This window comes from Novosphingobium sp. MD-1 (assembly GCF_001014975.1).
Taxonomy (GTDB): Bacteria; Pseudomonadota; Alphaproteobacteria; order Sphingomonadales; family Sphingomonadaceae; genus Novosphingobium.
This window is the reverse complement of record NZ_BBXA01000034.1, coordinates 56,823-112,219: the sequence shown is the minus strand read 5'-3', so window position 1 is coordinate 112,219 and position 55,397 is coordinate 56,823. Positions and strand designations below refer to the sequence as shown.

Genomic DNA, 55,397 nt, shown 5'->3' with positions numbered 1-55,397 from the left:
GCCCGGCAGCGGGGTGACCGACGAACCCGTGGCGATCACCACGTTCTTCGCGGTCACCGTCTTGCCGGCAACCTCCACGCTGTGCGCGTCCTTGAACGTGGCATAGCCCTTCAGCCAGTCGACCTTGTTCTTCTTGAACAGGAACTCGATGCCGCCGGTCAGGCCCTTCACGGCTTCCTTGCGCTGGCCCTGCATGGTGTCGAGGTCCAGTTCCGGCGTCACCTTGATGCCCATCTTGGCCATCGCGCCGTTCTTGGCCGCATCGAAGTATTCCGACGCGTGCAGCAGCGCCTTCGACGGGATGCAGCCCACGTTGAGGCACGTCCCGCCCAGCGTCTCGCGCCCTTCGGCGCAGGCGGTCTTCAGGCCCAGCTGCGCCGCGCGGATCGCCGCGACATAGCCGCCGGGGCCGGCACCGATGACAAGCACGTCATAGTCGTATTCAGCCATTGGTCTTCTCTTTCGTCATCCCGGCGAAAGCCGGGATCTCGGGCCGCCAGATGCGACCCAGCCGAACGAGGCCCCGGCTTTCGCCGGGGCGACGCATTCCTCAAAGGTCGATCAGCAGGCGCGTCGGGTCCTCGATCGCTTCCTTGATCGTCTTCAGCGCGGTCACGGCTTCGCGGCCGTCGATGATGCGATGGTCATAGGACAGCGCGATGTACATCATCGGCCGGATCACGATCTGGCCATTGCGCACCACCGGACGGTCCTCGATGCGGTGCAGGCCCAGCACGGCGGACTGCGGCGGGTTGATGATCGGGGTGGACATCAGCCCGCCGAACACGCCGCCGTTGGAGATGGTGAAGGTGCCGCCGGCCATGTCGGCCATGGTCAGCGCGCCGTCACGCGCCTTCTTGCCGTAGTCGGCGATGGCCTTCTCGATGTCGGCGAAGCTCATCTTGTCGACATCGCGCACCACCGGCACGACCAGACCGTTCGGGGCCGAGACCGCGACCGAGATGTCGACGTAGTCGAAATAGACGATCTCTTCGCCCTGGATCTGCGCGTTGACCGAAGGGATGTCCTTCAGCGCCAGCACCGATGCCTTGGCGAAGAAGCTCATCAGGCCCAGCTTCACGCCGTGCTTCTTCTCGAACACGTCCTTGTACTTGGCGCGCGCTTCCATCACCGCGCCCATGTCCACGTCGTTGAACGTGGTGAGCAGGGCTGCGTTCTCCTGCGCGCTCTTCAGCCGCTTGGCGATCGTCTGGCGCAGGCGCGTCATCTTGACGCGTTCCTCGTTGCGGCCGGCGGTCGGCGCGGCAGCGGGCGCTGCAGCGGGGGCAGGGGCCGAAACAGCGGCGGCGGGCGCGGCCTGCTTGGCCTGCGCTGCGGAAAGGACGTCTTCCTTGGTCAGGCGGCCATCCTTGCCGGTGCCCTTGACGGTCGAAGGATCGATCCCGTGTTCCAGGACCGCGCGGCGCACGGCCGGCGAAAGCACGGCGGCGTCGGCATCGGCGGTGGCGGCGGGAGCCGAAGCAGCGGCGGCGGCCGGAGCAGGGGCCGGGGTAGCGGCGGGGGCGGTAGCGTTAGTGGGGGCGGCAGCGGCGCCGCCTTCCTCGATCACCGCCAGCAGCGCGCCGACCGAAACGGTATCGCCTTCGGCCACCATCAGCTGGCCGATCACGCCGGCAGCCGGGGCGGGGACCTCCACCGCGACCTTGTCGGTCTCAAGGCTGGCGATGGGCTCGTCCACGGCCACGGTGTCGCCCGGCTTCTTCAGCCACTGGCCGACGGTCGCTTCGCTGACGCTTTCACCGAGCGTCGGAACCTTCACTTCGATGGACATTGCTTGGTATTCCTTGGGAAGAATGGGGGGCTAGGCTGCGAGGGCGGGCTTCAGGCCTTCTTCTTGCGCCGGATTTCATCGCGAACGGAAAGGCCCAGCGCGTCGGCTACCAGCGCCGCCTGTTCGGCCGCGTGCCGCTTGGCAAGGCCGGTGGCGGGCGAAGCCGCCGCGTGGCGGCCGGCATAGCGCGGACGCCCCACCTTGCTCTTGGCGTCCTTCAGCGATTCCTCGATCAGCGGATCGACGAAGAACCAAGAACCGTTGTTGCGCGGTTCTTCCTGGCACCACACCACGTCCTCCAGGTTCGGCATTCGCGCCAGACGCGCGGCCAGCGGTTCGCCGGGGAAGGGGTAGAGCTGTTCGAGCCGGATGATCTGCACGTCGTTCAGCTCTGCCGCGTCGCGTGCCTCGATCAGGTCATAGGCGACCTTGCCGCTGCACAGCACCACGCGGCGCGTCTTGTCGTCGGCGGAACCATTGGTGTCCGACAGGATGCGCATGAAGTGCCCATCGCCGATGAAGTCGGCGGCGGAGGACTTCGCCAGTGGGTGCCGCAGCAGCGACTTGGGCGTCATGATGATCAGCGGCTTGCGGAACGGCCGGTGCATCTGGCGGCGCAGGACGTGGAAGTAGTTGGCCGGCGTCGTGATATTGCAGACCTGGATATTGTCTTCCGCGCACAGCTGCAGATAGCGTTCGAGGCGGGCGGACGAATGCTCCGGACCCTGGCCTTCGTAGCCGTGCGGCAGCAGCATCACCAGGCCGTTGGCGCGCAGCCACTTGGCCTCGGACGCGGCGATGTACTGGTCCATCACGATCTGCGCGCCGTTGGCGAAATCGCCGAACTGCGCTTCCCACAGCACCAGCGTCTTCGGGTCGGCGCTGGCATAGCCGTATTCGAAGCCCAGCACGCCGTATTCGGACAGTGGGCTGTCGTGCACCTCGAAACGGCCGTGCGGCAGCGTGGCCAGCGGCACGAACTTGTGCTCGTCGGTCTGGTCGACCCACACCGCGTGGCGCTGGCTGAACGTGCCGCGCCCGGAGTCCTGCCCGGAAAGGCGCACGTTGAAGCCTTCGGTGACAAGACTGCCATAGGCCAGCGCCTCGCCGGTGGCCCAGTCAAAGCCTTCGCCGGTCGCGAACATCTGGCGCTTGGCGTCGATCACGCGGCCCAGCGTCTTGTGGATGGTCAGGTCGTCGGGCACCGTGGTCAGCACCCGGCCCAGGCTTTCGAACAGCTTGCGCTCGATCCCCGTGGCCACGTTGCGGCGCGCGGTGACCGGATCGGCCGGCTTGTTGAGGCCCGACCAGCGTCCGCCGAACCAGTCGGCCTCATTGGCCTTGTAGGTGTTGGCCGCCTGGAATTCGGATTCCAGCGTCGCGGTAAAACGGTCCTCGTTTTCGCCCTTCCAGTCCTTGTCGATCACGCCCTGTTCGACCAGACGGTCGGCATAGAGCGCGGAGACCGGCGGATGCTGGCGGATCTTGGCGTACATCAGCGGCTGGGTGAAGCCGGGCTCGTCGCCTTCGTTGTGGCCGAAGCGGCGATAGCACCACATGTCGATCACGATGTCGCGGCCGAACTGCTGGCGATAGTCGATCGCCAGCTTGCAGGCGAAGGTCACCGCTTCGGGATCATCGCCGTTGACGTGGATGATCGGTGCCTGCACGCCCTTGGCCACGTCCGACGGGTAGGGCGATCCGCGCGAGAACTGCGGGCTGGTGGTAAAGCCGATCTGGTTGTTGATGACGAAGTGCAGGCACCCGCCGGTGTTGTAGCCGCGTACGCCCGAAAAGCCGAAGCATTCCCACACAATGCCCTGGCCGGCGAAAGCGGCGTCGCCGTGGATCAGCACGGGCAGCACCTGCTTGTGCTTGCCCTTGCCGATATCATCGCGGAACGCCTGCTGCGCGCGCGTCTTGCCCAGCACCACCGGGTCCACCGTTTCCAGGTGCGACGGGTTGGGCTGCAGGCTCATGTGCACCTTGATCCCGTCGAACTCGCGGTCGGTGCTGGTGCCCAGGTGGTACTTCACGTCGCCCGATCCGCCCACGTCCTCGGGGTTGGCGGTGCCCCCTGAGAATTCGTGGAAGATCACGCGGTATGGCTTGGCCATCACGTTGGCCAGGATGTTCAGGCGGCCGCGATGGGCCATGCCATAGATGATCTCGCGCACGCCAAGCTGGCCGCCGTACTTGATGACGGCTTCCAGGGCCGGGATCATCGATTCACCGCCGTCCAGGCCGAAGCGCTTGGTGCCGACGTACTTCTTGCCCAGGAACTTCTCGTACTGTTCGCCGCGGATCACGGCAGCCAGGATCGCCTTCTTGCCGTTGGGCGTGAAGTCGATCGCCTTGTCGCCGCCCTCGATGCGGTCCTGGATGAAGCGGCGCTCCTCCACGTCGGCGATGTGCATGTACTCGAAGCCGATCTTGCCGCAGTAGTTCTGGCGCAGGATGTCGACGAGCTGGCGGAAGGTGGCCCATTCCAGCCCCAGCGCGCCGCCGAGATAGACCTTGCGGTCCAGTGCCGCGCCGCTGATGCCGTGGTATTCGGGCGAAAGGTCGGCCGGCAGTTCCTGCCTGGCCAGGCCCAGCGGATCGAGGTTGGCCGCCAGATGGCCTCGCACGCGGAACGTGCGGATCAATGTCATGGCGCGGATCGAATCCGATGCCGCCTGTTCCAGCGCGGCTTCGTCCAGCGCGGGCGCGCCGGGCTTCTTGGCGGCCTTTTCCACCACCAGCCGCAGCGCCATCGGGTCGAGCGCCTGGGTCAGGTCATCGCCCTGCGCGGCATCGGTGATCGGCCAGCGCTTGCTCTGCCACGAAGGGCCTTGCTGCGGGCCTTCCTGGCTGGGATCGACGTCGAATTCGTGCAGTTCTTGGCCCATGGTCTCGGTCCAGTCCTTTCCCCGGGGAGGAGGGGATCAGTCAGCCCCCGAACGGCGGGGGCATCAGGGATGCGGCGTCCCGGTTTGCGACCGGGTGGCGACCGGTGGAATATAGGCAGTCGGCCCGTGTTCCGCGAGATCGCCGGATGAAAGATGGTCCCCATTCTTCGGGATGGGTTCGTCCGTGGTGCGGAAGGTCCGCGAAAGCGGCTTATGCCGCGATAATCCTAAACAGTCGTATCGCCGGGCGTGGCAGTTGCCCGATCGACCCCGCGCGCCGGATGGGAGCGCGGGGTCGCCAGGGAAGCGATCAGGCCAGCGAGCCGTCGATGCCCTTGCAGGCCACCAGCAGTTCCTTGACCGCGTCGACCGAGACCTGGAGGTTGGCCTTGGCCGCGTCGTCGAGGCTGATCTCGATGACCTTTTCCACGCCGCCCGCGCCGATCACCACCGGCACGCCCACGTAGAGGCCGTCAACGCCATAGGCGCCATCGACATAGGCGGCGCAGGGCAGCACGCGCTTCTGGTCGCCCAGATAGGCTTCGGCCATGGCGATGCCCGAAGCGGCGGGGGCATAGAACGCCGAACCGGTCTTGAGCAGGCCGACGATTTCGCCGCCGCCCGAACGGGTGCGCGCCACGATCGCGTCGATCTTTTCCTGGGTGGAGGCGCCCATCTTGATGAGGTCGGTGACGGGGATGCCGGCGACGGTCGAATATTCGACTACCGGAACCATGGTGTCGCCGTGGCCGCCGAGCACGAACGAGTTCACGTCGCGCACCGAAACGCCGAATTCCCAGGCCAGGAACGTGCTGAAGCGCGCCGAATCGAGCACGCCCGCCATGCCCACCACCTTGTTGTGCGGCAGGCCGGAGAATTCGCGCAGCGCCCAGACCATCGCGTCGAGCGGGTTGGTGATGCAGATGACGAAGGCGTCGGGCGCGTTGTCGCGGATGCCTTCGCCCACGGCCTTCATGACCTTCAGGTTGATGCCCAGCAGGTCGTCACGGCTCATGCCCGGCTTGCGGGCGACGCCGGCGGTGACGATGATGACGTCCGCGCCCGCGATGTCCTTGTAATCGTTGGTGCCGATGATGCTGGCGTCGAAGCCCTCGACCGGGCCGCACTGCGAAAGGTCGAGCGCCTTGCCCTGCGGAACGCCCTCGACGACGTCGAACAGGACGATATCACCCAGTTCCTTCTGGGCGGCGAGGTGGGCCAGAGTGCCACCGATATTGCCTGCGCCGATGAGTGCGATCTTCTTGCGTGCCATGCTTTACGGTCCTTTCCCCGTAGACGCGGGACAAACGCTCAAGCAACCGCCTCTCAGCCCTCCCGCGTCCCGCGTGCCGGGAAGGGTGCCTGACGGGTAAAACGGCCCGTAGGCCCGCTTTTTGGCGAAAGCAACCGCGAAAAAGGTATGATCTGCAAGGTTTTTGTGATAACAGTTCGCAATAGCAAGCGAAGCATTGCAGCGTTGTTTCCGAGTCTCGCGATCAGCCTGAACGGTGGATGAATCCACGGGCGGAAATGGCTGGGGAACGGAGGGTGCGGGTGTGTCTCCAATCCCCAAACCCGTTCGTCCCGAGCTTGTCGAAGGATGCGTTATACGGGTCGGGTGCTGGGACGGTTAGCGCGGCGGTGCCCGCGGCCACGTCAATCAAAGATATCGCCAACCTTGGTCCGCGTGCCTTTCGCCGTCGGCTGCGGTTTATCGTCGGCGCTGAAGGCGATCGCCTTCCTGACACGCCAATCCGCCAGCCATGCCAGTCCGAAACTGAGCACCAGCGCGGTTCCACCGGCCATGCTGAAAACCACCAAAAGATGGTCTATTATTTCCTGCCGGCTCTTTCCGTCCTGGAGAAGATACATAAGCGGGAAAGCCATCATTACCACAGCCGGTTTGACCACAACGTCAAATGCCGGGTCGCCATTGATCGCGCACTGGACGGCTAAACTCAGATAGATCAGAAAGAACGTCAGCGGAATGACGCTGATGATAGCGGCGATCTTCGCGTTCCTGGACATACCCAACCCGCCCCCGCGCCGCGCTCCCGGCCCTTCCTACCGTGCCCGCGCCTGCTGGCGGCGGAAGGCGTGGGCCATGCGGTGGTCCAGCGTGTCGCATACCGCGATCCACCATTCGGCGCGCTCGTGATCGCCCAGGCGTTCCGCCTCGTGGGCGGCGTCGCAGGCCCGCGCCGCCGCCGAAAGGCCGTGCGTGCCGAACAGGCGCAGCGCCGCGTCGACCAGCGAATCCGCCTGAAGGTCCTGCCCGGTGTGCGGCGCGCCGTTATCGTTCGCCGCCCGGATCGCTCCTCGTCGCGCCGGCCGCACGAGGCAGGGCGAGATGATTCCATAGCGGGGGGCAAAACGTAGCATGGGCGACCAATCTCTCCTTGATGTCGCCGTTGTGGCGACCATCCGTATCGATCCTGCGGTTCTACCCCTATGCCGCTAACGGAGCGTTGGGCGACAAGGTGTAGGGCGCGTTAAGGCTGTTGCGCTTGGCACGCTGCCTTGCCGCCAAAGCGGGGGCACGCCTTTCCAAAACAACCGCATCGGATGAAATACCCATTCTCCCACGCCCGTCCTCGCCGGTTTTGCCGCGATTGCCCGTTGTTGCGCCTTGCGATAATCCATTGGTCTGTCCACACCGGGCGGGCCAACTGCTTTCAGGGACATAATTTTACATGCCATCGGGCCTGGTCGCGCTGCTTGACGATGTTTCGGTGATCGCCCGCGCGGCGGCCGCCTCGCTGGACGATGTGAGCGCGGCGGCGGGCAAGGCCGGGGCCAAGGCGGCGGGCGTGGTGATCGATGACGCGGCGGTCACGCCGTCCTACGTCACCGGCTTCACACCGGATCGCGAACTGCCGGTGATCTTCCGCATCGCGCGCGGCAGCCTGCGCAACAAGCTGCTGTTCCTGCTGCCGATCGCCCTGATCCTCAGCGAGTTCCTGCCGGGCGCGGTGGTGCCGCTGCTCATGCTGGGTGGGCTGTACCTGTCGTTCGAAGGCGCCGAAAAGGTGATGGAGAAGCTCGGCGGCGACAAGCACGGCGAAACGCTCGACGGTCCTGTCGGTGATGTTGCCGCGTTCGAACATCAGCGGGTGGCAGGCGCGGTGCGCACCGATTTCATCCTTTCGGCGGAGATCATGGCGATCGCGCTGGCCGAAGTCAGCGGGCAGGGCTTGATCGCGCGCGCGATCATCCTCGCGATCGTAGGCATTCTCATCACCATCGCGGTCTATGGCGCGGTGGGCGTGATCGTGAAGATGGACGATATCGGCCTTCATCTCGCCCGGCGGCCGGGCGCGGGGGCGATGACGCGACGGTTCGGACGAATGCTGGTGGCGGCGATGCCGCGCGTGATGTGGTTGCTGGCCACGGTGGGCACGGCGGCGATGCTGTGGGTCGGCGGGGGCATCCTGCTTCACGGCGCGGACGAATTGGGGTTCCACCATCCGGCTGCCCTGGCGCACGGCATCCAGCACGCGGTGCAGGCGGGCGTGGGGCAAGGGGTGCCGGGCGGCGTTGCCGGCTGGCTGGCCTATGCCGGGGTCTCGGCGGTGGTCGGGCTGGTCGTGGGCACGGTGCTCGCGATGGTGGTCCATCTCTTCGGCGCCATGCGCCGCGGCGCGGGGGATTGATCGGCCCGCGCGGAACGCCTCAGCAATAGGCGGGCCGCAGCGTGCGCAGCGCTTCCAGGCCGCTGGCGATGTGGGGGCGGGCCTGTCCCAGCGCGTAGCCGGCAACCAGTTCGGCGAAAGCATTCTCGCCCAGTGGCGACGCGAATTCGAGTCCGGACGACATCGGTTCGGACCAGACGACGAAAGCCGTGGTCGCGGGCTGATCGGGCAGGAACAGCGTCAGCCCTTCGCCGATGTGCAGTTCGGCGATGCCCGCGATACGGGCGCCATGGGTTGTCAGGTCCTTAAGCATGGCCGTTGACCGAACCAGCCCGTGCTTCACCCGGACGGGCAGCTCGAAACCGATGCGCCGCGCGCGGCGCTTGTGCAGATGCGCAATGTCTTCCCGGTCGATCCACATTTTCGCCTCCGCGCCGTTAACCACAATCGCAGGACGGCAGAAGCGGCGCGGATTTCAGGAGCGGGACGAAATATTTCCAGCCACCTGCCGGTCGACCAGCGCGATCGCGGCGGCAATCGCCACTTCGGGCGGCATCGCGGAGGTATCGAGCAGCGCCGCGCCCTCGGCCTGGCGCAGCGGGGCTTCGGCGCGGGTGCTGTCGCGCTCGTCGCGCCGGGCGAGGTCCGCCTCGATCGCCTCGCGGCTAACGTCCTCCCCGCGTTCGCGCATTTCCTTCCACCGCCGCAGCGCCCGCGCCGGCACGCTGGCCGTCACGAACAGCTTGGCGTCGGCCCCGGGCACGATCACCGTGGCGATGTCGCGCCCGTCCAGCACCGCGCCGCCCGGCTGGTGGGCGAACGCGCGCTGCCGCTCCAGCAGCGCGGCGCGCACGGCGGGGTGGACCGACACGCGGCTGGCAAGGCTGCCGGTCGCTTCGCTGCGAAGCTCCGGCTCGTCGAGCAGCGCCTCGGGAAACGCCGTGGCCGCCAGCGCGTCGTCGGCCTTGTCCGGATCGCCGCCGGTGTGCGCCACTTGCCAGCCCACTGCGCGATAGAGCAGCCCGGTGTCGAGATGCGGCAGGCCATAGTGCCGGGCCAGCGCCTTGGCGATGGTGCCCTTGCCCGATGCGGTGGGGCCGTCCACGGCGATGATCACGGTTGCGCTCTCCGGTTGCGGTAGGCCTTGACCAGCCCCCAGATGGCGATCGCGGCCCAGAAGAATTCGAGGACGAACGATGCCGGGTTCATGTGCACCAGCAGCGACAGCGTCAGCAATCCCGCGCCGGCCAGGTTCACGCCGTGCTGGACGAACGGGTTCGGCGTCTGTTGCCGGGTGGTATAGGCATAGGCGAAGATGATGCAGGCCATTCCTGCGAAGCCCGCGATGTTCGCGCCGGTGTCCGTCATGCGCAGGTATCCGCCATCACGCCGCCTGCATCGCCCCGGCCAGCAGCGCCTCGAACGCGGGGAAGCTGGTGGCGATGGGACGGGTGTCATCCACTTCGACCCCGGCTTTGCTGGCCAGGCCCGCTACGGCCATGGCCATGGCGATGCGGTGGTCGAGGTGCGTGACGACCGGATGACTGCCGCCGCCGCGCAGCGGATCGCCGCCGGTGCCGTCGATGATCAACCCGTCCTCGGTCTCGCGCACGGTTGCGCCGGCCAGCTCCAGCGCCGCGCGCATGGCGGCAATGCGGTCCGATTCCTTGACGCGCAGTTCCTCCAGCCCCGTCGTCACCGTGCGCCCGCTGGCCAGCGCGGCGGCCACGAACAGCACGGGGAACTCGTCCACCATGCTGGGCACCACTGCCGGATCGACCGCGATGCCGGTCAGCGGCGAATGGCGGACGCGCAGGTCGGCCACCGGTTCGCCGCCGACGTCGCGCGGGTCCAGTTCCTCGATGCTGCCGCCCATCTGGCGCAGCACGTCGAACAGCGCCGCGCGCGTGGGATTGAGCCCGACGTTCTCGATCACCAGATCGGACCCCGGCACCAGCAGCGCCGCCACCGCGAAGAACGCGGCGGACGAAGGATCGCCCGGCACGTCGATCGTCTGCGGCTTCAGGTCCGCTTCGCCGCGCAGGCGGATCACGCGGGCGCCGTCGCTGTCGACCTCGACGGTCAGCTCCGCGCCGAAGCCGCGCAGCATGCGTTCGGAATGGTCACGCGTCGGCACCGGCTCGATCACCGTCGTCGTGCCCGGCGTGTTGAGGCCGGCGAGCAACACCGCGCTTTTCACTTGCGCCGAGGCGACGGGCAGGCGGTAGGCGATCGGCACCGCCGGCGCCGCGCCCTGCACCATCAGCGGCAGGCGGCCGCCGGGATAGGCGGTGAACGTCGCACCCATCTCGGACAGCGGCGTGATTACCCGGCCCATCGGGCGCTTGGACAGGCTGGCATCGCCGGTGAAGCATGCCGTGATCGGATGGCTGGCGACGAGACCCATCAGCAGCCGCGTGGACGTGCCCGAATTGCCCATGTCGAGCGCCTGCACCGGTTGCAACAGCGCCCCAACGCCCACGCCGTTTATCCGCCATTCACCGGGGCCTGTGCGTTCGATGTCCGCGCCCATCGCGCGCATCGCGGCGGCGGTGGACAGCACGTCCTCCCCTTCCAGCAGGCCCGTCACGCGGCTTTCGCCCACCGCCAGCGAGGACAGCATCAGCGACCGGTGGCTGATCGACTTGTCGCCCGGCACGCGGATGCGGCCACGCAGCGGGCCGGTGGCGGTGAAGCGGCGGGGGCGCATCTGCGCAGGATCGGCAGCGGTCACGTCGGGGTCTTCCTGGCGGGTCTTGGTATCGGGCGGATTGGGCGGGGCCGGGGCCTTTGCGAACGCGGGCTTTTGACAGCGCCATCGCGCTATGGCAAGGCGCGCGACCGATTGGTGCCCGGTGGCTTGATTTTGGCGGCGCGGGTAACCATCAAGCACAAGTTTCCGGCCTGCGGCTTTCCGCCGCCGGCAAGATCGAGGACATTTCATGGTCAAGCCTGAATGGGGCGCCAAGCACACCTGCCCGAAGTGCGGCACCCGCTTCTACGACCTGGGCAACGCGGACCCGGTCACCTGCGTCGAATGCAAGTACGCCTGGCAGCCCGAGCCGGTGCTGAAGTCCAAGCAGCCGATTCCCTATGAGGAAATCCAGAAGGAGAAGGTCGAGGCCGACGCCGACGTCGATCTGGCCGACGAGGATCTGGATATCGACGAGGACGGCGATTCGCCCGACAACGACGTCGATCTGGGCGGCGACGATGACCTGGGCGTGCCCGGTCACGACGACGAAGCCGACGAAAACTGAGTTCCGGCTGGCGCTTCCGGCCCGGCACTTTGCGGGTCCGGAAGCTCCGGTCACAAAATTGCGGCGGTGGCGAAAATTGCTCTTGCCAGCCGCGCGGGCCTCACTTAAAGGCCCGGCTCCCGGCAGGGCAACTGCCGGACGGAGCGCCTCCCAGGGCGTTTCCGCTGGATACCGTGGGGCCGTAGCTCAGCTGGGAGAGCGCTACAATGGCATTGTAGAGGTCAGGGGTTCGATCCCCCTCGGCTCCACCATCCCCCCGTTTCGATGACGGGAATGGACGCATAGCTCAGTTGGTAGAGCAGCTGACTCTTAATCAGCGGGTCCTAGGTTCGAGCCCTAGTGCGTCCACCATCCCCCTACCGGTCCAACATCCCATGAAGCCCGTGCGCGATCGGTCCTTCATGAACCGACCGCGCTGCCCCACCTATTTCTTCAGGCCGATTTCGCGCAGGCGTTCCTGCAGGTAATCGTCGGCGGTGATCGATACCGGATAGCGGTCCGGATTCTCGGGCGTGATGCACTGGGGCAGCGTGCGGAAGGCGAAGTCGCTGCGCAGGTGCAGGAAGAAGGGCATCGAATAGCGGCTGAACGCGGCGCGGGGGCCTTCCGGATTGCGGACGCGGTGCGTGGTCGATGGCAGCACGTGGTTGGTCAGGCGCTGCAGCATGTCGCCGATGTTGACGACGAGCGCGCCGTCAGGCGGGGAGACGCCGATCCAGCGGCCATCCTTGGTCAGCAGTTCGAGGCCCGCTTCTTCCGCGCCCAGCAGCAGGGTGATCAGGTTGATATCCTCGTGCGCGCCGGCGCGGATCGCGCCGCCTTCGGCATCGGGCACCGGCGGATAGTGCAGCAGGCGCATGACCGAGTTGCCGTCGGCGATGGCAGGATCGAACCAGTTTTCATCCAGCCCCAGCCACACCGCGATGCGCGCCAGGATGCGCGCGCCGGTCTGGTCGAACGCGGCGTAGAGCGCTTCGAACGTCTCGCGGAAGCCTTCCGGCCGCGTCGGCCAGATGTTGGGCGGCATCGACGTGGTGGCCAGCGGGTGGCCCGCCGGCAGGTCGCGCCCAACGTGCCAGAACTCCTTGAGGTCGCGCGCCTTGGCACCCTTGGCGATTTCCACGCCGAACGGGGTATAGCCGCGCGCGCCGGCAAGGCCATCGAGGAAGTACGAGCGCTTCTCCTCCTCCGGCAGCGCGAAGAAGGCTTCGGTCAGGCGCCACGCCCGACCGATCAGGTCCGGATCGATGCCGTGGTCGCGCACCATGGCGAAGCCGAAAGTCTGGAAGCTTTCGCCCAGATCGCGGGAAAGCGCGGCGGGATCGCTGGCGAGCGAGAGCACCGGCAAAGTTTCGAGGTTCATGATATTCCTGTGCGCAAATTGCGGTTATGAGGCCCGCATACCCGGTTTGCGGAAGGCTTTCATGATCAAAATCAAGGATGGGATGGCGCTTTGGCTGATGAAGTCGGAACCCGACGCTTATAGCTGGGACGATCTCGTTGCCGAAGGCGAGGGGACGTGGGACGGCGTGCGCAACCATCTGGCCGCGCGGAACCTGCGCACGATGAAGGAAGGCGATCTCGCCTTCTTCTACCACTCCAACATCGGGCTGGAGATCGTGGGCGTGATCACCATCAGCAAGGGCGGCATCACCGACCCGACCGATCCGGAGGGCAAGTGGGCCGCGGTCAAGGTCAAGCCGGTCGAAAAACTGAAGCACCCGGTCACGCTCAAGCAGATCAAGGCCACGCCGGAATTGGCCGACATGGACCTGATCCGGCAATCGCGCTTGTCGGTGTCGGCGGTGAAGCCGGACGAATGGGCGCGGATCATCGCCATGTCGGAAGCCGCCACCGCATAACTGTCCCGCTCCGGCACTGTGCCAAAAAGCGACGCGGAACCGGGGATCACAGTGGTGAACAAGGCGTTAAAGCGGCGTCATGGAAACGTCGCTTCGCCCCCAGTTCGGTCTTCGCAAAACATCCGGTCATCCGTTCCGGCGACGCCTGCCGGCGCGGGTGCTCCGCGCTCTGCCGGTGTTCGAGCCGGAAGTGCTGGAAGCGATGCGCCGTGCCGAGCTACGCTCGAAACCGGTCGATCCGCGCCATATCACCCGGCAGGACGTCAAGGACTTCCTGATCGCCTATTGCGCCTGCTTCGTCGCCATCATGGCGTGGATCGCCTGACCGGGCGGACGGCCGTGCCGGGTCAGGCTGGCGAAACCTCATCGGCGCAGGCGCGCTCGGCCGCGTAGAGCAACTGGCCAAGCCAGGCGGATACCAGACACATCGCCGCGCCCAGCAGCAACTGGTCGATCAGCGCCACCTTGGCCGCGCTGAGGCCCGCCGCCAGCGCTGCGCCGACGACCATCGCGCCCGAGTTGACGATGTTGTTGGCCGCGATCGTGCGCGCGGTTTCGGACTTGTCGACCACGGTGGTGAGGAACGCGTAGAGCGGCACCACGAACATGCCGCCGGCCACCGCGATGCCGAGCAGCGAAAGCAGCAGCGGCACCGCCATGGGATGATGGACGAAGGTGCCGACGTTCATCAGCAGGCCGTCCTCGGGCGGCGTCCAGGCCCGGCAAACGAAGTGGAAGGCGACGATGAACAGGCCCATCGCGATCACCGACCACGGCGAATAGCGTGCCGATACCGTCCCCTTGAGCAGCGCGTTGATCGAAACCGAGCCGATGGCGACGCCGATCGAGAACACCACGAGGAACAGGCTGGCCACTTCCTTGCTGGCGCTGAGCACGTTCTTGGCGAGCGGGGGGAACTGGATGAACAGCACCGCGCCGATCGTCCAGAAGAAGCTGATCGCCATGATCGCCAGAAACACGCGCCGGTGCCGGGTGGTGTTGCGGATGAGCGTTAGCGAGGAACGCCAGATGTGGTAATCGAGCGGTTGCGCGGCAATCAGCGGCTCTGCCGGGGGAACCTGCCGGCCGGCGAGATAGCCGATCATGGCGGTGACGATCACGCCCCCTGCGGCCCATTCGACCGGAATCCATCCCGCCAGGATCGTACCCGCCAGAATCGCGAGATAGGTGCCCGCTTCGACCAGTCCGGTGCCGGCCAGCACCTCGTTGGCGTGCAGGTGCTGCGGAAGGATCGCGTACTTGATCGGACCGAAAAAGGTGGAATGCACCCCCATGGCCAGCAGCGCGGCCAGCATCAGTGGAATGGCGGCGGTGTGGATGGCGATGCCCTTCCATGCCAGCACCAGGCCGGCGCCGCCCGCCAGCATGATCAGGATTTCGCAGAACTTGATGATGCGGATGATCCGCGCCTTGTCGCGCATGTCGGCCAGTTGCCCGGCCAGCGCCGAAAGCAGGAAGAACGGCAGGATGAACAGTGCCGAGGCTATCGCGGAAAAGCGCGCCTCTTCCGCTTCGGAGTTGTAGATGCTGTAAACCACGTACAGCACCATCGCGTTCTTGAAGAGATTATCGTTGAACGCGCCCAGCAGCTGCGTGACGAACAAGGGCAGAAACCGGCGCGTATGAATGAGATGCGTCGATGTCGTCATACTTTCTGGCCAAGCATCCCCGTTCGCCGCAGACCCTTACCGCCAAGACCGGTGCGGGCAAGGGGCAAACGCATGTTTTCACACAGGCCGGAGGCAATTCCGGCACCGGTGGCCACGCGGGTGTCCCGTTGCGGGCCACGCCTCGTTGCAGTTTCGCGTGATGTTTCCGTGACGTCAGAAAATTCAGGACTGGAGGTTTCGCGTTGCGGCAGAGCATCGTATGGCAGGGGTGATGCTGACGCTGCCCAACATCCTGACGCTGTCGCGCATTGTCACCGTTCCGGTGCTAGCCGCGCTGTTGTGGTTCCCCCGCTGGCCGCTGGGCTACGGGATCGGTTTCGCGGTCTATTGCCTGATGGGCATCACCGACTATTTCGACGGCTATCTGGCGCGGGCGCAGGGGGCGGTCTCGAAGCTCGGCATCTTCCTCGATCCCATCGCCGACAAGATCATGGTGGCGGCGGTCATCCTCGTGCTGACCGCGCAGGGCGTGCTGACCGGGCCTTATGTGGGCGACATGCACGTGATCGCGGGGCTGGTGATCCTGCTGCGCGAGATCGCCGTGTCGGGCCTGCGCGAGTTTCTGGGCGGCATCCAGGTTTCGGTGCCGGTGTCCAAGCTCGCCAAGTGGAAGACGACGTTCCAGATGGTGTCGCTGGGCGCGCTGATCCTGGGCGGGGCGCTGCCGGGCTGGACGGCGACGCTGGGCGGCTTCACCTTCAACCTGCCGCACACCGTGGGGCTCACCACGCTGTGGGGCGCGGCCGCGCTGACGCTGGTGACCGGGTGGGATTATCTGCGGGTGGGCCTCAAGCACATGGACTGACGCTGGCCAGCCGGCGTCGTTTCAGCCGGCCCGCAGCTCCTGCGCCAGCAGCCTGAACTCTTCGCCCCGCGGCGAATTCTTGCGCCAGACCAGCGCGATCTCGCGCCAGGCATGGTCGGCCTGTAGCGGGCGCGCGACGATCTCGGTATCGTGGAGAATGCCCGCCTCGACCGCCATTTCGGGCAGCATGGTCAGGCCCAGCCCGTTATCGACCATCTGCACCAGGGTGTGCAGCGACGTGCCGATCATGGTGGCGCTGGCGCGCAGTTCCGGGCGGTTGCACGCGGCCAGCGCGTGTTCCTTCAGACAGTGCCCGTCCTCCAGCAACAGCAGGCGGTTCTCGTCGATGATGCTGGGCGGAACGCTGGCCGGCGGATCGCGCGGATCGTCCTTGGGGAAGGCGACATAGAGCCGGTCGTTGAACAGGTGTTCCGCTTCCACTTCGCCGGTGGGGAAGGGCAGGGCCAGCAGCACGCAATCGGCGCGCCCGTGGTGGAGCGATTCGATTGCCGCCGCGCTCGGCTCCTCGCGCAGGAACAGGCGCAGTTGTGGGCGTTCCTTGCGCAGGCGCGGCAGGATGCGCGGCAGCAGGAACGGCGCGATCGTGGGGATCACGCTCATGCGCAGTTCCCCGGCCAGTGGCGCACCGTGCGACTGGACGAGTTCGGACAACTCCTCCGCCTCGCGCAGCAGGCGGTGCGCCTTGGCGACGACCTGGTTGCCCAGCGGCGTGAAGCGCACGACGCGGCGGGTGCGTTCGACCAGCGTCACGCCCAGCAGCGTTTCCAGTTCGCGCAGGCCAGCCGAAAGCGTGGACTGCGAGACGAAGCACGCATCCGCCGCTCGGCCGAAGTGGCCGTGTTCGTGCAGGGCGACGAGATACTGGAGCTGCTTGAGCGTGGGCAGGTAGGTGGACATGCGCTCAGTCGATATGCGCGACCGGTTCGGCCGCGCTGCCGCCGCCGATGTCGTCGATGTGCGCCATCTTGAGCTTGCCGCCGACGACCGCGAAGGCCAGCTTGCCTTCGACGAGATCGAGCGCGTCGCGCCCGAACTGTTCGAAGCGCCATCCTTCCAGGATCGGCAGATTGCGCCGCTGCCCGGCGGCCAGCGCCTCCAGATCGTCGCTGCGCGCCAGCAGGCGGGCGGCGATGTCGATCTCGCGGCTGCGAATCTTGAGCAGCAGCTTGAGCAGGTCGGCCACCAGCGCGCCTTCCTTGCCCAGCGGCGCGCCGCGCGGCGCCTTGGGCGGCATTTCGGCTTCGGTCAGCGGCTTCGCCTCGGCGAGCGTTTGCATCAGGCGGCGGCCGATCTCGTTGTCCTTCCATCCGCTCGAAAGCCCGCGCACCTTGGCGAGTTCGTGCTGTTCACGCGGGGGGTGGCTGGCGATGTCGGCCAGCGTTTCATCGCGCATGATGCGGCCGCGCGGGATGTTCTTGTCCATCGCCTCGGCCTCGCGCCAGGCGGCGATGGCCCGCATCCGGCCAAGGACCGCGGGGTTGCGGCTGGGGGGGCGGATCTTCTGCCACACGGTCTGCGGATCGGACTTGTAGTTGGCCGGGTCCGCCAGCTTTTCCATCTCGATGTCGAGCCATTCGCCGCGCCCGGTCTTGATCAGGCGCTTGAGCAGCTTGGGAAAGATCTTCGACAGGTGCGTGACATCGCCGATCGCGTATTCGATCTGCCGTTCGGTGAGCGGCCGGCGCGACCAGTCGGTGAAGCGCGCGCCCTTGTCGATCGACAGGCCCAGCCAGCTTTCGACGAGGTTGGAATAGCCGATCTGTTCCGACTGGCTGACCGCCATCATCGCGATCTGCGTGTCGAAGATCGGGTGCGGGGTCTTGCCGGTGAGGTTGTAGATGATTTCCACGTCCTGCCCGCCGGCGTGGAAAACCTTGAGCACCTCCTCGTTGTCGACCAGCAGGTCGAGCAGCGGGGAAAGGTCGATTCCCGGCGCGAGCGGATCGACTGCGGCGGCTTCCTCGGTATTGGCGATCTGCACCAGGCAGAGTTCGGGCCAATAGGTGTTCTCGCGCATGAATTCCGTGTCGACGGTGACGAAATCGGACTTCGCGAGGCGTTCGCACAAGGCGGCGAGAGCGTCGGTGGTGGTGATCAGCGAATGTATCTTCATCGATCTTTTCTTTTTGACCCCGTCCCCTTCGGGGGCCTGTGGATGGACCCGTGCGGGTCCTCGGCTTGACAAAATGACGGCTATCGCCTGTTAGCCGCGCATATCCCCCTGCCTTATTGCAGACCGATTGGAAAGACCTTCGATGCACCTTTACCGTTCCCATACCTGCGGCGCCCTCTCGCGCGAGCATGTCGGCCAGGTGGTTCGCCTTTCCGGCTGGGTCCATCGCAAGCGCGATCACGGCGGCGTGCTGTTCGTCGATCTGCGCGATCACTATGGCATGACGCAGATCGTCGCCGATGCCGACAGCGCGGCGCTGCCGCTGCTGGAAGGGCTGCGCGTGGAAAGCGTGGTGACGATCGATGGCGAAGTGAAGGCGCGCGCCGAGGGCACCGTCAACCCGAACCTGCCGACCGGCGCGATCGAGGTCTTCGCCCGGTCCGCAACGGTGCTGGCGGCGGCGGAGGAGCTGCCGCTGCCGGTGGCCGGCGAACAGGAATATCCGGAGGACATCCGCCTCAAGTTCCGCTTCCTCGACCTGCGCCGCGAAACGCTGCACGCCAACATCGTCAAGCGCACCAAGGTCATTTCGGACATGCGTCGCCGCATGGAAGCCGCCGGCTTCACCGAATATTCGACGCCGATCCTCACCGCCTCCAGCCCCGAAGGCGCGCGCGATTTCCTGGTGCCGAGCCGCATCCATCCCGGCAAGTTCTATGCGCTGCCGCAGGCGCCGCAGCAGTACAAGCAGCTGCTGATGGTGGCGGGCTTCGACCGTTATTTCCAGATCGCCCCGTGCTTCCGCGACGAGGACCCGCGTGCCGACCGCCTGCCGGGCGAGTTCTACCAGCTCGACCTGGAAATGAGCTTCGTGACGCAGGAGGAAGTCTGGGAAACGATGGAGCCGGTGATCGGCGGCGTGTTCGAGGCGTTCGCGGAAGGGCGCCCGGTCACCCCGATCGGCCAGTTCCCGCGCATCCCCTACAGCGAAGCCATGCTCAAGTATGGTTCGGACAAGCCGGACCTGCGCAACCCGCTGCTCATTACCGACGTTTCGTGGCACTTCACCCAGTCCGGGTTCGGCCTGTTCGAGAAGATCGTGGGCACGGGCGGCGTGGTTCGCGCCATTCCGGCGCCGGGCACGGCCGACAAGAGCCGCAAGTTCTTCGACGACATGAACGACTGGGCGCGGGGCGAAGGCTTTGCCGGGCTTGGCTACGTTACCCGCAAGGGCGGCGAATTCGGCGGTCCGATCGCCAAGAACCACGGCACGGAAGGCATGGAGAAGCTCTATGCCGAACTTGGCCTGGGGGCGGACGACGGCCTGTTCTTCGCGGCCGGCAAGGAAGACCAGGCGGCCAAGCTGGCGGGTCTTGCCCGCAACCGCGTGGGCGAACAGCTCGGCCTGATCGACAAGGACCGGTTCGCGCTGTGCTGGATCGTCGATTTCCCGTTCTACGAATGGGACGAGGAGAACAAGAAGGTCGAGTTCAGCCACAACCCGTTCTCGATGCCGCAGGGCGGGCTGGAGGCGCTGAACACGCAGGACCCGCTGACGATCAACGCCTTCCAGTACGATCTCGTCTGCAACGGCTACGAGATCGCCTCCGGCTCGATCCGCAACCAGTCGCCCGAAACGATGGTCAAGGCGTTCGAGCTGGTCGGCCTGTCGAAGGAGGACGTCGAGGAGCGTTTCGGCGGCCTTTACCGCGCGTTCCAGTATGGCGCGCCGCCGCACGGGGGCATGGCCGCCGGCGTGGACCGCATCGTCATGCTGATCTGCGGCGTGCAGAACCTGCGCGAAATCTCGCTGTTCCCGATGAACCAGCGCGCGGAGGATTTGCTGATGGGCGCGCCTTCGCCGGCGGGCCTCAAGCAGCTGCGCGAACTGCATATCCGGGTGGTGGAACCGTCAAAGGGATGACGGCGGGCCGTGGGGTGCTTGCGGCATCGCCGTTCACGCCCTACTTGCCAGCCAGCAATCCGCACATTAGGGCGAAAGCCGAAACAAAAACCAACCGCTTTCCTTCGAAGGGGCATTTATGAGCGATACCGCCGACCGCGTTAAGAAGATCGTTGTCGAGCACCTCGGCGTCGAGGCCGACAAGGTCACCGAAGACGCCAGCTTCATCGACGACCTGGGCGCCGATTCGCTCGACATCGTCGAGCTGGTCATGGCCTTCGAGGAAGAATTTGGCGTCGAGATCCCGGACGACGCGGCGGAGAAGATCTCCACCGTTTCCGACGCGATCAAGTACATCGACGAAAACAAGGGCTGATCAGGCTCTTACAGATTACCCCCGTCTGCCCTGCGCTTGTCGAAGGGCTGTCCTTTTTCCCCGGACTCCCGGCCGGAAAGTGAAGGACGGGGCCTCGACAGGCTCAGCCCGCAAGGTGTCTGGGCCTGTTGTGCGTGAAAGTGCCAGGCCAGCGATGGGCCAGGGCCGCGAATGGAAGTTTCGGAGAATATCATGCGTCGTGTGGTCGTAACCGGACTGGGCCTCGTCACTCCGCTGGGAGCCGACGTTGAAACCGTGTGGAAAAACCTGCTGGCCGGCAAATCCGGTGCGGGGCCGATCACGAAGTTCGATACGACGGGTCAGAAGTGCCTGATCGCCTGTGAAGTGAAGCCGGCGGATCACGAATACGGCTTCGACCCAGGCAAGCGCGTCGATCACAAGATCCAGCGCCAGGTCGATCCGTTCATCGTCTATGGCATCGACGCCGCCGGGCAGGCGCTGGAAGACGCCGGCCTTGTCGACATGGATGACGATCTGAAGCAGCGCACCGGCTGCTCGATCGGGTCGGGCATCGGCGGGCTGCCGGGCATCGAAAGCGAATCGATCGTCCTGCACGAAAAGGGACCGGGCCGGGTTTCTCCCCACTTCGTCCACGGGCGGCTGATCAACCTGATCTCGGGCCAGGTCTCGATCAAGTATGGCCTGATGGGGCCGAACCACGCGGTGGTGACGGCTTGCTCCACCGGCGCGCACTCGATCGGTGACGCGGCCCGGATGATCAAGGACGGCGATGCCGACGTGATGCTGGCGGGCGGTGCGGAAAGCACGATCAACCCGCTGGGCGTGGCCGGCTTCGCGCAGGCGCGCGCGCTGAACTGCAGCTACAACGATCGCCCCGAACAGGCGAGCCGCCCCTATGACAAGGACCGCGACGGCTTCGTGATGGGCGAGGGCGCGGGCGTGGTGGTGCTGGAAGAGTACGAGCACGCCAAGGCGCGCGGCGCGAAGATCTATGCCGAAGTCGTCGGCTATGGCCTCTCGGGCGATGCCTACCACGTCACCGCGCCGCACCCGGAAGGCAAGGGCGCGGAACTGGCCATGCGCATGGCGCTGCGCAAGGCGGGGATGGAGCCGGGCGACATCGACTATGTCAACGCCCATGGCACCTCGACGATGGCCGACACGATCGAACTGGGCGCGGTGAAGCGCGTGCTGGGCAATGATCTGGGCGGCGCTTCGATGAGCAGCACCAAGTCCGCCATCGGCCACCTGCTGGGCGGCGCGGGCGCGGTGGAAGCGATCTTCTGCATTCTCGCCATCCGCGACCAGATCGTGCCGCCGACGCTCAACCTCGACAATCCCGACGAGGGGACCGAGGGCGTGGACCTTGTGCCGCACCATGCGAAGAAGCGCACCGTGCGCGCCGCGCTCAACAATAGCTTCGGTTTCGGCGGCACCAACGCCAGCGTGATCGTGAAAGCGGTCTGAGCAGGCGTCGGCGTGGCGTCCGCGGCAAAGCCGGGAGCCGGAAGATGATGTTTCGCGGCAAGGCCTGGCTGCTGGCGCTGGTGGTGGCGACGGTGCTGCTGTTCGCGGTCGGCCGCTTTTTCTACACCTGGTACGGCCCCGGACCCTTGGCGAAGGACACCACTTTCGTCGTGCCCGATGGCGTGGCGCTGTGGAGCATCTCGGCCAAGCTGGAGAAGGAAGGGGCGATCCCCTCGGCGTCCTCGTTCCGCGCCCATGCCAAGCTGTTCGGCAGCGACGAGCCGATCAAGGCCGGCGAATTCCTGCTGCCGCGCCATGCCAGCGCTTCGGAAATCCTCAAGATCCTGCAGGGCGCCGAAGGCACCATCCGCCGGATGGTGACCGTGCCCGAAGGGTTGCCGTCGATCATGGTCTACGAGCGGCTGATAAACCAGCCGCTGCTGACCGGCAGGGTCGCCGTGCCGGAAGAAGGCTCGGTCCTGCCCGACAGCTATGCTTTCCAGCGTGGCGAGAGCCGCGAGGCGGTGCTGAAGCGGATGCAGGCGGCGATGGACAAGACGCTGGCCGAGCTGTGGGCGAAGCGATCGCCCGATACGGTGGCCAAGACCCCGCGCGACGCGGTGATCCTTGCCTCTATCGTGGAGAAGGAGACGGGCAAGCCTTCCGAGCGGGGCATGGTCGCCGGGCTCTATTCCAACCGCGTGCGCAAGGGGATGCTGCTGCAGGCGGACCCCACGATCATCTACCCGATCACCAAGGGCAAGCCGCTGGGCCGCCGCATCCGCCAGTCGGAGATCCAGGCGGTCAACGACTACAATACCTACACCATGGTCGGCCTGCCCAAGGGGCCGATCACCAACCCCGGCCGCGCCTCGATCGAGGCGGTGCTGAACCCGGCGAAGACCGAAGCGATCTATATGGTGGCGGATGGCACGGGCGGGCATGTCTTCGCGTCCACCCTGCAGGAGCACAACGCCAACGTCGCCAAGTGGTTCGCGCTGCGGCGGCAACGTGGAGAGCTTTGACGCGGACGAGGCGGGGGCAGGGGCGCCGGCCGGGCGCTCCCCACTGATCGTCACCGCCACGCTGCCGCCGGCCGAACAAGCGTGGCTCGACCGCCTGCGGCGTGCCCATTTTCCGCCCGAGCGCAATTTCCTGGCCGCGCACGTAACGCTGTTCCACGCGCTTCCGCCTTTTGCAGAGGAGGAAGCACGGGCTTTGCTGGCGCGCGTCTGCGCGGACCATGCGCCGCCAGAGGCCCGGCTTTCCGGCGTGATGGACCTGGGCAAGGGCACGGCCTTTGCCATCGAGTGTGCGCCGCTGCTGGCGCTGCGGGACGACATCGCCGAGCATTTCCACGGCCTGCTGACCGCGCAGGACAGCCATCGCCCCCGACTGCACGTCACCGTCCAGAACAAGGTCGAACGCGCGGCGGCGCGGTCGCTGCAGACCGCGCTGGAGGCGGGTTTCCACCCGCGCGCGTTCCGCTTCGCAGGGCTGGCGTTGCACCGTTACAGGGGCGGTCCGTGGGAGGGCGTCGCGCAGTGCTCCTTCCGCGGGTGAGGGCGATAAAACGGTACGGGAACACCGGTCCAGAAACTTGTTCCACCCTGTGTTTCCCCTGTTGACCCCGCGCGGCTCCCCGCTTAAGAGCGCGGCCTGCCGAGCGATCCCCTGCGATCGCGCGATGGGGCGGAGTAGCTCAGCCGGTTAGAGCAGCGGAATCATAATCCGCGTGTCGGGGGTTCGAGTCCCTCCTCCGCTACCAGCGCGAAAATCACCTCAAAGCTTGTATTTTTGGCGGTTTTCCGCTGATTTCGAGATGCCGGAACGGAGCGTTCGGACATTCAGGGTGGCCTTTCCGTTCGACCAGATTTGGACAATTCTGGCCGGCTTTGGACAGTCCTTGGGTCATGATGTGTGTCATCGTTTTATGCGCCTCGCCTGTGACGAGGGTACCGTGGGGAAAGCTCAAACTCTAAGCCCCGCAATCATTAATGCGCTGGCGTCCGGCAAAAAGAACTGGGTCTTTCGTCGGCGTATCGCCCACTCCACCACCATAGCTCAGCTTAAGATCGGGACATTTCCTGCCTTCACCATTGCAGCGGCGCGCGATTGGGCAAGAACTCAGTCCGCTGGACCACAGCTATCGTCGGATCCGGCTGCTCGTGACGCGATGTCTCGGCGTACCGCCTACGTGGATGCCTGGTAGAGAGCGGAGGTTACGTTAGCCGCCATAACGCAAATGGATCAGCGGGTAAGGCCGACCTTGCCCATCGAGCGGTGAGCGTCCGGTTCGCCTGAAACCCATCCGCTCGTAAAAGCCGACAGCCTGACCGTTCTGTTCGTTGACGTCGGTCGTCATAGTTGATTGAAGCGACAGCCCATGGCGCACCAAGGCTGCGCCAACGCCCTGTCCTCGAACCTCGGGATCGACGAAAAGGGCTTCCATATGCCCTTCGTCTATCAACATGAATGCAATAGGCCGATCGTTGGCATCGACAGCTAGCCACAATGGAGCTGCTGGTAAAAACCCGCATACCATCTCGTCGATGGCCATTCGATCGTTCGGTGCAAGGAAGTGATGCGTCGCATCGACCGCGTCCCGCCAGATTTCGACAACGCGCTCACCGTCATCAGGCTTGGAAGATCGGATCACTATCATGGGGCGGCTTTTGGCACGAAGTGCTAAGGTCCGCTATGGTACCGACAGCTGACTTTGGGTTCCGCCACGCCGCACCTGCGAAAAGGCATCATTCCTTCCCCCTTCTCAATTCAGACGTATCGTGAGTTCGACGTCCTCCGTGAACGGCAGGGTGAGATAGCCGTTGGCGGGATCGCGGACGTATTCGAGATACTCGGGGCAGTGATCGGCGTTGTCGGCGATGATCACGGCACCGCGCCGCAAGCGGCTTTCCACGGTGGCCAGGACATCCCGGTACAGCGCCTTGGCGCCATCGAGCAGCATCAGATCGATCGCCTCGGGAAGATCGGATGCCAGCGTCTCCAGCGCATCGCCCTCGCGAATCTCGACAAGGTCGGAAAGCGTTCCGGCCGCCAGATTCGCGCGTGCCCGCGCGATCTTGGAAGGTTCGAACTCGGTAGTGATCAGCCGGCCGCCGCCGTTGTCCCTTAGCGCCGCCGCAAGGTGCAGCGTGGAGAGTCCGAACGACAAGCCGAACTCGACGATCGACCGCGCCCCAACGGCGCGCGCCAGCATGTAGAGCAGCCGGCCGGTATCCCGCGAAACCGGCAGCGCATAGTTTTTCAGCGCCGCATAGAAATCGTGATAGCCGGCCTTGTCGCGCATCATGTGCGCACGCTCCTCGTCCGAGATGGACGCGAAGGCCGGATCGTTCATGGGGTGGGCCGCTTCGGCCTCTGCAAAGAGGCGGGCGAGCAGCGGGCCGACAGGGGCAGTGGTGAGCGTGTTCATAAAGCTTCTCCTCGGCGTTTGCCTGCCGGGATAAATACGACTATTTCGTCAGGTTGGCCTATTCGCATTGGCGGGAAAGGAAGCGGGCATGGCGCGAAACGTCGGAGTTTCCTCGCGAAAGCACCCCAAGCAGGGCCGGTCGAACGACCTCGTTGCGGCGGTGCTCGATGCGGCTGTTCAGGTTTTGACGACCGAGGGCGAGCGGCGATTCACCACGGCCCGGGTGGCAGGGCGGGCGGGTGTCAGCGTCGGTTCGCTCTACCAGTACTTCCCCAACAAGGCGGCGATCCTTTTCCGTCTTCAGGCCGACGAATGGCGGCGCACCGTGGCGCTGTTGACCAGCATCATGAAAGACGAGGCACAGCCACCGCTCGTCCGGCTGCGCAGGCTGGTCCACGCCTTCATCCTTTCGGAGTGCGAAGAGGCAGCGGTTCGCCGCGCGCTAGCCGATGCGGCCCCGCTCTACCGGGATGCGCCCGAAGCGATCGAGGCCAAGGCGGGGAGCGAGCGCCTGTTCCGGGATTTCCTGGCGGAAATCCTTCCTCACGCCAGCGAGGAACAGCGGCATCTATCCGGTGATCTGATCAAACGCACACTCAGCGACGTCGGCGCCAGCTTTTCGGAAACGCCGCGCGAACCGGCCGAGATCAATGCCTATGCCGAAGCCATGGCGGACATGCTGTGCGGCTATCTCGAAAGATTGCATGGCGCGCTGTGATAGAGCCGCCTCTACACCGGACGTTTGGGCCTCTTGGTCAGGGCATCGGAACCGGCCATATATTCATCTGGCCGCTGCACTGCTGAAAGACGAGGGCTGGGACATGGTTGCCTTTGCGGCGCGCCGACCGCAACGGCAACTCGTACGCCAAATGTGGACGTTCGCGACATCATCTCATCGCCGCGCTTTCCACAATCAGGTCGACCAGGGCGCGCAGCCTCGGCAAGCGCTTCATGTCACGATGGTAGCCCAGCCAGGTCTCTCGGCTTGGCGGCTCACTACCAATGTTGACCTCCACCAACCCCGGCGTCACGGCACCCAGCGGCTTGGGCAGGACCGCGAGCCCTGTCCCGAGGGCACACAACCGCGCCTGCATCTCGCGGCTGTTGCTTCGCGCCACAATGCGTGCACCGGGCAAACCCTGCATCAGCCAGCCCACGTCGGGCATGCCGCCGAAGCCGGTGTCCATCACCACCACCGGCACGTCTTCACGCAGCGGGCCGAACGCCACGGGGGCGTAGAGGGCATAAGGCACCGTCATCAGCCGACGCGCGATCACCTCGGGCTCGTCAAACGGGACGATGCGGAGTACCAGATCGGCTTCGCGCCGGGCCAGGCTGTAGACGCGGGCATCCGTCAGCGTTTCGACCACCACGCCCGGGTGGCGCTGATGGAATGCCGCCAGCATCGGCGCCATTATGACCCGCCCAAACCAGTCCGAGCAAGTCAGCCGCAGCATGCCCTCCAACCGCTGTTCGCTGCCCGCCAGCTCGCGCGAGAGCGCCTGTGCTTCGGCCTCGATCCGCTCGGCATGGCGCAGCATCAACACGCCCTCATCAGTCAACACGAAGCCGTCAGCGGTACGCTGGAACAAGGTGCAACCGGTGGCTTCCTCGAGCGCCCGAAGGCGGCGTCCCATCGTCGGCTGCGATTGCCCCAGCCGCCGCGCCGCGGCGCCCAATGTGCCTTCGCGCGCAATCGCAAGAAAAACTGGTAGGTCACTCCATTCGAGCGGCGCGGAAGGCATGAAAAGCACCTCAAACAATTATGAATGCATATCATGCAACTTCATTGATTTTCATTCAAGAATGATGACTGCATCATCGGGGCATCGAAGAGGAGATGCCCCGATGCACTCAATGACCACCACGCTCGCTGCCATTGCCGACATCGCCAATGGCCCCTTCAACATCCGCCCGGTCGCCCGCCCCAAAGCTGGCACGGGTGAAGTCTTGATCCGCGTTCACGTCAGCGGAACCAACCCGCTCGACACCAAGATCCACGCTGGTGAAGCCGCGCATGCCCGCCGTCCGCTGCCCGCGGTGCTGGGCATGGACGTGGCCGGGGTCATCGAAGATGTTGGTCCCGGTGTGACAGGCTTTGCTGCAGGCGACGAGGTCTATGGCCTGATTGGCGGCGTGGGCTCTCTGCCTGGCACGCAGGCGCAGGATGTCATCGCGGATGCCCGCCTGCTGGCGCACAAGCCGACCAACTTGACGATGCGTGAGGCGGCGGTCCTGCCGCTGGTCACCATCACCGCATGGGAAGGTCTGATCGACCGCGCTGCAATCCGCCCCGGCGACAAGGTTCTGGTGCAAGGCGGGGCAGGAGGCGTTGGCCATGTGGCGGTGCAGATCGCGCTGGCGCGAGGCGCACGCGTATTTGCCACCGCCTTTGTCGCCGACCATGATTACCTGCTTGGTCTGGGCGCCGTGCCGATCGACGCTACGCGGGATGTGGCCGACTATGTTGCCGAACACACCGAAGGACGCGGCTTCGATGTGGTGTATGATACCGGCGGCGGGGCGATGCTCGATGCGTCGTTCCAGGCGGTGCGGCGCTTCGGCCATGTGGTAAGCTGCCTGGGTTGGGGTGCGCACGCGCTGGCTCCGCTGTCGTTCAAGCAGGCCACGTATTCAGGCGTGTTCACACTGCACACCCTGCTCGCCGACGAAGGTCGCGCGCACTATGGCGAGATTTTGGGCGCAGTCGCCAAGATGGCCGAACGCGGCCAATTGCTGCCCCGGCTCGATCCGCGCCAGTTCACGATGGATCAGATTGATGCCGCGTACGACGCGGTCACCGGCCGCAACGGCGCGCAGCGCGCGCAAGGCAAGATCGCCATCAACATTGCTTGAAACCCCCTCAAGGAGAGCTGTCATGAACGATACTCACAGCAAAGTCTGGCTGATCACGGGATGCTCGTCTGGCTTTGGCCGCATCCTCGCGGAAATGGCGCTGGCACGCGGTGACCGCGTGATCGCGACAGCCCGCAAGATCGAGCCGCTCGCCGACCTCGGCGCCGGCAGCGCGGGCCAATTGCTCACGCTGGCGCTGGATGTGACCGACCCAGCCTCCATCGCCGCCGTCATGGCACAAGCCGAGGCCGCCTTTGGCCGGGTGGATGTGCTGGTCAACAACGCGGGCTTCGGGCTGGTGGGCGCTGTTGAGGAGTTGCAGCCCCACGAATACCGCCCGATGTTCGAAACCAATCTATTCGGCCTGATCGAGGTGACGCGGGCCGCATTGCCCCTCATGCGTCGCCATGGCGGCGCACGCATCGTCAACCTGTCGTCGGTTGGCGGTTTCACCGGGCGGCAGGGTTTCGGCCTTTACAATGCCAGCAAGTTTGCGGTCGAAGGGCTGTCCGAAGCCCTCGCCGAAGAAGTTGCCCCCTTTGGCATCAAGGTGATCATCGTCGAACCCGGGGCCTTTCGAACCGCGTTCCTCGGTCGTTCGATTGCCATGGGCAACACGCGCCTCGCCGCCTACGAGGCAACGAGCGGCGCGACGCGCGACTTCAGCGCCGCCAACGATGGGGTCCAGCTCGGCGACCCGCGCAAGGGCATGGCGGTGCTGATGCAGGCCATCCTAGCCGAACAGCCGCCACTGCGCCTGCCGCTAGGCCGGGACGCACTTGCGCGAATTGATGCCAAGCTGGCGGCAGTGTCCGCGGACCTCGCCGCCTGGCGCGGGTTGGCAGAGCAAACGTCGCACGGCGAACCCGGCGTGCCGTGACCAACGGGCATGTCGTCTGCCCATGGACAAACGGCAGCCAAAGACCTCACCCAGTCAGGACCAGTGATGCGTGCAGCCCACGTGGCCAAATCGCGTGGGACGAGCCGGTTCGGGCGTGACAATCGACTTTACCAGTAGTGCTGACCTGAGCTTACAACTCTCGCGTTGGCAGGACGACGAAGCCTGATTGGCCGGGATCTTGCAGACGATCTCAACCTTGATGCTGGTAACCTGAGTGGTGCGCGCGTGGACGTAGCCGCCGCCGTACCTTCGTTCAGGGCTCTAAATCGCCTCTTTGAAACCCGCTACACGTTCATCGGCCCGAATGAGGTCCGCAACGATCGGAATCGGGCGCAGCTAACCGCATGGAGCGTCGGAAGTGTTTGGGTGTTATGCCGGTCTCCAATTTGAAGAAGCGGTTGAACGGACCAATCGAACCAAAGCCGCAGTCAAGCGCGATTGTCAGGATTGGCAAATGATCCAAAGCCGGGTCGGCGAGTTTCCGCTTCGCTTCTTCCAAGCGGAAGACATTGGCCATCTGGTTGAAGTTTCGAAAACCGAGCGTGCCCGTGATACATCGGGAGATCTTGTATTCGGGCTCCCCGAGCTGGCGTGCGAGCTCGGCGACCTTCAGGTCGGGCTGAGCGAAAGCCTGCTCACCGCGTATTATGTGCAGGATACGCGCCCCAAGTTCATGGTCGTCAGCGTGTGTTCGCCGCTTGTCTTTCACAAAGTCTTCGATCGGATGGCGCGCGCGATACCAGATCGCGAACCCCATGCCCGTCAAGGACGCTAGCGCGCAGAGTGCTTTGACCGCACCTCCCAACCGCGCTGTTGCACTTTCCTCTGGCGCACCGTCGATCCAAAGGACAGCGATCGCCAGCATCACCATGTAAGTGGCAGCGAAGCCAAACCGGAAGCGCATTTCGTGTCGCGGCAGAGCGTGGCCTATGCCTCTCAACGGCTCGATAGCCGCTATCAGTAGAAGCGCGGAACTGGTCAGCGCTTCAGCATTATCGGCCATACGCAACAGCGGTGAGTTGGTGTCGTCGCCCAATCGCAATACGGCCCCGAGCGCAACCATTGTGATTACCAAGACCAGCGGCCACCATTGGCGTTGGGGCCCCGGCTGCCGAAATAGTGCGCGCACCACCAACCACGACCAGCCGCAGGTCGCATCTCCGATGATCGCCAGCACCGGCGATGCCGCACCCAACCGAGCGCCCATGAGCGTGTGGAGGCAGAAAGCCGTCGCGGCGCCTGCGAACAGCACGCCGTAGAGCGTGGCATCATTCGTTCTACCTTCGTCGACTGCCAGAACTGCCCGCCCCTTTCCGTGCATAGCCTTAATCCCTTCCGGCGACCGATGTGCGTCGAACATCCAAAAATTCATGGCCGATTTCCAAATCGGCGAGATCGTGCCCGCACACAACCCCATCAGCCCTTTGGTTATTCAGATTAGCGGGGCGCATTATGGACGCAAACGCATCTTCCGGCTTGGCGAAGACGAAAATCACATCGGCGGACAATGCCGTTTTGCGTAGATCGGCTGTCACCTGGTTCGTCGTCGCTGCGCTGGGACAACTGGCATTCGTCTGGATGATCCTTGCGCACTACGGCGCCAAGACGCTGGCCGGCAATTTCGTCGGCTGGAACGACAAGCCGCTGATCAAGGGATATGTTTCGGGCGACACGATAGGTAATATCACCTTTGCCGTACATGTTCTGCTGGCCGCACTCGTGACGACGGGCGGCTTGCTGCAACTCGCTCCGGCGATCCGCACGCACGCGCCGATGCTTCACCGGTGGGGCGGCCGCCTGTTTTTCTCGATCGCCATTGTAATGGCCTTGAGCGGCTTGTGGCTTACCTGGGTTCGTTATACCTATCTTTCGCTGGTCTCCGGTCTCGCGGTCTCGCTCGATGGCGCGTTGATCTTATCCTTCACCACAATCGCATGGCGATGTGCGGTGAAACGCGATTTCGCTGCCCACCGTCGCTGGGCATTACGCGCCTTCATGGTCGTGAACGGCGTATGGTTCCTTCGCATCGGCATGATGGCCTGGGTACTGCTGTCCGGTGGCGGCCTCGGTATGAATGACAGCCTGTCAGGTCCGGCTGACATCGTCATCCAGTTCGGCGCCTATCTGGTTCCTCTCATGGTCCTAGAAGCCTATTTGCGCGCACCAGCCAGCCGCATGCGACACGCCAAGCGCATGATCGCAGTGCTGATATTTCTGGCAGCCACTATCACTGTGCTCGGAGTTTGCGGTGCCGTGGCGTTCATGTGGTGGCCGTATATGCGATAAGTCGGCCGACCCCTGCTCCAGCGACACAGAACACATTCGTAATCGGCTTCGACTATCGCCGCGATCTCGAGTTTCGATAAACCAGCGTCTTCCTCCCGCGAGGACTGCCGTTCCGATGCATCTGTGCCGCACACTATTGAGCCGAGACTGCCTGTCGCACGCAGCTTCGCAGCCATCGGTGTGCAGGGTCGGCATCCATGCGCGGATGCCAGAGCAGGGAAACCGTGAATGGCTTCGTCGAAAGTGGCAGCTCGAAGGTGGAAAGGCCCGATTGCAAGCCGCGCGTGTGCCGGTCCGGAACCGTTGCCACCAAATCGGATGCGCGGGCGAGTGAGAGGGCGGCGGCAAAGCCCCCGACGATCGTCGATACACGGCGGGTAAGGTCGGCCGGTAGGAACGGGAGATCCGCGGCCGCCTCTTCGAAGCCTGTGCGAGAGACGAGCACATGTTGGGCATCGAGATAAGCGCGCAAGCTGACCTTGCGCGTGTCGAGAGGGTGGCCGTGCCGTACGAGGCCGATCAGCCGGTCCTCGAAGAGCGCCTGGCTTCGGAATTCAGGACCGGTGGTGTTCTCGATGACGCCGGTCTCGAGGTCGATTTGTCCGTCTCGAAGTGGTCCGCTGTCTTTGTCAGGCTTCTGCAGGAAATGTAGATGCACGCCGGGCGCCTGAACCGCCAGGATGGCAAGCAGGGTTGGCCCGAAGCTCTCCACGAAGCCGTCGCTCGCGCGCATCAAGAATGTCCGGGACAAGTCGGCCGGATCAATCGTGTCGATCGGCCGAAGCAGCTCCAGGGCGTCCTCGACCGCCTGCTGAACGGGTTCGCGAAGCGCGATTGCCCGCGGTGTTGCGACCAGCCCGCGTCCCGCGCGCACCAGCAGGGGATCGCCGGTCGTTTCACGGAGCCGCGCCAAGGTGCGGCTCATTGCCGACGGGCTCAGGCGAAGCCGGCGCGCGGCCTTGGCGACGCTGCCTTCCGCCAGCAGGACGTCAAGCGCGACGAGCAGGTTGAGATCTGGCGCGGACATGGCAGCGCACTTATCACCCTCTTCGGTGGATTGCATCTGATGCAGCAATAAATTGCAATCGCTGCGCCTTCCGCATTTTTGCCCGGTCGATAGCGTCGCCTGCGCCCACTTTGACGGAGGAAGTGCCATGAACGCATTATCGACCTTCACGCGCAATGTGCACGCAGCCTGGCGGCGGTTGTCGACTGAACTGATCGACGAATGCCGCCGACAGGGCGAAGCGCTGCTGCAGGCAGCGCCATCAGAGGACTGGCTAGCGGCACTGCATCGCGAAAAGCCGGCCAATCGGGAGCTTTATCGGGATCCAGATCACGGGTTTGTTCTTCTCGCGCACACCGAGCTGCAGGGTCAGTTTCGCCCCCCGCACGACCATGGACGAGCCTGGGTGATGTATGCCGTCCAGTCGGGCGAGATCGAAATGCGAACTTATGCCCGCGTAGAGGATCCCAGGAGCGATGTTCGCCTCGTCCGGCGGGATGCAACCCGCGTTCAGGCCGGACAGGTGCAAGTTTATTTGCCCGGCGACATTCATGACACGCGCTGTCTTTCGGACTCAGCTTTGCTCTTCCGGTTCACCGAGAGAGACCTGCGGGTCGAGGACAAGGTGCACCACCGGGTCACTCGATACATTGAGCAAAACGGCGTTTGGACGGTGCGCCCGGAGCCTGCCGAGTGCGCGCCCCACATGATGCCGGAAGCATGATCGAAGGCTCTCCCGCATCACGCGAGGCGGCTAATCAAAGCGCAATGGCGGGCATCCCGCGCGATCGGCGGCCAATCGCGGTGGCGGCCGTACTGTCGGCCATGGCTCTCGTGGTGCTCGACGCCGGCATGGCCAATGTCGCGCTTCCGAGCATTGCCAAGGCGCTGGCCGTGGCGCCCGCATCGGCTGTGCTGGTGATCACCGCCTATCAGGCTGCGCTCGTTATGGCGCTCCTGCCATGCTCGGCGCTCGGCCACCGGCTGGGTTATCGGCGCGTGTTCATCGCGGGCGTGACGCTGTTCACGGCGGCTTCCGTCCTTTGTTCGCTCGCGCCAACACTCCCTTTGCTGCTCGCGGCGCGGCTTCTGCAGGGGCTGGGCGGCGCTGCCGTCATGGCGCTGGGCGTCGCGCTTCTGCGTTTCATCGTCCCTCATGATCAGCTGGGCCGGGTCATCAGCTGGAATGCCTTGACCGTGGCGCTTTCTACAGCCGCGGCACCCACCGTGGGCGCCCTCATCCTTTCGCACGCCTCTTGGCCATGGCTCTTCGCGATCAACTTCCCGGTGGGGTGCATCGCGCTTATCGCGAGCCAGTTGCTGCCAACGACCAGGTCGTCATCGCAGTACCTGGACGTCCTGAGCATGGCGCTGAACGGCCTGATGTTCGGCGCGATGGTGCTCGCCGCGGAGTTTGCTCTCGAGAGACCGGCCCTCGGTTGGGCAACGATCGCGATCGCATCAATGTCCCTGATCGCGCTCGTCCGGCGAGAGAGGGCGAAAGCTGAGCCGCTCATTCCGATCGACCTGCTGCGGTCGCAATCATTCCGGACTTCGGTGATCGCCTCGGTCATGTGTTTCACCGGTCAAACCGCCGGGATCGTGGCCTTGCCCTTCTACCTCCAATATGGGTTTCATCAGTCTACGCTCGCGACCGGCCTCTATATGACCGCCTGGCCGCTCAGCGTCGCTGCAACAGCAACGTTGTCGGGCCGTCTTGCGGACCGCTTGCCTGCGGCGTGGCTCTGTGCTGGCGGCGCTGCGCTCCTCTCGATCGGCCTGGCAAGCGCGGCACTGTGGCCTCTGCAGGGCAACCTCGAGGCGCTCGCGCTGTTCGCGTCAATCTGCGGCGTGGGATTCGGGCTGTTCAATGTCCCGAACAATAGAACGATGTTCCTCGCCGCCCCGCCGGAGAGGAGCGCCGCCGCAGGCGGCATGCAGGGCATGGCGCGGCTGACCGGGCAGACTGCGGGCGCCGTCCTAATGACTGCGCTGTTCACCTTAACAACGCCAAATCTTGCGCCGCGCATCGGCCTTATCGTGGGTGCGCTGTTTGCTCTCGTCGCAGGCATGGTGAGCATCTCGCGGCGGGCGATCGATGGCTGAATGCTGAGAAAAGCCAAGGATGGTGGCAGGTCGCCTCCCGCCGCAATACCGGACCTTCAGGGGCTTGAGTTGCGACGTCGGAACCCGCCGTTCGTTCACCGTCGCCGTGGGCGCTTGAATGACGAGAGCTGGGACACAGCCGCTGGATCGCTTTCCGCCAAGTTCCGGGGAATACGGACCTTCGAACAACACGCCTTGATAACGATCGCGTCGAAGGCGACCGTGGCCGCTTGTACGTTGCCCGCGCGCCAAGGATCTCGACGATGGGTCTTGGCCACAGCCATCCCGTTTCATAAACACGTTCATGTTAGCATTCGACGATGATTATGAAGATCATGCCTGTTTCGGCGAACGACGCAAAATCCATCTTGATGCGTCCCGCATCCTCTACCCCGCACATGGCGAGGACGATGGCGGACTGTGCACGGCCATCTGGACGCGCTCGATCGCCTGTCAGAGGATCATGGGGTGCTAGTCACTGGGGACATGATGCGAATCTTGGACACCGCGGATGTGGAGCGTCAGTTGATCGTCGACCAGCCGATATTCCTTTCGCCCCGGGAAGCGTCCGCAACTGCTGAATTAGCTCACGAAGGGGAAATCATAACCTTACAATGTCCGGATCGATGCTTCAGGCTTTCGAACATCGCCGGGGTCTCATCCAGGGTAACCGTTCCCGTTATCATCAGCCGCGGCTCCACAGTGCCACTGTCGAGGGCCGCGAGCGATGCCTCGTAATCCGGAACCGTGAAGAACGCCGAAGGGACAAGGCTGACTTCCTTTGCAAGCATGGTGAAGGTGTTGAGTGGATCCGGCTTGGTGCACAACCCTAACAGAAAGACAGTGCCCTGGGGCTTCACCTGATCGACAGCTTGATTGAGCAGGCCCGGAACGCCCACGCATTCAAAGACGATATCCGCCTTGCCGCCCAATGCCCGCTCCGCGCTTCCAACCGGGTCGTCGAGGTCGACGATGAAGGCATCCGCCCCCATCTCGATGGCGCGATCCCGCTGGAAATGGGCGATATCCTGCACAACAACGCGCGAAGCACCGCGACGACGGGCCCAGAAGGCCAGAGCTAGGCCGATCGGTCCCGCTCCGAGGACGAGCACTTTGTCTCCCGGGCGCAGGCCGGAACGGTTGAGTCCGTGCAGCGCAACTGCAAGAGGTTCGACAATCGCTCCATCTGCGAGGGTCACATTCGCTCCGAGCTTGACGCACTGGTTGACCCGGGCCTTGGCATATTCGGCGTACCCGCCGCCCTGCAACGCGAAGGATGCACACCATTGTACGGCCCCGCGCCGGCAAGAGGCGCATTGGCCGCAACTCATCAGCGGAATGACCGAAACCAGATCGCCCGTCCTCAGGCCGCTCACATCCCGGCCGACAGCGGCCGCTTCGCCGGCAAATTCATGGCCGAAGACATCGCCCGGCTTGCAGCCATAGGCAGCGTCCTGCGCCATGTGCAGGTCGCTGCCGCAGATGCCGCAACGACCGACCTTAACAACCACTTCTTCCTTGCCGGGTTCGGGATCAGCGACGGTCTCGACTGTCAGCGGCTGGTTCAGGCCTTGAAACGTTGCGGCTCTCATTTCCCTGGTACTCCGTTCACGGCCGATAGCCGGAGGAGACATGCCAGATATGGTCAAGCCGGTTTAGCCCAAACCCGGGGCGGTGCACTCACAGTCGTTTTTTGGTGCACGGGTATCCGCGCAGGCGAAGGGGGCAGGCGGTAGCTCTAGCGAGGAAAGCGACCGGCAGGACCATGCTGGCGCGCCATGGCCGATGGGAAGCCTCTCCCAGGTGCCCGACAAGATCAGATGGAGAGTGCCTTGAGCCAGCTTTCGAACGTGGATGAGGCAAAGCGCGCCGAGTGGATGGAGCTGTATGAACGCATGCTCTTGATCCGGCGCGCCGAAGAGCGCCTTGGCAAGGAGGCTCAGGCGGGCAATCTGCCGGGTGGTGTGCACCTGTATATCGGCCAGGAAGCCTCGGGCGTCGGCGTTTGCTCGGTCCTTGAAGACACCGATTTCATTACCAGCACGCACCGCGGGCATGGCCATTTTCTTGCCAAGGGCGGCGATCTGAAGGCGATGTTTGCGGAATTGTGGGGCAAGCGCACCGGCATCTGCAAGGGCATGGGCGGATCGATGCACGTTGCCGACGTGAGCAAGGGTATTCTTGGCGCAAACGGCATCGTCGGCGGCGGCATCGCTATCGCCGCCGGTGCTGCGATGGGCATCAAGGTGGCGGGCGAGAAAAAGGTTGCGGTCTGTCTGTTCGGCGATGGCGCGGCAAATCAGGGCGTGCTGATGGAATCCCTGAACATGAGCGCGGTGTGGTCGTTCCCGGTTATCTGGGTTCTGGAGAACAACGGGCTGTCCGAGTTCACCATTACCAGGAAGGTCACCGCTGGCGAGTTCACCGACCGCGCCAGGGCGGTTGGCCTGCCGACGATCACGGTGGACGGGAACGACGTTCTTGCCGTGCAGGCGGCGATGAAGGAAGCGGTCGATCGGGCGAAATCCGGTGGCGGCTCCACGTTCATCGAAACCCTGACTTACCGGATACGCGGGCATCTCGAAGCAGAGGATGCGTTCCTCGGCGGATATTCCTACCGCACGCAGGACGAGATCGACGTGTGGAAGGCGCCGGACAAGGACCCGATCCTTCGCTTCGCGGCACGGCTGATCCAGGAAGGTGCGGCCACCGCGGAGGAACTGGAGGAACTCGACGCGCAAGTAATCGGGCAGGTCGACGAGGCCGTTCGGTACGCGCTCGATAGCGAGGACGCCGATCCCGAGCTGGTCTTCGACATCACCTTTTCCGGCCAGCGCGCCTAAGGAGTTCATGCACATGGCCAGGCAACGGTACATTCAGGCGATCAACCAGGTGCTGCTCGACGAGATGGAGCGGGACAAGAACATCATTCTCTTCGGCGAAGATGTCGAACTGGCGATCTTTGGTGACACACGCGAGGTGTTCGCCCGGTTCGGGCCGGAAAGGGTGTACAACACGCCTATCTGCGAGAACTCGCTGACGGGCATGGCTGTGGGCGCTGCCGCGGCCGGTCGCCGCGTCATTCTCCACCTGATGTTCGGCAACTTCATCTACACCGGCATGGACGCGATCGCGCACCAGATGGCCAAGCTGAGGATGATGACCGGCGGCCAGATGAACCTGCCGATCACGGTGATTGCGGGCTATGGCGGCGGTCGATCGTTGGCGGCGCAGCATTCGGACACCCCCTATCCTACGTTGATGAACATTGGCGGCGTCAACGTGGTCACGCCGGCGACGCCGGCCGATGCCAAAGGGCTGTTGACCACGGCGATCCGCGGAAACAATCCGACCTTTTTCCTTGAGGCAAGCGGCCGCGGCGGCGACAGCGGGGAAGTGCCGGAGGGTGACTATCTTGTGCCGTTCGGAAAGGCTGCCGTCGCGCACGAAGGCCAGGACGTGACGATCTGCGCCATCGGCACGATGGTGCGGCCGGCGCTCAAGGCCGCGCGCGATCTGGAGAAGCTTGGCATTTCGGCGGAGGTGATCGATCCTCGCACGCTGGTGCCTTTCGACGAGGACGGCATCGCCGCATCGGTCAGCAAGACGGGGCGGCTGGTGCTGGTCGACGAGGCGAAGGATCGCTGCGGCGCGGCGTCGTACATTGCCGGGCTGATGGCCGACAGGTGCTTTCACGCACTCAAGGCCCCGATCAAGCGCGTGACGGTGCCGAACGTGTCCATGCCCTACGCTGGCAACGCGGAATCCGCCATTTTCCCCAATCCCGAGAAGATCGTTGCTGCGGTCCTTTCGATCGTTAGCGCCGACCAGAAGAGTTTCGCATGAAGATCAAGCTCAAGCTGCCGCGATATGGCATGAACATGGAAGAAGCCACGATCGTGAAGTGGCACAAGCAGCCTGGCGATGCCATCAAGGAGGGTGACCCGCTCTACGAGATGGAAACCGAGAAGGTTACGCAGGTCGTCGAGGCGCCGGGCGATGGCACGATGATCGAAATCCTTGTGGAAGAAGATGGCATTGCCGAAGTCGGCCAGGCTGTTTGCGTTGTCGAAAGTGCATAACCTGTCGGGCTTAGCGGATCTGCCTGACGAGGGGCTCGTCCGTGATTGATGGGGGGAGTGCGACCGCGTCCGCCCAGGGTGCATCGGTCGGGACGGAAGACAAGCGGGGCAAGCTTGCCTGGGCGCTTTACGAATGCGCGCGCAATCCGTTCTACGTGCTCATCAACATTTATGTTTTCTCGGCCTACTTCGCCAACCATGTGATCGCCGACCCGGTGCAGGGGCAGGCCATATGGGGGTACATCCTCTCGACGGCGGCCGTCTTTGTCGCTCTCTCGGCGCCGGTACTTGGCACGATTGCCGACGCCGGCGGCCGCCGCAAACCGTTCCTTGCGGCCTGCATCGCAGTTGCCGTTCCCGCATCGGCGCTGCTTGCCCTGGCGCGGCCGGGCATGGGCACGGGCGCATGGTTGATCGCGGCGGCGCTGGTGGTCGCCAACATCTGCTATGAACTGTCCTCGATCTTCTACAACGCGCTGCTGGCACAGGTTTCGGTGCCAAGCCGCTTCGGATCGGTCAGCGGCCTTGCCTATGCCCTGGCCAATGCCGCCGGCATCCTGCTGTTCGGCACCTATATGTTCGCGGATTATGCGATCGCTTCGGGGGAGGGAAATTTCCTCGTCGAGCGGATGACGCCCGTGGTGGTTGCGGGCTGGTGGCTGGTCTTTTCGCTGCCGATCCTGTTCAGGGTCCCCGATGCCTCCGCCAGCGGCGCGCCTTTGGGAGCCGTCATCTCGCAAGGGCTGGGAAGGCTGCGCACCGCCGTCGTCCGGCTCCGCACCGTGCCCGATGTCGGGCGCTATCTGATCGCGCGGATGGTCTTCAACGAAGGCTTCATCGTGCTGATGATGTTCATGGGCGTGGTGGGAGCAGGCGTGCTCGGATGGACGGGCGTGCAGCTCTCGGCGATGGGGCTGATCCTGAGCGTCGTAGCCGTCGGCGGTTCGATGCTTGGCGGCTTCCTCGATGATCGGCTGGGTTCCAAGGCATCCCTGAAGATCAGCATCGTAGGGTGCATCTTCGCCAACCTCCTGTTGGTGACGATCGGTCCCGATACGGTGCTGTTCGTACCGACGGATCCTCATGTCACCGGAGGGTTGTTCCCGCGCGCGGCGGACAAGGCTTTCTTTGTTGCCGAGGGGCTGGCCGCGTTCTTCGTGACCTCGGGCCTGGTGTCCAGCCGGACGATGCTCGCCAAGCTTGCGCCGCGCGATGCCATGAACGAGCTGTTCGGCATCTATGCCCTGTCGGGTACCGCCACCTCGTTCATGGGGCCTTTGTCGATCGCGGTGCTGACGCAAGTATTTGCCAGCCAGCGGGCAGGGCTTTGCGCCGGGCTCGTGTTCCTTGGCGGGGGATTGTACCTGCTCCAGCGGGTTCGGGGTGGGCGTTCCACGACGGTTCAGGGGACATAGCGCGATCCGGCAGGTCCTTCTGCGCGGAGGAAGGCCAATTCGATGAAGATCCCGCGTGCACTCAGGGCCGGATATTCGTTCCCTGCCGGTCGCGCGGCGCAGCCGAGAAACAGTTAAGCAAGGACATCAAGAAGCATTGCCAAGCTTCGTTATTGGAGGGGATCTAGAATGAGGTACAATCTCGTTGGCGCCGCGCTTGCGACATCGCTCGTCTGTGGCATCTCCAGCACCGCGATGGCCCAGGCCACGTCCGCACGCGCTCCGGCCGAGGCAGAAACAAGCTCCGGCACCGACGATGGCGCCATTGTTGTCACCGCGCAGCGGCGCGAGCAGAAGCTGCAGGACGTTCCGCTGTCGGTCACGGCGCAATCGGCATCCCAGCTTGAGCAGCGCGGCATCGAAAACGTGCAGGCGCTGGGCGAAGTCGTTCCCAGCCTGAGCGTTTCCAGCGCGGTGGGCTTCGCCATCACCTATCTGCGCGGCGTGGGCAGCACGGCGATCGGGCCGGGCATCGAAACGCCGGTTTCGATCTACGTCGATGGCATCTACTACGCCTCGTCGACGTCGGCGCTGTTCGATTTCAACAACATCAGCCGCATCGAGGTTCTCAAGGGGCCGCAAGGCACACTGTTCGGCCGCAACGCGACCGGCGGCCTGATCCAGGTCATTACCAAGGACCCGACGCAGGACCCCGAATTGAAGCTGGGCGCGAGCATCGACAACTACGCGACCGTGCGCGGCGATTTCTATGCGGCGGGCGGGGTGGCGAACGGCATTGCCGCCGACATTTCGGTTTCGGGCAGCGCCCAGGGCCGGGGGTGGGGCAAAAACCTGCCCACGGGAGACCAGGTAAACAAGAACCATCACAACATCAGCGTGCGGTCGAAGTGGGTGTTCGAGCTTGGCGAAAAGACCCGCGCGACCGTGATCGGCGACTTCACCGACATGCGCAATTCGTTCAACGGCCAAAAGGTTTTCCCCGGAACGAACCTGCCGGCGTTTCTCGGCCGGAACACGGACACCGGGGGGCCATGGGACCTTAACGGAGATTTCGTGCCCCGGCTCGACAATCGCAACTGGGGCGCGAGCCTGAAGGTCGAGCAGGAGCTGGGCACCCTCACGCTGACCAGCATCACCGCCTACCGGGATTCGAAGACGCGCCTGCGCTGGGACATCGACTTTACCCCCGTTCCCCACTTCCAGGGCGATCTTCGCGATCTCGAGCATCAGTTCAGCCAGGAGCTGCAGCTCTCGTCGGGCGAAAGCAAGGCGTTGACCTGGACCGCGGGCGTCTATTACTTCCGCGCGCGCGGTATCTATGACCCGTCACAGGTGTTTTCGAGCGACACGCCAAACAACCTGTTCGGTCCGTTCCAGTCGGTGCTTCTCTTCGGCAACCAGCTCACTGAATCCATTTCGGGATATGCCCAGGGAACGCTTGCGATCGCGCCCGAGACCAACCTCACGGTCGGCGCGCGCTATACCTATGAACGCCGAGAAATCGACGGCCGCACCGAAGCGATCGCCTTCGGCCAGACCACCCCGCCGACCCTTCTCGGCGTCACGCCCCATGCCGAAACCTCGTTCAGGAAGCCCACGTTCCGGGTAGCGCTGGACCACCGTTTCTCGCCCGAGGTCTTGGGTTACGTTTCGTTCAACACCGGCTTCAAGAGCGGCGGTTTCAATACCCAGTTCTCGACCGACCCGGCCTTTTTGCCTGAAACGATCAACGCCTACGAGGCGGGTTTGAAGACAGACCTGATGGGCAACACGGTCAGGCTGAACTTCGCGGGCTTCTACTACGACTACAAGAACATCCAGGTCCAGAAGGTGGGCTTGGCGGCCACCGGCATCATCAACGGCGCCTCGGCGCGGATCTACGGTCTCGAAGCCGAATTCGATGCGCGCCTTTCGTCCGCATTCCGGCTTGCGGGCAGCGTTGCCTACACCAACGCCAAGTTCCGGCAGTTCAGCAACGCGCCGTTCACGTCACCGAGCGGGGGCGTGGCCCAGTTCCCTGGCGATGCCAGCGGCAACAGCATTCCGAAATCCCCGCGCGTGCAGGGTAACCTGTCCGCCACCTATACGGCCGCGCTGCAGAACGGCTCGGCGGTCGATTTCAACCTGACAGGGATCTATTCTTCCAGCTACTTCTTCGAAGCGAACAATATCGCCAAGCAGAAGGCGTACGGAAAGCTGAACGCATCGATCGCGTGGAACTCTGCCGACAAGAAATACACCGTCCGCGTCTTCGCGAACAATCTCACCAACGCCGCGACGGCGGTCTACAGCTCGACGCTGTCGGATGGCACGATAAACGTCACGTACGATGCGCCCCGGATCGTGGGCATCGGCTTCAACGTCCGGTACTGAGGGGATGCAGTCGTGCGCAGCAAAGTGAATATCCTTGGATCGTACTGGACTCTGGCGGCAGGGACCGCACCGCTGGGGCTGGAAGTTTGCGCGCACGACATTGGAGAGCGGGTGGAATGCGCTGCCCGTGCCGGTTACGCCGGGATGGGGTTCTGGCACGCGGACCTCGCGCATCTCAAGGAAACCATCGGCTTCGGCGAATTGAACGCGATCCTGCAGGCCAACGGTATCGTCGATATCGAGGTCGAATGGCTCAACGGCTGGTACGGCGCGGGCGAAGTCCGGGCCGCCTCGGATCGGACCCGCGCCTTGCTGCTCGAAGCCGCGGAAGCGATCGGCGCCCGGCACATCAAGGTCTCTGACCTGGCGAACGTGGACGTTCCGCTGGAGCGGATGATCGAGGAATTCGCGGTCCTGTGCGCCCAGGCGGCGGATCGTGGCACGAACGTTCTGTTCGAGATGCTGCCGGCCGATTTCTCCAGTCTCCCCTCGCTTGACCTGGTGCTCGCGCTGACCAGGGGAGCAGGCGCCGCGAACGGCGGGATCATGCTGGACAACCTCCATATCCTGCGCACCGCGACACCGTTCTCCGACATCGTTGCCAAGCTCACGCCCACGGACCTGATCGGCGTGGAGATTAACGACGGCGTGCTCGCGCGCCCGGTCGATTTCATGGATTCGGTCGTCAACCGGCGGCTGCTCCCGGGCGACGGCGAATTCGACATCGCCGGGTTCATGCGGGCGGTGTGGGATGCCGGCTATGACGGCCCGGTCGGCGTGGAGGTGATGAACGAATACTGCCGGCACTGGGATATCCGGACCATGGCCGAGGTCAGCTTCAGCAAGACCAATGCCGTTCTCGAAGCGGCGCGCACCCCGCTTGCCTGACCGTTCCGCGGCGAGAACGGGCAGGCGTGATACGAATAAGCAGGAGAGACACATGACGCTACTCGACCGTTTTTCACTGGCCGGAAAGTCGGCCCTCGTTACCGGCGGCGCATCGGGGCTGGGCCTCGCTTATGTCGAAGCCGTGGCGGAAGGCGGCGGGGCGGTCACCATCGCGGATCTCGATGAAGTTTCGGCAGAGCGCGAGGCATCGCGGTTGACGGCGCTAGGATATGCCGTGCGGCACACCAGAATAGACGTTTCCAACGATGACGATCTTCGGCGCGCGTTCGACGAGCACGAAGCCGCGTTCGGGGCGCTCGACATCGTCTTCGCCAACGCCGGACTGGCGATGGGCGACGGGTATATCGGCTTCGACGGGCAACGATCCCAGGAGGGGCAGATCGATACCTACCCAGTCGACTACTGGCGGACCACGCTGGCGGTCGATCTCGATGGCGTGTTCTTCACGCTCAGGCATGCGGTCCGGCTGATGAAGAAGCACGGCCGCCGCGGGTCGATCATCGCCACCACGTCCAACGCTTCGGAGATTACCTGTCCGATCGTGGCGACGCCCTACATGCCGGCAAAGGCGGGCGTCAGGCACCTTGTCCGCCAGCTTGCGCGCGAACTGGCGCCCTTCGGGATTCGCGTGAACGCGATCGCGCCCGGATCGGTCGTCACCAACATCGGCGGTGGCGTGCTGAAGAATGCCGAGGTGCGGGAGGTCTGGGACAAGGGCGTGCCGCTGGGCCGGATGGGCGAAACCGAGCAGTTCAAGCCGTTGGCGTTGTTTCTGGCCTCCGATGCCTCCGATTACATGACCGGCAGCGAAATCGTCATGGATGGTGGAGTTTCGGTTCGCGGGATCGAAGGCTGACACGGGTTTTCCGCAGCACGATCCCGCGATCGTGCTGCATGGCCCCGGTAATCCCGCTCAGGAGTGGTTGCGCAGTGCCAATGGCGCGTGGCCGAACCTTTCGCGGAACTTGCGCGCGAAGTGGCTGGGATCGGTAAAGCCGCAGGCATAGGCGACGTCCGAAATTCGATAGGCGGCGAACCGCGCGTCCTGCAGGATATCCTTGGCGTGGTTCAGCCTCAGGGCGAGCAGTTCCGCGCCGAACGTGGTGTTGTGCCCCGCGAAGATCTTGTGGACGTACCGCTTGGAGATGTTGAGTTCAGCGGCAAGCGCGTGCGGGCTGAGATCGGGCTCGTCGAAGCGGTCCTTCATCAAGGTCAGGGCACGCTTGAACAATTTGCCCTGGTGCAGGCTTTCACCGGCGCTCACGTTGCCGTTCATCAGGGCGAGGAACGCGCCCAGCTGATCGGCTATGCACGACCGCGAAAGGGCCGCATCCCGCAGGCCCTTTTGATCGATCGCGCTCAGCATCGCGGCCAGGGCGCCGCCCCAGGCGTCTGCATCGAACGTCTTCACGAGCATCGTTTCGGGTTGGGGAACCCAGCGGCGCAGCCAGGACGCGGGCATGTGCGCGGTCAGGGCAACCGCGCCTTCGGGAAACCGGAAGCTGTACGGCGAGGCGTGGTTCACCAGAATGAAGCTGCCTTGCGGTACGTGCACGTCGATTCCGGCATGGCGCACCGCAGCGGAGCCCTGCTGCATATAGGACAGCGCATAGACCTCGTCGGGATGCCTTCGCACCATCGCGGCCGTGCGCGAGATCGTCTGCTCTGCGGTGCGGAAATTGTTGATGTCGATCGGTCCCAGGCCGTACCGATCCCATCTGGCGCTGAACGTCGATCGTTCCGCGGAATCGATATTCATCTCCGCCACGCAGTCCGACATCACGGTGTTCCATGCGGAAAGCGCGGGGTTTCCCACCAGGTTACGGCTGGACCATTGCTTGTCGCGCTCCGCGCCATTGCCAGCAATCAAGGCTGTCATCGATCTCTCTCCTGAAGATCCCGGCGGGTTTTCCCGCTCATGTTTTCGTTAAACCAACACGCTCAAGGGCGGCCGGGTTTTTCGCCGTTATCCCTAACACATCGCTCGTTTACGCCTTGGGGCTACCGGTGGAAAGAAACTTCGCCGCGCAGGCATCACGCGGTGTGAGTGCGAATCTTCCGGGCGGCTTCCAGATAGGGCCAGGGCAGGATACGGGCCTTGATTTCCTTCTGGACATGGCGTTCGACGCCGGGCTTTGCGGACCCGCCATCCGGTTCGCCCCAGATAACCGTGACCTCGTCGCCGACCTGTGCGTCCGCCTCGTCGATCATGGCAAGCGATATCCACTGGTGGTCCACCGACAGGTAGGTGGGGTAGGTCGAAACGCCGACGAGCCGGCCGCCGGTCATCACGGCGTCATAGGGATGGGCGGCGTAGTGGGCGCAGGGCGTTTCCATGTATTTACCGGGTTCCTGACCGGTCAGGATGCTGCGCTCGACGGCCAGGACATCCTCGGCATTCCATTCCAGCGTAACCTTGCGGCGATGCGGCCGGTCGACCATCTTCTCGAGAGCCGCGCGTCCGATGAAGTCGTGATCGAACTTGACGAGACGGCCGTAGTCGACGTCCCACGGGGTCAGGTAGTAGTCGGTGATGTCGTCCGAAACGAAGCTGCCGCCGATCGATCCGTTGGCTTCGAAACCATCGCCCGGCAACCATTCGCGATAGCCGCGCATCACCTCGCCCGTGAAGATTGCCGGAAGGGGAGAAGGTATCCACCCCGCCTCGGCCGCGCAGGTGCCATATGCCCGGCCACCGACCAGCTCGAGACCGAAGTCGCGGCCCGCCTCGACGATCGCCGCCCTGACTTCCGGGCCGAGTTCCGTCGGCCCCCAGAACTCGAGGCCGGGCGCACCCGCAAAAGCATGGGCAAGCGCGCGAAGCCGATGCCCTGCTATCGTGATTTCACCCATCTGGAAGAACTTGGGCTTTTCCAGGTTGCCTCCGTTGAGCTTGTCGAGCAGCTCCCACGCGTTGGGGCCCTGCAGTTCGTACCGGAAGGTCTTGCGCGGTCCGGGATTGGTGACGGCCCGCTGGTCGAGTTCGAGAGTCACGTCGTAGGTGCCGCTTTGCGCGACATACCGGATCCAGTTGGCGACCGGCGGCCGCCCGACTACGTTGACCTTGTTGTCCTCCAGCCCGAACAGGACCATGTCACCGATCAGGAAGCCATCGTGGTTGCAGCAGATCAGCTGCTTGCCCTTGTTGCGGCCGTAGTTCTTGAACGAATTGACGCCGACTTCGGCCAGCAGGCGGATGGTGTCGGGGCCTTCGATATAGAGATCGGTCATGTGTAGCGACTGGTCGAGCAGGCCCACGGTTTCGCGCCACGATCGTTGCTCGTCCCGCCAGTTCGAGAATTGGCTCTGGACCGGGTACTGGTAGGCCCCCACCGGCACATCTCTCAGGAAGATGGCCGGATTGCCGAGCAGGTCGATCTTTTGCTGAAGCGAAGAAAATGTCATGATACTGTCCTTTCGAGTTCCTTGGAGAGCTGCTCTTCCTGCTCTTGCTTCACCATCGAGGCGATGAGGCGATTGAACAGCGTTACCCCCTTGTCGTGTGCGGTCGGCATCACCTGCGCGTCCGGCGATCCATCGATCACGCGCTGCTGCGCCTCGATCATCGTCTTGTCTTCGGTGAAGGCCTGCGCGGCCACGCGCATCATGCCATCGCGGGTCTCTTCGTTGCCGAAGTTCCGGTGCGGACCCCACGAGAAGAAATAACGGGCTGTCTTCTCCGTCACGGGGGTGACCGCCTGGCTGGTGAAAGAGAGGCTGCCCACCGCCCTGCTGAGGTCGGGGTGCCCGAAATCGCAAGCCTTGGCGGTGCCGAGCGGAAACACGCCGGTCTGCATCAGCAGAATGCCGGGCAGCAGGTAGTCGTAGGCCATGAAGTTATCCATCGGCACGTCCGTCTTTCGTGTCGATGATCCGAAAGTGTTTTCGATCCAGCGCAGATAACGGATGCCACGGGGCAGGGGGGTAATGCTCGGCAGAACCCGCGCGAAATCGGGATCGGACCCGAAGCTTTGAGCGTGGACAAAAGTCAGGTGGCTGAAATCGAGAAGGTTGTCGTTGATGAGGCGGGCCTCCGCCGCATAGTCCAGCTGGCCACGGCCCAGGATGTAATCGGGATCGTCGAAGCCGACCGCCGGCGGGATCAAGGCTTCGTCGGCCTTCGTGGGATCGCCCATCCACACCCAGATCCAGCTGTGCCGTTCGGCTACCGGATAGCTTTTGACGCGTGCTTGCGGAGGGACAACTTCCTGTCCGGGAATCTCGATGACTTTCCCGTCCGGGGCAAACAGCAGGCCATGATACATGCACCTCAGGTTGGAGGCCTCGCACCGGCCAAGGGAGAGGGGAGCCAGCCGGTGAACACACCGGTCTTCGAGCGCCGCAAGAACGCCTCCGCTCTGATAAAGGACAAGGGGTTCGCCGAGAATGCTCACCGCCAGCGGTGTGGATTCCTCCAGATCCATGGCCCAGCCAGCCACGTACCAAGCATTTCGCACGTACTTCATGCATGCCTCTCGATTCTGATTTTGCGCAGATTGACTCATTTAGGTTGACCAGGCAACCTAAATTATCGTGTGCGGGTGTGGCAATGCCACGCGATGGTCGCTCGCAATTGCGCCGGGGATGGACTAGGCGCCTTGCGATGCCACTATGCGGGCAGCACGGGAGACTTGATCGAGACGGGCATGGTGGAAAATGGTGGCGAACATGATGCCCTCGATCTGCTCGAGTACGCGCCGTACCTGTTCAGATCGATCGCCAACCGGCTTGGGCAAGCGGATTCGAGTTATCTCGCGCAGAATTTCGGTGTGGGGCTGAACGAGTGGAGTTGCATCGCGCTTCTGGCTCTTGAGCCCAATATTCCGGCCACGCGGATCTGCGACGTCAGCGGGTTCGACAAGGGCGTGATCAGCCGCAGCATCAATTCGCTGGAGATGAAGGGACTTGTCCGGGGCGCCCTGGCGCCGAACAGAAGCCGTCTGCGGCTGATCAACCTGACGCCGGCTGGCTGGCAACTTTACCACGAAACCCGCGCTTATGCCCGTGAGCGGGAAGAGCGGCTTCTGGCAGGATTGTCCAGGACGGAACGCGTGAATCTCACGCGCATGCTGAACGTCGTTCATGCGAATATGCGCAAGGCCGAAGGTTCCTGACCGGTTGGCCTAGGCCGTTATACGATTGCCAAGATGTGCCGCTCCTCGCCGTAGCGATCACCTGCGAGCCACGCCCCAGCCATTCATGGGCAAGGCGAGCCCGAGCCCGCGGGAGGCTCCCACGACAAGAACAGTCTGCTTGGTCATGCCAATCTCCCTTTCAGATCGTGTTCAAAACGCGGCCTTGCCGATCGAAGCCCCGCCATCGACGTGCAACGTCTGTCCGGTGATGAAGCCGGCGTCCTCGGATAGGAGGAAGGCGATCGCGGCGGCGATTTCGTCAGGCTGGCCGAAGCGCGCCATCGGCACGCTGGACAGGTAACGGCGTTCGCCATCGCTGCCGGGCGGATTGTTTGCGCGAAACAGCTCGGTTTCTGTGGGGCCGGGAGATACCGCGTTGACCGTGATGCCGGTGGTGGCCAGTTCCAGCGCCCAGCTCCGGCTGAAGCTGACGAGCGCAGCCTTCGCCGCTACATAGGCAGTGCGCTCGACCGAGCCGAGCACGGTCAGGCTCGAAATATTGACGATCCGCCCCCAGCGTCGCTCAGTCATGCCAGGGAGGAGCGCCTGGACCGTTTGAAGCGCGGGGTGCAGATTGGCGCGCAGGACCTCGTCCAGCACCGTCAGTTCGACCGCATCGAGCCGCTGCGGGCGGACAAGACCGACATTGTTGATCACGCCGTCGAAGCGAAAGCGAGCCGTGAGATCCTTCAGCGCGTCATCGGTCGCCCGCGTATCGACGAGATCAACGGGCACAAGCACTCCGGGAAAATTTGATCCAGCATTGCGTGCAAGGCCGACAACCTGATGTCCGCCGCGTGTCAACCGGTGCGCAAGCGCCAGACCGATGCCCTTGCTGGCGCCGGTGATGAGGAAAGTTCGAGACATCCGAAACCTCGCCAAGAGGGTCCCCGACCGCAACAGCGGTCGGGGGCAATATTCACGCGGAGAAGGTCGCGGTGCGACGCAGCGCCGGAAGCATATCTTCAGGCTCGGGGCGGCGGGTGTAGTCGGGGTTCACCTCGGCATAGAGGATCGTGCCGTCCTGACCGATGACGAAGCGACCGGGCATTGGTAGCGTCCAGCTCGGATCACCGTTGAATGCCGGAAGGTCGTTCTTCAGGCTCTTGTAGAGGTCAACCAGATAGCCGGGCAGTTCGAAGCGGAGGCCGAAGGCGGCGGCGACATCGTTGTGCGCGTCAGACAGGATCGGAAAGCCAAGTTCGTTCTGCCGCACCGACTTGCGGCTGTTCACCGCGGTCTGGGGCGAGATCGCAACGAGGTTGGCGCCAAGCTTGTCGAATTCGGGGAGCGCTGCCTGGAGCGCCTGAAGCTCCATATTGCAATAAGGGCACCACACGCCGCGATAAAAGCTCACCACAAGCGGTCCCTGGGCAAGGAGGTCTGCGGACGAGACGGGATTGCCGTCCGGGTCGTTCAGCGTGAACGACGGCGCCTGGTCGCCTGCCTTGAGCGCGCGGGTGGCGGCACCGCTTGCGATCAATTCGGCGGTTGCGCGGCGCATCGTTTCGATGACCGTCGGCGGAACATTGTAAGGCGGTCTGCCCGCCTCGAAATCGGCCTTGAAGGCATCGAGTTTGGCTTGAAGCGTCATGTCTGGTTTCCGTGTATTTGGGGTGGCGGGGGGAAGATGAGCCAATCCGTCCCGGACCGGCAGCCGTGTGAGAGGACTATCGCTCATTCCGGAATGGAATGCCGCTCAGGCGGCGTGCGCGTGGAAAGGATAATCGGTGTAGCCGCGCGCATCGCCACCGTAGAACGTTGCGCGGTCGTAAGGCGTGAGCGGAAGGCCGAGGCGGAGCCGATCGGGCAAATCGGGGTTGGCGATAAAGGCCCTGCCGAAGGCCACGGCATCGGCGTCGCCTGCTTCGAGCACCGCCTCGGCGCCTGCTCGGTCGAAGCCGCCGGCGGCGATCATGGTGCCGCGGAAGAGGGGACGGAGATGACGCACTGCGACCGGGTCGGTTGCCGCGATCAGCTCCGTTCCCTTGATGCGCGGTTCGACAACATGGAGATAGGCGATACCCAGCTCGTCAAGTTTGGCCGCCGCATAACCGAAGGTCGTTTGCGGATCGCTGTCCGACATCGAGCCATACGTGCCGCTCGGGCTCAGGCGCACACCGACCCGATCCGCGCCAAAAGCGGCGATCGCGGCCCGGGTGACCTCAAGCAGAAAGCGCGCCCGGTTCTCGATCGGCCCGCCATAGTCGTCGGTCCGCATGTTGGTGCCATCCTGCAGGAACTGATCGGGGAGATAGCCATTGGCACCGTGGATTTCGACGCCGTCGAATCCGGCCGCCCTGGCACGCGCGGCGCCTGCGCCGAACTCGGCGATGATGCCGCCGATCTCGGTTCGCTCCAAAGCGCGCGGCATCGTGAATGGCACCGGCCCGTGTGCGGCATAACCGTAGCCGTCAGCCGCGATAGCCGATGGCGCAACGGGAGCCTCGCCGTTTGGCTGAATGTCGGGGTGCGACTGACGTCCGACATGCCATAGCTGCATCACGATCTGGCCGCCGCGATCATGTACGGCGTCCGTGATCGCCCGCCAGCCCGCGATCTGCGCGTCATCGTAGATGCCGGGCGCGCCGGCATAGCCATAACCCTGGCGCGAAATCGGAGTCGCTTCCGAGATGATGAGGCCACCAAGCGATGCCCGCTGCGCGTAATATTCCCGCATCAGCGCGTTCGGCCGATCGCCCGGACCGGACCGCATCCGCGTAAGCGGAGCCATGACGACACGATGGCCGAGGGACAGCGCACCGGCCGCTATCGGTGTGAACAATTTGGACATGACGATTGCTCCTCGATTGGTGCTTAGGCGGAGGGGACGAGCGCGTTCACCCGGTCGATGGCGCGCTGAACCGCGGGCCGCGCCTCGATTTCGGCGTACCAGCGGGCGATATTGGGCATGTCGTCGAGCCCGACGCCGGCGAACTCGCGGCGCCACAGCCAGCCGAAATGGGCGATATCGGCGATCGTGAACGCGTCCCCGGCGACGAAGCGGCGTGTCGCCAGCACGCCGTCAAGAACGGCGGCTGTGCGGCTGGCTTCGCTCGAAAAGCGCTCGATGGCGATCGGCTGCGGTTCGGCGGCGAAACGCTGGAAGAAGCCGGATTGACCAAACGCCGGGCCGAGAGCTGAGGCGTGGAAGAAAAGCTGCTCGAATACGCGCGCTCGCGCCTCGCCGGACGTGGGCAGCAGGCGACCGGTCTTCTCGGCGAGATAGACCAGGATGGCGGCGGACTCGGTCAGGACAAAACGTCCATCCGCCGCGTCGGGGTCGACCAGCACCGGAACTTTCGCGTTCGCGTTGAGCGCCACGAAAACGGGCGCCTTCTGCTCGCCCTGCCGAACGTTGACGCGGTGCAGGGCGTAGTCGAGGCCGAGTTCTTCCAGGGCAATCGGCACCTTGATGCTGTTGGGGGTGGCGAAAGCGTAGACGTCAAACATGGTCTTGTTCCTTGAGAGGCAGACGGGCCCGCGGCATCGGTACGGCCGGCGCAAGGAGCGCCGGAAACGGGGTGCTGGTGATCCGAAAGGGCAGACGGCCGTCGAGCACGACAGGCGCCGTGCCGGTGCGTATCAGCCACGTCAGCATGATCTGGCACTCCCATCGCTTCGGTCCGTCCGAAGGCGTGCGAGACAAATGCCTCTATCCCGCTCGACACGGCAGCAGGGCATGAGCGATAACGGTCATTCCAAGGAGGAATGGCATGGACCGGTATCAGGCAATGTTAACCCTTGTGCGGGTGGTAGAGACCGGCTCCTTCTCGGCTGCCGCGCGCCAGCTCAACGTCGGCCAGCCGGCCGTTTCCAAGACGATCGCGCAGCTCGAAGGGAGGCTTCAGGTCAGCCTGCTGATCCGTTCCACCCATGGACTGACACCCACCGAGGCCGGTCAGCGCTTCTACGAGCGTGCCAAGACCGCTCTTCAGGAGGCGGACGAAGCCGAGCTTGCCGCGCGCGGTGCGGGCGCCGGATTGTCAGGGTGCTTGCGCGTTTCGGCGGCGACCACCTTCGCACGGATTCATATCATCCCGCTCCTGCCGCATTTCCTGGAACACCATCCGGAGCTGGAGATCGATGTTATCCTTGATGATCGTGTCATCGATCTGGTCGCCGAGGGGATCGACATCTCGCTTCGTATGGGCGCGCTGCCCGACTCGTCCGCAGTCGCGCGCAAGCTGGCGACGGGCGGTCGCTCTGTGTTTGCGACCCCCAGCTACCTCGCGCGCGTCGGAGAACCGCTCACCCCCGCCGACCTGGCCGAGCATGAGACGATCATCTACAGCCAGTTGTCGAACATGTGGTCGTTCAGGCGGGACGGAGCGGTAGCATCGGTCACGGTGAGCGGCCGGCTGCGGGTAAGCGCAGCCGAAGGACTGCGCGCGGCGGTGTTGGCCGACATGGGCCTTACGATAGGCTCGGACTGGATGTTCATGCCGGAACTGGCGAGCGGCGCGGTCAAGCGGGTGCTCACCGACTGGAAGCTTCCACCGATCGACCTTTGGGCCGTTTTTCCGGCCGGGAGAATGGCGAGCGCCAAGGCGCGCCAGTTCGCGAGCTTTGTGGAAGGGGCAATGACGGGCAGCTATTCCGGCGAGGCATAAGCCTTATCGCCTCGCGCTATCGTCCGTGGCGACCTCGAACAGCCTAGCCGGACCTCACGCCACCGCTTCCGGAGGCCCGAAAATCGAGGATCACATCATGGCAACGTTCGACACCTATCGCGACGCCTTCTCCAACGCCCGCCTTACCCGCAAGAAGAATGGCGTGCTCGAAGTTGCGCTACACACCGACGGCGGCAAGCTCGTATTCAACGGGCACACGCACGAGCAGTTCGTCGAGCTATTTCATGAGATTGGTGAGGATCGCGAGAATCGCGCGGTGATCCTGACCGGCTCCGGCGACGCTTTCATGGACGCGATCAATCCCGAGGGTTTCGACTTTTTCACCCCTCAAGGCTACGACAAGATCCTGCGCGAGGGCCGCAAGGTGCTGTCGAACATCCTCGATATCGAGGTGCCGATGATCACCGCGTTGAATGGGCCGGTGCTTCTGCATAGCGAATATGCGCTGCTGACGGACATCATCCTCGCCACGCCCGAAACCGTGTTTCAGGACAAGCCGCATTTCGAATTCGGCATCGTGCCCGGTGACGGCGTGCACGTCCTTTGGCCCCACGCGATAGGATCGGTCCGCGGCCGCTATTTCCTGCTCACCCGGCAGGCACTCGATGCCAAGACCGCGAAGGACTATGGCGTCGTGAACGAGATCGTGCCCGCCGATCGCCTGCTCGCCCGCGCCCATGAGATCGCCGATGGCATCGCCGCCCTGCCGCCGCTGACCGGTCGCTACACGCGTATCGCCCTGACCCAGACGTTACGCCGCCTGATCGATGAAGGCACCGGATTCGGCCTCGCGCTGGAGGGTATCAGCGCCGCTGACGTTGCGCGCTCCATGGCCGCAGAGGGGTGACGCAACGCGCTGCCCGTCGGCGCCGGGCAGCGCGTTCGACCAAGCGCAGCCTCGATGACAACCATTCGCTGCAACACGGTCGACGCCGACGACTGCGCCAGCTCCATACCGCACGCCGGCCCAACACTGCTGCTGCCCCGCTAAGTTGCTGCATTCTCGCGGCATCTGAAGCGATTGGCGGGGGTCGCAACTCCAAGCATCTGGCGCAGCGTACCCGAGCCATATTCGGACTGGGAAACGCCGCGTTGCCTTAACAGCGGTATCACGCGCTTCGCAAACTCGTCTTCCGCGTACGGAACCACAGCGGGAACCAGCATGAACCCGTCGGCCGCGCCATCGGCATGCCAGTCGCACAGGGTGTCCGCGACGTCCCTGGCCGAGCCCACCAGCGTCAGATGTCCCCGCCCTGGTGCAAGCGCCTCATAGGCCTGGCGTACCGTCATTCCCTGGGTGATGCCCATCCGGTGCATCATCTCGAGCCGGCTCTTCGACGCGTTCGTCTGGTCGATCGCTGGCATGGGTCCGTCGACATCGAGGTTGGACAGGTCGATGTCGCCCAGCAGGTTGCTCAGCAAGGCCACGCCGGCCTTCGGATGGATCAGCGACTGGAGACTGGCGAACCGGTCTTCCGCCTCGCCCTGCGTCTCGGCCACCACCGCCATGACGCCGGGCATCACCACGAGCTGATCGGGATCGCGACCGGCGGCAGCGGCTTGATCCTTCATGCCGGCATAGAACCGCCGGGCATTCGCCTTGTCCTCCTGCGCGGTGAATACCACGTCGGCACTGCTAGCCGCGAGCGCCTGGCCGGGACCGGATGAACCGGCCTGGATGACCAGCGGATGGCCCTGCGGAGGGCGTGGCACGTTCAGCGGACCGGCGACGCTGAAGAAGTCTCCCCGATGACCTAGCCGGTGGAAGCGCCCCGGGTCCACTGCCACGCCAGCGGTTTGGTCGCCCAACACCGCGTCTTCTTCCCAGCTGTCCCACAGCCCCTTTACCACATCGACGAAAGCTCCGGCGCGAGCATAGCGCTCGGCATGGCCGGCATGAAGGTCCACTCCATGGTTGCGCGCTTCGAGATCGGATTGCGATGTCACAACATTCCAGCCCGCACGACCGCGACTTATGTGATCGAGTGAGGCCAGCGCCCGCGCAACTCCGTACGGCGCGTTGTACGTGGTCGAAATAGTCGCCGCGAGCCCGATCCTGTCTGTCACCATGGCTAGTGCCGCGAGCAGGGTAACGGGCTCCAGCGAGAGGTGGGCATGCCGCGGATGACGCAGTTCCATCCCGGTCGGATGATCGTTCACATACAGGGAATCGGCAATGAACAGCATATCGTAGCACGCCTGCTCCGCTTTTCGGGCGACTTCGGCGAACCAGCCGACATCCGTGGCGCGACCGACCGGCGCCCCGGCCATCCTCCACGAGGCGATATGCGTGCCCGTGCCGGTCATCAGCAGAGCGAGTTTCATGCGTGAATGCTGGGGCATTGCCATCCTCTCCGATTGTCCCCGTCACCTTCTCGGACATCCAGCGGACGGGCAATCGGCCATGGCGGAGGTGTCCGGTCTCCGGACGCTCAGCGCCGATGCAGGGTCGCGAACAGTCCT

General features: G+C 64.4%; 57 protein-coding genes and 3 tRNA genes (2 of these 60 cut by a window edge). 30 read left to right on the top strand and 30 right to left on the bottom strand.

The window, feature by feature from the left end:
* The 6 genes from lpdA to NMD1_RS20570 all read right to left on the bottom strand — a co-directional run.
* Positions 1-450 carry the start of a dihydrolipoyl dehydrogenase gene (gene lpdA, locus NMD1_RS20595; RefSeq protein WP_125957091.1) on the bottom strand. 948 nt of this gene lie to the left of the window's left edge, so the window shows 450 of its 1,398 coding nt (coding positions 1-450); it begins with the start codon at positions 448-450; its stop codon lies off the left edge, out of view.
* 100 nt (positions 451-550) lie between these two features.
* Positions 551-1,792 (bottom strand): 2-oxoglutarate dehydrogenase complex dihydrolipoyllysine-residue succinyltransferase, encoded by a 1,242-nt coding sequence (gene odhB / locus NMD1_RS20590; protein ID WP_125957089.1) that lies wholly within the window; start codon positions 1,790-1,792, stop codon positions 551-553.
* A 50-nt stretch (positions 1,793-1,842) separates the two neighbouring features.
* Positions 1,843-4,683 carry a 2-oxoglutarate dehydrogenase E1 component gene (locus NMD1_RS20585; RefSeq protein WP_125957086.1) on the bottom strand — a complete coding sequence of 947 codons (2,841 nt, stop codon included), beginning with the start codon at positions 4,681-4,683 and terminating at the stop codon, positions 1,843-1,845.
* Between the two features lie 310 nt (positions 4,684-4,993).
* On the bottom strand, positions 4,994-5,956 hold the full coding sequence (mdh, locus tag NMD1_RS20580; protein ID WP_124809040.1) for a malate dehydrogenase: 963 nt from the start codon (positions 5,954-5,956) through the stop codon (positions 4,994-4,996).
* A gap of 383 nt (positions 5,957-6,339) precedes the next feature.
* Positions 6,340-6,711 carry a hypothetical protein gene (locus tag NMD1_RS20575; RefSeq protein WP_125957084.1) on the bottom strand — a complete coding sequence of 124 codons (372 nt, stop codon included), beginning with the start codon at positions 6,709-6,711 and terminating at the stop codon, positions 6,340-6,342.
* Between the two features lie 36 nt (positions 6,712-6,747).
* The gene (locus NMD1_RS20570) at positions 6,748-7,065 is read right to left on the bottom strand and encodes a hypothetical protein (protein WP_125957081.1); all 318 of its coding nucleotides are present in this window, start codon (positions 7,063-7,065) and stop codon (positions 6,748-6,750) included.
* 311 nt (positions 7,066-7,376) lie between these two features.
* Here NMD1_RS20570 and NMD1_RS20565 point away from each other — a divergent pair, with 311 nt between their 5' ends.
* Positions 7,377-8,336: a DUF808 domain-containing protein gene (locus NMD1_RS20565; RefSeq protein WP_125957079.1), complete on the top strand. Its 960-nt coding sequence runs from the start codon at positions 7,377-7,379 to the stop codon at positions 8,334-8,336.
* A 19-nt stretch (positions 8,337-8,355) separates the two neighbouring features.
* On the opposite strand, the gene NMD1_RS20560 is transcribed toward NMD1_RS20565, so the two are convergent.
* From NMD1_RS20560 to aroA, 4 genes are read right to left on the bottom strand one after another with little or no spacing between them, the layout of a single operon-like run.
* On the bottom strand, positions 8,356-8,736 hold the full coding sequence (locus NMD1_RS20560; protein ID WP_125957076.1) for a PilZ domain-containing protein: 381 nt from the start codon (positions 8,734-8,736) through the stop codon (positions 8,356-8,358).
* Positions 8,737-8,790: 54 nt separating this feature from the next.
* Complete coding sequence (locus NMD1_RS20555) at positions 8,791-9,432, bottom strand: d(CMP) kinase (protein WP_125957074.1); 642 nt, start codon at positions 9,430-9,432, stop codon at positions 8,791-8,793.
* The gene (locus NMD1_RS20550; RefSeq protein WP_125957071.1) at positions 9,429-9,683 is read right to left on the bottom strand and encodes a permease; all 255 of its coding nucleotides are present in this window, start codon (positions 9,681-9,683) and stop codon (positions 9,429-9,431) included. Before NMD1_RS20550 ends, NMD1_RS20555 begins: the two co-directional genes overlap by 4 nt.
* Positions 9,684-9,699: 16 nt before the next feature.
* Positions 9,700-11,025, bottom strand: a complete 1,326-nt coding sequence (gene aroA, locus NMD1_RS20545; protein WP_125957268.1) for a 3-phosphoshikimate 1-carboxyvinyltransferase — start codon at positions 11,023-11,025, stop codon at positions 9,700-9,702.
* 232 nt (positions 11,026-11,257) lie between these two features.
* Here aroA and NMD1_RS20540 point away from each other — a divergent pair, with 232 nt between their 5' ends.
* From NMD1_RS20540 to NMD1_RS20530, 3 genes are all read left to right on the top strand, one after another.
* Positions 11,258-11,575 carry an FYDLN acid domain-containing protein gene (locus NMD1_RS20540; protein WP_124809047.1) on the top strand — a complete coding sequence of 106 codons (318 nt, stop codon included), beginning with the start codon at positions 11,258-11,260 and terminating at the stop codon, positions 11,573-11,575.
* A 175-nt stretch (positions 11,576-11,750) separates the two neighbouring features.
* Positions 11,751-11,826 (top strand) — tRNA-Ala (locus NMD1_RS20535).
* A gap of 24 nt (positions 11,827-11,850) precedes the next feature.
* Positions 11,851-11,926: transfer RNA gene (locus NMD1_RS20530), tRNA-Lys, on the top strand.
* A 73-nt stretch (positions 11,927-11,999) separates the two neighbouring features.
* Here NMD1_RS20530 and NMD1_RS20525 read toward each other — a convergent pair.
* Positions 12,000-12,938: an isopenicillin N synthase family oxygenase gene (locus NMD1_RS20525; protein ID WP_125957069.1), complete on the bottom strand. Its 939-nt coding sequence runs from the start codon at positions 12,936-12,938 to the stop codon at positions 12,000-12,002.
* Between the two features lie 61 nt (positions 12,939-12,999).
* Between NMD1_RS20525 and NMD1_RS20520 the strand changes: the two genes are divergently transcribed.
* Together NMD1_RS20520 and NMD1_RS20515 are read left to right on the top strand one after the other, a co-directional pair.
* A complete protein-coding gene (locus NMD1_RS20520) occupies positions 13,000-13,437 on the top strand; it encodes an EVE domain-containing protein (protein WP_223806587.1) in 438 nt (145 codons plus the stop codon).
* A gap of 79 nt (positions 13,438-13,516) precedes the next feature.
* Positions 13,517-13,762, top strand: coding sequence for a hypothetical protein (locus NMD1_RS20515; RefSeq protein WP_125957066.1), 246 nt, complete (start codon positions 13,517-13,519; stop codon positions 13,760-13,762).
* Between the two features lie 22 nt (positions 13,763-13,784).
* Here the strand turns inward: NMD1_RS20515 and NMD1_RS20510 are convergent, their stop codons facing one another.
* Positions 13,785-15,107: an MFS transporter gene (locus NMD1_RS20510; protein ID WP_124809050.1), complete on the bottom strand. Its 1,323-nt coding sequence runs from the start codon at positions 15,105-15,107 to the stop codon at positions 13,785-13,787.
* A gap of 232 nt (positions 15,108-15,339) precedes the next feature.
* On the opposite strand from NMD1_RS20510, the gene pgsA reads away from it, so the two are divergent.
* Positions 15,340-15,933: a CDP-diacylglycerol--glycerol-3-phosphate 3-phosphatidyltransferase gene (gene pgsA / locus NMD1_RS20505; protein ID WP_124809051.1), complete on the top strand. Its 594-nt coding sequence runs from the start codon at positions 15,340-15,342 to the stop codon at positions 15,931-15,933.
* A 21-nt stretch (positions 15,934-15,954) separates the two neighbouring features.
* Here pgsA and NMD1_RS20500 read toward each other — a convergent pair whose 3' ends face one another.
* A complete protein-coding gene (locus tag NMD1_RS20500) occupies positions 15,955-16,851 on the bottom strand; it encodes a hydrogen peroxide-inducible genes activator (protein WP_124809052.1) in 897 nt (298 codons plus the stop codon).
* A 4-nt stretch (positions 16,852-16,855) separates the two neighbouring features.
* On the bottom strand, positions 16,856-18,067 hold the full coding sequence (rnd, locus tag NMD1_RS20495) for a ribonuclease D (RefSeq protein WP_124809053.1): 1,212 nt from the start codon (positions 18,065-18,067) through the stop codon (positions 16,856-16,858).
* Between the two features lie 142 nt (positions 18,068-18,209).
* Between rnd and aspS the strand changes: the two genes are divergently transcribed.
* The 7 genes from aspS to NMD1_RS21795 all read left to right on the top strand — a co-directional run bounded on the left by aspS (position 18,210) and on the right by NMD1_RS21795 (position 24,007).
* A complete protein-coding gene (aspS, locus tag NMD1_RS20490) occupies positions 18,210-19,991 on the top strand; it encodes an aspartate--tRNA ligase (RefSeq protein ID WP_125957064.1) in 1,782 nt (593 codons plus the stop codon).
* 118 nt (positions 19,992-20,109) lie between these two features.
* Positions 20,110-20,346, top strand: a complete 237-nt coding sequence (locus NMD1_RS20485) for an acyl carrier protein (RefSeq protein ID WP_028657713.1) — start codon at positions 20,110-20,112, stop codon at positions 20,344-20,346.
* Between the two features lie 192 nt (positions 20,347-20,538).
* On the top strand, positions 20,539-21,795 hold the full coding sequence (fabF, locus tag NMD1_RS20480) for a beta-ketoacyl-ACP synthase II (protein WP_125957062.1): 1,257 nt from the start codon (positions 20,539-20,541) through the stop codon (positions 21,793-21,795).
* A gap of 44 nt (positions 21,796-21,839) precedes the next feature.
* Complete coding sequence (mltG, locus tag NMD1_RS20475) at positions 21,840-22,820, top strand: endolytic transglycosylase MltG (RefSeq protein WP_124809056.1); 981 nt, start codon at positions 21,840-21,842, stop codon at positions 22,818-22,820.
* Positions 22,807-23,358 carry a 2'-5' RNA ligase family protein gene (locus NMD1_RS20470; RefSeq protein WP_233497898.1) on the top strand — a complete coding sequence of 184 codons (552 nt, stop codon included), beginning with the start codon at positions 22,807-22,809 and terminating at the stop codon, positions 23,356-23,358. The genes mltG and NMD1_RS20470 overlap by 14 nt, the downstream gene beginning before the upstream one ends.
* A gap of 128 nt (positions 23,359-23,486) precedes the next feature.
* Positions 23,487-23,563 (top strand) — tRNA-Met (locus NMD1_RS20465).
* A gap of 54 nt (positions 23,564-23,617) precedes the next feature.
* A complete protein-coding gene (locus NMD1_RS21795) occupies positions 23,618-24,007 on the top strand; it encodes an Arm DNA-binding domain-containing protein (protein WP_375600814.1) in 390 nt (129 codons plus the stop codon).
* Between the two features lie 15 nt (positions 24,008-24,022).
* On the opposite strand, the gene NMD1_RS20460 is transcribed toward NMD1_RS21795, so the two are convergent.
* Positions 24,023-24,460 carry an acetyltransferase gene (locus tag NMD1_RS20460; RefSeq protein WP_125957058.1) on the bottom strand — a complete coding sequence of 146 codons (438 nt, stop codon included), beginning with the start codon at positions 24,458-24,460 and terminating at the stop codon, positions 24,023-24,025.
* 105 nt (positions 24,461-24,565) lie between these two features.
* Positions 24,566-25,231 carry an O-methyltransferase gene (locus NMD1_RS20455; RefSeq protein WP_125957056.1) on the bottom strand — a complete coding sequence of 222 codons (666 nt, stop codon included), beginning with the start codon at positions 25,229-25,231 and terminating at the stop codon, positions 24,566-24,568.
* An 88-nt stretch (positions 25,232-25,319) separates the two neighbouring features.
* Here NMD1_RS20455 and NMD1_RS20450 point away from each other — a divergent pair, with 88 nt between their 5' ends.
* On the top strand, positions 25,320-25,949 hold the full coding sequence (locus NMD1_RS20450; protein WP_125957054.1) for a TetR family transcriptional regulator: 630 nt from the start codon (positions 25,320-25,322) through the stop codon (positions 25,947-25,949).
* Positions 25,950-26,118: 169 nt separating this feature from the next.
* Here the strand turns inward: NMD1_RS20450 and NMD1_RS20445 are convergent, their stop codons facing one another.
* On the bottom strand, positions 26,119-26,976 hold the full coding sequence (locus NMD1_RS20445; protein WP_125957051.1) for a LysR family transcriptional regulator: 858 nt from the start codon (positions 26,974-26,976) through the stop codon (positions 26,119-26,121).
* On the opposite strand from NMD1_RS20445, the gene NMD1_RS20440 reads away from it, so the two are divergent.
* Entirely contained in the window at positions 26,975-28,087 is a 1,113-nt protein-coding gene (locus NMD1_RS20440) for a zinc-dependent alcohol dehydrogenase family protein (protein ID WP_233497896.1), read from the top strand. The genes NMD1_RS20445 and NMD1_RS20440 overlap by 2 nt on opposite strands.
* Positions 28,088-28,109: 22 nt before the next feature.
* Entirely contained in the window at positions 28,110-28,967 is an 858-nt protein-coding gene (locus NMD1_RS20435; protein WP_125957049.1) for an oxidoreductase, read from the top strand.
* A gap of 313 nt (positions 28,968-29,280) precedes the next feature.
* On the opposite strand, the gene NMD1_RS20430 is transcribed toward NMD1_RS20435, so the two are convergent.
* Positions 29,281-30,360, bottom strand: a complete 1,080-nt coding sequence (locus NMD1_RS20430; protein WP_199558181.1) for an AraC family transcriptional regulator — start codon at positions 30,358-30,360, stop codon at positions 29,281-29,283.
* An 80-nt stretch (positions 30,361-30,440) separates the two neighbouring features.
* Between NMD1_RS20430 and NMD1_RS20425 the strand changes: the two genes are divergently transcribed.
* The gene (locus tag NMD1_RS20425; protein ID WP_125957047.1) at positions 30,441-31,274 is read left to right on the top strand and encodes a DUF2306 domain-containing protein; all 834 of its coding nucleotides are present in this window, start codon (positions 30,441-30,443) and stop codon (positions 31,272-31,274) included.
* 133 nt (positions 31,275-31,407) lie between these two features.
* Here the strand turns inward: NMD1_RS20425 and NMD1_RS20420 are convergent, their stop codons facing one another.
* Positions 31,408-32,430 (bottom strand): LysR family transcriptional regulator, encoded by a 1,023-nt coding sequence (locus NMD1_RS20420; protein WP_233497895.1) that lies wholly within the window; start codon positions 32,428-32,430, stop codon positions 31,408-31,410.
* Between NMD1_RS20420 and NMD1_RS20415 the strand changes: the two genes are divergently transcribed.
* Both NMD1_RS20415 and NMD1_RS20410 read left to right on the top strand, forming a co-directional pair.
* Positions 32,429-33,004, top strand: a complete 576-nt coding sequence (locus NMD1_RS20415; protein ID WP_125957044.1) for a hypothetical protein — start codon at positions 32,429-32,431, stop codon at positions 33,002-33,004. The genes NMD1_RS20420 and NMD1_RS20415 overlap by 2 nt on opposite strands.
* The gene (locus tag NMD1_RS20410) at positions 33,001-34,386 is read left to right on the top strand and encodes an MFS transporter (RefSeq protein WP_199558180.1); all 1,386 of its coding nucleotides are present in this window, start codon (positions 33,001-33,003) and stop codon (positions 34,384-34,386) included. The genes NMD1_RS20415 and NMD1_RS20410 overlap by 4 nt, the downstream gene beginning before the upstream one ends.
* 587 nt (positions 34,387-34,973) lie before the next feature.
* On the opposite strand, the gene NMD1_RS20405 is transcribed toward NMD1_RS20410, so the two are convergent.
* Positions 34,974-35,978: an alcohol dehydrogenase catalytic domain-containing protein gene (locus NMD1_RS20405; protein WP_125957042.1), complete on the bottom strand. Its 1,005-nt coding sequence runs from the start codon at positions 35,976-35,978 to the stop codon at positions 34,974-34,976.
* Between the two features lie 240 nt (positions 35,979-36,218).
* Between NMD1_RS20405 and NMD1_RS20400 the strand changes: the two genes are divergently transcribed.
* The 7 genes from NMD1_RS20400 to NMD1_RS20370 all read left to right on the top strand — a co-directional run bounded on the left by NMD1_RS20400 (position 36,219) and on the right by NMD1_RS20370 (position 44,021).
* Entirely contained in the window at positions 36,219-37,229 is a 1,011-nt protein-coding gene (locus tag NMD1_RS20400; protein WP_233497893.1) for a thiamine pyrophosphate-dependent dehydrogenase E1 component subunit alpha, read from the top strand.
* Between the two features lie 13 nt (positions 37,230-37,242).
* The gene (locus NMD1_RS20395) at positions 37,243-38,232 is read left to right on the top strand and encodes an alpha-ketoacid dehydrogenase subunit beta (RefSeq protein WP_125957039.1); all 990 of its coding nucleotides are present in this window, start codon (positions 37,243-37,245) and stop codon (positions 38,230-38,232) included.
* Complete coding sequence (locus NMD1_RS20390) at positions 38,229-38,468, top strand: lipoyl domain-containing protein (protein WP_125957037.1); 240 nt, start codon at positions 38,229-38,231, stop codon at positions 38,466-38,468. The genes NMD1_RS20395 and NMD1_RS20390 overlap by 4 nt, the downstream gene beginning before the upstream one ends.
* A 41-nt stretch (positions 38,469-38,509) precedes the next feature.
* The gene (locus tag NMD1_RS20385; RefSeq protein WP_158454035.1) at positions 38,510-39,883 is read left to right on the top strand and encodes an MFS transporter; all 1,374 of its coding nucleotides are present in this window, start codon (positions 38,510-38,512) and stop codon (positions 39,881-39,883) included.
* Positions 39,884-40,051: 168 nt separating this feature from the next.
* On the top strand, positions 40,052-42,256 hold the full coding sequence (locus NMD1_RS20380; RefSeq protein ID WP_125957032.1) for a TonB-dependent receptor: 2,205 nt from the start codon (positions 40,052-40,054) through the stop codon (positions 42,254-42,256).
* Between the two features lie 12 nt (positions 42,257-42,268).
* Complete coding sequence (locus NMD1_RS20375) at positions 42,269-43,144, top strand: sugar phosphate isomerase/epimerase (protein WP_125957030.1); 876 nt, start codon at positions 42,269-42,271, stop codon at positions 43,142-43,144.
* 52 nt (positions 43,145-43,196) lie between these two features.
* Positions 43,197-44,021, top strand: a complete 825-nt coding sequence (locus tag NMD1_RS20370) for an SDR family NAD(P)-dependent oxidoreductase (protein WP_125957027.1) — start codon at positions 43,197-43,199, stop codon at positions 44,019-44,021.
* 57 nt (positions 44,022-44,078) lie between these two features.
* Here NMD1_RS20370 and NMD1_RS20365 read toward each other — a convergent pair whose 3' ends face one another.
* The 3 genes from NMD1_RS20365 to NMD1_RS20355 form a co-directional block, all read right to left on the bottom strand.
* Positions 44,079-45,044, bottom strand: a complete 966-nt coding sequence (locus tag NMD1_RS20365; RefSeq protein WP_125957024.1) for a helix-turn-helix domain-containing protein — start codon at positions 45,042-45,044, stop codon at positions 44,079-44,081.
* Positions 45,045-45,199: 155 nt separating this feature from the next.
* Entirely contained in the window at positions 45,200-46,570 is a 1,371-nt protein-coding gene (locus NMD1_RS20360) for an aminomethyltransferase family protein (RefSeq protein ID WP_125957022.1), read from the bottom strand.
* Positions 46,567-47,670 carry an aromatic ring-hydroxylating dioxygenase subunit alpha gene (locus tag NMD1_RS20355; protein WP_233497890.1) on the bottom strand — a complete coding sequence of 368 codons (1,104 nt, stop codon included), beginning with the start codon at positions 47,668-47,670 and terminating at the stop codon, positions 46,567-46,569. Before NMD1_RS20355 ends, NMD1_RS20360 begins: the two co-directional genes overlap by 4 nt.
* A 126-nt stretch (positions 47,671-47,796) precedes the next feature.
* On the opposite strand from NMD1_RS20355, the gene NMD1_RS20350 reads away from it, so the two are divergent.
* Positions 47,797-48,279 (top strand): MarR family winged helix-turn-helix transcriptional regulator, encoded by a 483-nt coding sequence (locus tag NMD1_RS20350; RefSeq protein ID WP_125957020.1) that lies wholly within the window; start codon positions 47,797-47,799, stop codon positions 48,277-48,279.
* Positions 48,280-48,450: 171 nt separating this feature from the next.
* Here the strand turns inward: NMD1_RS20350 and NMD1_RS20345 are convergent, their stop codons facing one another.
* The 5 genes from NMD1_RS20345 to NMD1_RS21295 are packed head-to-tail and all read right to left on the bottom strand — an operon-like array spanning position 48,451 to position 51,901.
* Positions 48,451-49,167 carry an SDR family oxidoreductase gene (locus NMD1_RS20345; RefSeq protein ID WP_125957018.1) on the bottom strand — a complete coding sequence of 239 codons (717 nt, stop codon included), beginning with the start codon at positions 49,165-49,167 and terminating at the stop codon, positions 48,451-48,453.
* 52 nt (positions 49,168-49,219) lie between these two features.
* Positions 49,220-49,981: a peroxiredoxin-like family protein gene (locus NMD1_RS20340; protein WP_233497889.1), complete on the bottom strand. Its 762-nt coding sequence runs from the start codon at positions 49,979-49,981 to the stop codon at positions 49,220-49,222.
* A gap of 18 nt (positions 49,982-49,999) precedes the next feature.
* Positions 50,000-51,094, bottom strand: coding sequence for an alkene reductase (locus NMD1_RS20335; protein ID WP_125957016.1), 1,095 nt, complete (start codon positions 51,092-51,094; stop codon positions 50,000-50,002).
* A gap of 23 nt (positions 51,095-51,117) precedes the next feature.
* Positions 51,118-51,753: a glutathione S-transferase family protein gene (locus NMD1_RS20330; protein ID WP_125957013.1), complete on the bottom strand. Its 636-nt coding sequence runs from the start codon at positions 51,751-51,753 to the stop codon at positions 51,118-51,120.
* Entirely contained in the window at positions 51,746-51,901 is a 156-nt protein-coding gene (locus tag NMD1_RS21295) for a hypothetical protein (protein ID WP_158454034.1), read from the bottom strand. Before NMD1_RS21295 ends, NMD1_RS20330 begins: the two co-directional genes overlap by 8 nt.
* A 115-nt stretch (positions 51,902-52,016) precedes the next feature.
* Between NMD1_RS21295 and NMD1_RS20325 the strand changes: the two genes are divergently transcribed.
* Both NMD1_RS20325 and NMD1_RS20320 read left to right on the top strand, forming a co-directional pair.
* Positions 52,017-52,913: a LysR family transcriptional regulator gene (locus NMD1_RS20325; protein WP_125957010.1), complete on the top strand. Its 897-nt coding sequence runs from the start codon at positions 52,017-52,019 to the stop codon at positions 52,911-52,913.
* A gap of 163 nt (positions 52,914-53,076) precedes the next feature.
* On the top strand, positions 53,077-53,781 hold the full coding sequence (locus NMD1_RS20320) for an enoyl-CoA hydratase/isomerase family protein (RefSeq protein ID WP_233497888.1): 705 nt from the start codon (positions 53,077-53,079) through the stop codon (positions 53,779-53,781).
* Between the two features lie 140 nt (positions 53,782-53,921).
* Here NMD1_RS20320 and NMD1_RS20315 read toward each other — a convergent pair whose 3' ends face one another.
* Positions 53,922-55,259, bottom strand: coding sequence for an LLM class flavin-dependent oxidoreductase (locus NMD1_RS20315; RefSeq protein WP_158454033.1), 1,338 nt, complete (start codon positions 55,257-55,259; stop codon positions 53,922-53,924).
* A 107-nt stretch (positions 55,260-55,366) separates the two neighbouring features.
* A protein-coding gene (locus tag NMD1_RS20310; RefSeq protein WP_124810236.1) for an MFS transporter crosses the window boundary here: on the bottom strand, positions 55,367-55,397 show its 3' end. It continues 1,184 nt past the right edge of the window; the window shows 31 of its 1,215 coding nt (coding positions 1,185-1,215); its start codon lies beyond the right edge, outside the window; it ends in the stop codon at positions 55,367-55,369.

Coding starts and splice junctions, on each gene's coding strand:
- odhB (WP_125957089.1), bottom strand. CDS start 1,792: ATGTCCATCGAAGTGAAGGTTCCGACGCTCGGTGAAAGCGTCAGCGAA.
- NMD1_RS20585 (WP_125957086.1), bottom strand. CDS start 4,683: ATGGGCCAAGAACTGCACGAATTCGACGTCGATCCCAGCCAGGAAGGC.
- mdh (WP_124809040.1), bottom strand. CDS start 5,956: ATGGCACGCAAGAAGATCGCACTCATCGGCGCAGGCAATATCGGTGGC.
- NMD1_RS20575 (WP_125957084.1), bottom strand. CDS start 6,711: ATGTCCAGGAACGCGAAGATCGCCGCTATCATCAGCGTCATTCCGCTG.
- NMD1_RS20570 (WP_125957081.1), bottom strand. CDS start 7,065: ATGCTACGTTTTGCCCCCCGCTATGGAATCATCTCGCCCTGCCTCGTG.
- NMD1_RS20565 (WP_125957079.1), top strand. CDS start 7,377: ATGCCATCGGGCCTGGTCGCGCTGCTTGACGATGTTTCGGTGATCGCC.
- NMD1_RS20560 (WP_125957076.1), bottom strand. CDS start 8,736: ATGTGGATCGACCGGGAAGACATTGCGCATCTGCACAAGCGCCGCGCG.
- NMD1_RS20550 (WP_125957071.1), bottom strand. CDS start 9,683: ATGACGGACACCGGCGCGAACATCGCGGGCTTCGCAGGAATGGCCTGC.
- aroA (WP_125957268.1), bottom strand. CDS start 11,025: ATGCGCCCCCGCCGCTTCACCGCCACCGGCCCGCTGCGTGGCCGCATC.
- NMD1_RS20540 (WP_124809047.1), top strand. CDS start 11,258: ATGGTCAAGCCTGAATGGGGCGCCAAGCACACCTGCCCGAAGTGCGGC.
- NMD1_RS20525 (WP_125957069.1), bottom strand. CDS start 12,938: ATGAACCTCGAAACTTTGCCGGTGCTCTCGCTCGCCAGCGATCCCGCC.
- NMD1_RS20520 (WP_223806587.1), top strand. CDS start 13,000: ATGATCAAAATCAAGGATGGGATGGCGCTTTGGCTGATGAAGTCGGAA.
- NMD1_RS20515 (WP_125957066.1), top strand. CDS start 13,517: ATGGAAACGTCGCTTCGCCCCCAGTTCGGTCTTCGCAAAACATCCGGT.
- NMD1_RS20510 (WP_124809050.1), bottom strand. CDS start 15,107: ATGACGACATCGACGCATCTCATTCATACGCGCCGGTTTCTGCCCTTG.
- pgsA (WP_124809051.1), top strand. CDS start 15,340: ATGCTGACGCTGCCCAACATCCTGACGCTGTCGCGCATTGTCACCGTT.
- NMD1_RS20500 (WP_124809052.1), bottom strand. CDS start 16,851: ATGTCCACCTACCTGCCCACGCTCAAGCAGCTCCAGTATCTCGTCGCC.
- rnd (WP_124809053.1), bottom strand. CDS start 18,067: ATGAAGATACATTCGCTGATCACCACCACCGACGCTCTCGCCGCCTTG.
- aspS (WP_125957064.1), top strand. CDS start 18,210: ATGCACCTTTACCGTTCCCATACCTGCGGCGCCCTCTCGCGCGAGCAT.
- NMD1_RS20485 (WP_028657713.1), top strand. CDS start 20,110: ATGAGCGATACCGCCGACCGCGTTAAGAAGATCGTTGTCGAGCACCTC.
- fabF (WP_125957062.1), top strand. CDS start 20,539: ATGCGTCGTGTGGTCGTAACCGGACTGGGCCTCGTCACTCCGCTGGGA.
- mltG (WP_124809056.1), top strand. CDS start 21,840: ATGATGTTTCGCGGCAAGGCCTGGCTGCTGGCGCTGGTGGTGGCGACG.
- NMD1_RS21795 (WP_375600814.1), top strand. CDS start 23,618: ATGCCGGAACGGAGCGTTCGGACATTCAGGGTGGCCTTTCCGTTCGAC.
- NMD1_RS20460 (WP_125957058.1), bottom strand. CDS start 24,460: ATGATAGTGATCCGATCTTCCAAGCCTGATGACGGTGAGCGCGTTGTC.
- NMD1_RS20455 (WP_125957056.1), bottom strand. CDS start 25,231: ATGAACACGCTCACCACTGCCCCTGTCGGCCCGCTGCTCGCCCGCCTC.
- NMD1_RS20450 (WP_125957054.1), top strand. CDS start 25,320: ATGGCGCGAAACGTCGGAGTTTCCTCGCGAAAGCACCCCAAGCAGGGC.
- NMD1_RS20440 (WP_233497896.1), top strand. CDS start 26,975: ATGAAAAGCACCTCAAACAATTATGAATGCATATCATGCAACTTCATT.
- NMD1_RS20445 (WP_125957051.1), bottom strand. CDS start 26,976: ATGCCTTCCGCGCCGCTCGAATGGAGTGACCTACCAGTTTTTCTTGCG.
- NMD1_RS20435 (WP_125957049.1), top strand. CDS start 28,110: ATGAACGATACTCACAGCAAAGTCTGGCTGATCACGGGATGCTCGTCT.
- NMD1_RS20430 (WP_199558181.1), bottom strand. CDS start 30,360: ATGAATTTTTGGATGTTCGACGCACATCGGTCGCCGGAAGGGATTAAG.
- NMD1_RS20425 (WP_125957047.1), top strand. CDS start 30,441: ATGGACGCAAACGCATCTTCCGGCTTGGCGAAGACGAAAATCACATCG.
- NMD1_RS20415 (WP_125957044.1), top strand. CDS start 32,429: ATGAACGCATTATCGACCTTCACGCGCAATGTGCACGCAGCCTGGCGG.
- NMD1_RS20420 (WP_233497895.1), bottom strand. CDS start 32,430: ATGGCACTTCCTCCGTCAAAGTGGGCGCAGGCGACGCTATCGACCGGG.
- NMD1_RS20410 (WP_199558180.1), top strand. CDS start 33,001: ATGATCGAAGGCTCTCCCGCATCACGCGAGGCGGCTAATCAAAGCGCA.
- NMD1_RS20405 (WP_125957042.1), bottom strand. CDS start 35,978: ATGAGAGCCGCAACGTTTCAAGGCCTGAACCAGCCGCTGACAGTCGAG.
- NMD1_RS20395 (WP_125957039.1), top strand. CDS start 37,243: ATGGCCAGGCAACGGTACATTCAGGCGATCAACCAGGTGCTGCTCGAC.
- NMD1_RS20390 (WP_125957037.1), top strand. CDS start 38,229: ATGAAGATCAAGCTCAAGCTGCCGCGATATGGCATGAACATGGAAGAA.
- NMD1_RS20380 (WP_125957032.1), top strand. CDS start 40,052: ATGAGGTACAATCTCGTTGGCGCCGCGCTTGCGACATCGCTCGTCTGT.
- NMD1_RS20370 (WP_125957027.1), top strand. CDS start 43,197: ATGACGCTACTCGACCGTTTTTCACTGGCCGGAAAGTCGGCCCTCGTT.
- NMD1_RS20365 (WP_125957024.1), bottom strand. CDS start 45,044: ATGACAGCCTTGATTGCTGGCAATGGCGCGGAGCGCGACAAGCAATGG.
- NMD1_RS20360 (WP_125957022.1), bottom strand. CDS start 46,570: ATGACATTTTCTTCGCTTCAGCAAAAGATCGACCTGCTCGGCAATCCG.
- NMD1_RS20355 (WP_233497890.1), bottom strand. CDS start 47,670: ATGAGTCAATCTGCGCAAAATCAGAATCGAGAGGCATGCATGAAGTAC.
- NMD1_RS20345 (WP_125957018.1), bottom strand. CDS start 49,167: ATGTCTCGAACTTTCCTCATCACCGGCGCCAGCAAGGGCATCGGTCTG.
- NMD1_RS20340 (WP_233497889.1), bottom strand. CDS start 49,981: ATGAGCGATAGTCCTCTCACACGGCTGCCGGTCCGGGACGGATTGGCT.
- NMD1_RS20335 (WP_125957016.1), bottom strand. CDS start 51,094: ATGTCCAAATTGTTCACACCGATAGCGGCCGGTGCGCTGTCCCTCGGC.
- NMD1_RS20330 (WP_125957013.1), bottom strand. CDS start 51,753: ATGTTTGACGTCTACGCTTTCGCCACCCCCAACAGCATCAAGGTGCCG.
- NMD1_RS21295 (WP_158454034.1), bottom strand. CDS start 51,901: ATGCTGACGTGGCTGATACGCACCGGCACGGCGCCTGTCGTGCTCGAC.
- NMD1_RS20325 (WP_125957010.1), top strand. CDS start 52,017: ATGGACCGGTATCAGGCAATGTTAACCCTTGTGCGGGTGGTAGAGACC.
- NMD1_RS20315 (WP_158454033.1), bottom strand. CDS start 55,259: ATGAAACTCGCTCTGCTGATGACCGGCACGGGCACGCATATCGCCTCG.